We start from the raw sequence: 55,263 nt of genomic DNA on the forward strand, positions 1-55,263 counted from the left end.
CCGTCGAGCCCGCGCGTCACCGGATGGCGCTGGCCGAGATCGGTCAGGCGCGGATAAAACGCCTTGTCCACCACCTCGCCGGTCGGCATGGCCGGCAGCGCGGCGTTGAGCGGCGTGCGGGCGATGGAGTTTTCACCGGCATATTCGGGGCCGGCGGCAATCAGCAGCGCGCCGCCCTTTTCGACATATTCGGAGATGTAATCGTAATAGAGGATCGGCAGCACGTCGCGGTGCTGGTAGCGGTCGAAGATGATCAGGTCGAAATCCTTGATCTTCTCGACGAACAGCTCGCGCGTCGGGAAAGCGATCAGCGACAGTTCATTGATCGGCGTGCCGTCCTGCTTTTCCGGCGGGCGCAGAATGGTGAAGTGGACGAGATCGACCGACGCGTCCGACTTCAAAAGGTTGCGCCAGGTGCGCTCGCCGGCATGCGGCTCGCCCGAAACCAAGAGCACGCGCAGGTTCTCGCGGATGCCGTCGACCAGGGCAATCGCCCGGTTGTTGGCGTCGGTCAGCTCGCCGGGATCGCGGTCGATGCCGAGCTGGACGATGTTGCGGCCGGCATTGGGAATGGTGACCGAGAGCTTCATCGGCTGGCCGACCGTCGCGTGCTCGACCGAGACCTGCTCGCCATTGACCGAGACGCGCACGTCCACCGGAGCGCCGTCGCCTTCCGTCGAAATGACGCGGTAAGTCATGTCGAGCGGCTTGCCGACGAGGCCGAAGCGCGGCGCGTTCTCGAAGCGGATGCGGCGGTCTTTCTCATGCTCGTTGCCAGTGATCAGCGCATGCAGCGGCGCATTGAACTCCGCGGCGCCGGCCGGCGCGTCATGCACCTCGCCGTCGGTGATCATGATGGCGCCGCCGATGCGCGACGGCGGCACGTCGCGGAAGGCGCCTTCCAGGGCGCTGAACAGCTTGGTTTCGGTGCGCTCGTCGGCGGCTTCGGACTTGCCGGCCTCGACGACACGGACATCGAACTGCTTGAAGCGGGCAAGACGCTGCTGCAAGCCGGCGAGCGCCTCGTCGGTCTGCTTGGTGCGGTCGCCGATGTCCTGGCTCTGGCTGCGGTCGACGATGAGGGCGACGACGCTCTTCAGCGCCTCGCGTTCCTCGGCGAGGAACACGGGATTGAGCAATGCCGCGGCAAGCGCGAGCAGCGCGATGAAGCGCAATGCCGAACCGCGTTGGCGAAACCACAGGCCGACCAGCGCTAGCAGCAGCAACGGCACGAAGAGCAAGCCAAAAAGCGGCCAGGAGAGGAGCGGTTCGAAGGAGATCGACCAGTTCATGACCTACTGCCCCAGCCGCTCGAGCAGCACGGGCACATGCACCTGGTCGGATTTGTAGTTGCCGGTCAGCATGTACATCATGATGTTGACGCCGGCGCGCAGCGCATAGACGCGCTGCATCGGGTCCGGCGGCACGGTCGGCAGCATCGGATCGCCGTTTTCGTCGATGGCCCAGGCGCCGGCGAAATCATTGGCGGTGATCATGATCGGCGACACGCCGTCGCCGGTGCGCACGGGGCGGTTCTCGGTGTTGCTGGCGTCGAGCGAAGCCTCGACCCAGAGCGGGCTGCCGTTGAAGCGGCCGGGAAACTCCGGAAGGATGAAGAAGGATTTGGTCAGCACATGATCCGACGGTACCGGCTCCAGCGGCGGCACGTTGAGATTGCCGAGGATGTCGCGCAGCCGCTCGGTCGCAGGGCTTGCCGAGCCGGCGCCGATACCGTTCGAGAACTGGTCGCGCGTGTCGAACAGAACCGTGCCGCCCTGCTGCATATAGGCGTCGATGCGGGCGATCGCCGCCGGGCTGGGCATCGGCGCGGTCGCATCGATCGGCCAATAGATCAGCGGGAAGAAGGACAGCTCGTCCTTGGCAATGTCGACGCCAGCCGGCGGGCCGGGCTCGAGCGCGGTCTTCTCGATCAGGAAACGGGTGAGGCCTTCAAGGCCGGCGCGGCTGATCGCATCGACGCCCGGTTCGCCGGTGATCACATAGGCGATGCGGGTTTTCGAAATATCGTCGATCGCCTGGGCGTCGCCCGGCTTCGAATCGTCGGCGCGGGCAAGGTCGGCGTGGCCGAAAAGGCCGCCCAGAACGATCAGAACGGTTGCGGCGGTCGCCACGGCCGCACGGCGCGGCCGGCGCGCCAGCAGGCCGCCCATCCAGAACACGGCCAAGGTGTCGAGCACCATCAACAGGAGCGCGATGGCGACCAGCGGCCCTTTGAGGTTTTCCGATTCGTCGAAGGCGTAGGGGACGGCTGTCACCGGCAGCGAGACCAGCGGGCGCGCCAGCGGCGCGAACGTGCTTGAGGCGTCGAGCAGGTTATGCGCGAACACCCCGGTCTCCGAGCCGTAAAGGCCGGGCGGGTTTTCCAGCGTCACTGGCAGCGGGCCGGCGCCGGGCACCAGCGGCCTGGCATCGGGCGAGGGCGGGGTCAGCATGCCGTCGGCGCCGACCATGCGATAGGGTGCCAGCGACGCGGCAGTGGCTTCGGCATTGGCGATCGCGGCGCCCTGGTTGCGTGACAACTGCACGACGCGCCGCAGCATCTCGACGAAGGTGCCGGAGATCGGCAGGTTCGACCAGGTCGCCTCGGGCGTGACATGGAAGAGCACCAGCGTGCCCTTGTCCTTCTTCATGCCCGTCACCAACGGCGTGCCGTCGGCAAGCGTGGCCCAGGTGCGCTCGACGATGTCGGGCGTCGGTTCGGCCAAAACCTGCCGGCTCACCGTCACCTCGGAGGGCGGGGAAAGATCGGCAAAGGGACCGTTCTTCGGGAATTCGGTGACGGCCTGCGGGGTGGTCCACGAGAGCGCGCCGCCCAGCGCGCGCTCGCCGCTGCGCAGCCTGACCGGCAAAAGGTCGTCGTCATTGCCGGCCGCGGCAAGACGCGGGCCGGCAAAACGCACCAGCGTGCCGCCCTTGTCGACCCAGTCGACCAGCCGCTGCTTGACCTGCTCCGGTATGGTGCCGACATCGGCCATGATGATCATTGCCGGCTTCTGGTCGAGAAGCTGCGGAATGGCGTCGGCCAGGTCGGCGCTCGATGGCTCGACCAGATCGGCGAAGGGCTGCAGTGCGCGGCGGATATAGTAGAGCGGCGACAGAAGCGGCTGCGCCTGGTCGGCCTCGGCCTGCGACAGAAGACCGACGCGGCGTCGCTTGGAACTCTCGTCGAGCACGCGCACGGCGCCGGCCTGGTGCTCGCCGTCGAGCGCGATCGAGGCAAAATCGTTGCGCAGCTCGAAGGGAACCGCCATCGCCGCCGTGGCGGTGGCTTCACCCGGCGCGAAGGTCAGCGTCGCATCGGCGATGCGGCGGCCCTTGTCGTCGAAGGCGCCCGCGGTGACCTGCGCCGGCGCCGGATTGCCCGGCGCGCGGATGGCGGTCAAAGCGAAACCGTCGACCTGGTTGTCGGCGCCAATCAGGCCGGTCAGGGAAGGCCGGTCGGAGGTGGCCCAGACCAGCCCTGTGGCGTTCTTTTCGAGCAACGTCTTGAAAGCGGCGTCGTCACCTTTGGCGGCAAGCCCATCGGCGAGCACCGCAACGCTGGCGCCAGGCAGGCGCTCCAGCGCGGCGGCGACGCGGGCGTAGACGGCAGGACGGTCAGTCGGGACCGGCCGCGGCTTGGCGGCGCGCAGGTGATCGAGCGCGGCCGAGGCGTCGAAAGGACCGATCTCGGCATTGGGCTTCTCGGCGGTGAAGGCGATGACGACAGGCACGCCGTTCGAGCCGGCATCTGCGATCAGCCGCTCGGCGGTGGCCACGCGCTTGTTCCAGTCGGCGGCAGTCGCCCAGCCATTGTCGACGACAAGCGCCAGGGCAGCACCTTCGGCAGGCAGTTTTTCGCGCGGATTGAAGACCGGCTCGGCCAGCGCCATGACGACGAGCGCCGCCATCAGCAGCCGAAGCAGCGTCAGCCACCAGGGGCTTTGCTGCGGGGTTTCCTCGCGCCTCAGGACCCGCGCGAGGATCTTCAGCGGCGGAAAAACTTCCGTTTGCGGCCTAGGCGGGGTGAGCCTGAGCAGCCACCAGATCACCGGCAGCGCCAGAAGGCCCCACAACACCATGGGCGCCCCGAAGGAGAGCGGCAGCCAGCTCATGCGACCGCCTTTCCGGCATGACCGCCGCCGGCGGTCAGCCTTGGATGCCCGTCGGCGGTCATCGCCATGTGGACGCGCACCAGCGCCTCGGAGGCGAGGCGGTCGGTGTGGTTGACGGTGTAGCTCCAGCCGAGCCGCTTGCACCACGCGGCCAGTTCCTTGCGGCGGGCTTTGTAGAGCAGGCGGTATTCCTCAGCCAGCATCTCGGCGCGGCCGGCGGTCAGCTTGTCGCCGGTCTCGGGATCGGTGAACTCCGTGCGGCCGGCATAGGGGAAGGTTTCCTCGGCCGGGTCGGCCACCTCGATCAGATGCGCGCGCACGCCGTGGCGTGCGAGCACGTCGAGCCAGGCCATGGTTTCCTCGACCGGGTCGAGGAAGTCGCCGACGAGGATGATGTCGCAGAAGCGGCGAATGGCCGACAGGTCGGGCTTGGCGGGCAGCGCGGCGGCATGGCTGAGCTGGGCGGCGATGCGCTCGGCGCCGTTGCGGGCGGTGAACGGGTCGGTCAGGCCCGGCCAGGCGATGCGCTCGCCGCTGCGTGACAGGAGCTCGGCCAGGGCAAGCGCCAGCACCAGCGCGCGCGATTCCTTCGAAACGCCGGCGCCGGCGGATTTATAGAGCATGGAAGGCGAAGGGTCGGCCCAGAGCCAGACGGTGTGAGCCGCCTCCCATTCGCGGTCGCGCACATAGGTATGGTCGTCCCTGGCGGAGCGACGCCAGTCGATGCGCGAGGAATCGCCTTCGACATAGGGCCGGAACTGCCAGAAATTCTCGCCGATACCGCGCTTGCGGCGGCCGTGCCAGCCGGCAATCACCGTGTTGACGATGCGGCGCGCCTCGACCAGCAGGTCCGGCACCAGTGAAGCCCGCAACCGACCACGAGCGAGCGCGTCGCGCGTCGCAACCGGTGCCTGGACCTCGCCTATTCGACCCATCAGATGCCTTTTGCCAGCTTCGCCACCACGTCGCGCACGGAAGTGCCTTCGGCGCGGGCGGCGAAAGTCAGCGCCATGCGATGCTGCAGCACCGGTTCGGCCAAGGCGCGGACGTCGTCGACCGAGGGTGCCAACCTGCCATCATATAGGGCTCTCGCCCGGGCGCACAGGGTCAACGCCTGGCTGGCGCGCGGGCCTGGCCCCCAGGCGACGTGCTTGTCCGTTTCGGCGTTGCCCTGGCCTGGCCTGGCCGAGCGCACCAGCTTGAGGATTGCCTCGACGACGCTTTCCGGCACCGGCATGCGGCGGATCAGCGTCTGGATTTCCCTGAGCCTGGCCGGCTGCAGCACGTTGTCGGCCTTGGCCTCGTCGACGCCGGTGGTTTCGAGCAGGATGCGGCGTTCCGCCTCGATTTCCGGATAGAGGATGTCGACCTGCATCAGGAAGCGGTCGAGCTGGGCCTCGGGGAGCGGATAGGTGCCTTCCTGTTCCAGCGGGTTCTGCGTCGCCAGCACGTGGAAGGGCGAGGGCAGGTCGTGGCGGGCGCCGGCGATGGTGACATGATATTCCTGCATCGCCTGCAGCAGCGCCGATTGCGTGCGCGGCGAGGCGCGGTTGATCTCGTCCGCCATCAGCAATTGCGTGAAGATCGGCCCGGAAATGAAGCGGAAGGAACGCTTGCCGAACTCGTCCTGCTCCATCACCTCGGAGCCGAGGATATCCGATGGCATCAGGTCGGGGGTGAACTGGACGCGGCGCGAATCGAGGCCGAGCACGATGCCAAGCGTCTCGACCAGCTTGGTCTTGGCCAGGCCCGGCACGCCGACCAGCAGCGCATGGCCACCGGCCAGCAACGCCACCAGCGTGCGCTCGACGACGGCTTCCTGGCCAAAGATCACCCGACCGACCGCGTCGCGGACCCTGGAGATGTCGGCCAGCGCCTTTTCGGCTTCCTCGATCATCGCGGTTTCGCTGATCGGGCTTTCCTTGATCATCACGCTCATGCCGTTTCGATCCTTGTGGTTGGAAATACCGGCCTGCATTCTCAATGGTGCAGAATGCCGCGATTCGGCCCCGCCTGGCGCCTGCAATCGTACTTAAATCACAGACTTGGGCGGACAAGGCTGACAATCGGGACAACAGTGACTATTTCGTGACCATGGCTGAACGCAGCGAACATCGTGAACAAAGCCCGGGCGAGCAGAGCCTGAGCAAGCAGAGTCTGACTGGCGCCACCGAGGCGCGCGGCCTGGAGGCGCTGATTTCGCGCGCGGCGCGCGCAGGCAAGGGGCCGGCGCCGGTCGAGCGCTGGAATCCGGACTTCTGCGGCGATCTCGACATGGAGATCAAGGCGGACGGCACCTGGTTCTATCTCGGCACGCCGATCGGCCGCATGCCACTGGTGCAGCTGTTTTCCAGCGTCCTGCGCAAGGATGCGGACGGCAAGACCTATCTGGTGACCCCGGTCGAGCGGGTCGGGATCCGCGTCGTCGATGCGCCCTTCGTCGCCGTCGAAATGAATGTGTCCGGCAGCGGGGACGAGCAGGTCATCACCTTCCGCACCAATGTCGGCGATGTCGTCGCCGCCGGCCCCGGCCATCCGCTGCGCTTCCTCGACGAGGACGAAACCGGTGGCCTGAAACCCTATGTGCTGGTGCGCGGGCGGCTGGAGGCGCTGGTGGCGCGGCCGGTGATGTATGAACTGGTCGAGCATGGCGAGGAGATCGACATCGACGGCAGGGCGATGTTCGCGGTCCGCTCGGGCGGCGAGGTCTATCCGATCATGCCGGCCGACAAACTGAGACGGCTGAGCGCGTGATGGATCAGATGACGCCGGCGGCGTTTTCGATCGCGGATTTTCGGGCGCGCGTCGCGGCGCAGGCCGCGTTCGGCCCGGGCGACGATTTCGGCGACCACCGCTTCAATCCCGACCATCCAAGGTTCAAGCACATCAAGCCGCTACGCGACGCGGCGGTGCTGATCCCCGTGGTCGACCGTGCCGAGGGCGCCATGGTGCTGCTCACCAAGCGCGCCGAGAAGCTGCGCAGCCATTCCGGCCAGGTGGCTTTTCCAGGCGGCACCATCGATCCGACCGATCCAGGCCCCGAGGCCACGGCGCTGCGCGAGACCTTCGAGGAGATCGGTCTCGATCGCGACCATATCGAGATCATCGGCCGCATGCCGGACTACGTCTCCGGCAGCGGCTACCGCATCGTGCCGGTGCTTGCCATCGTGCGGCCGGGTTTTTCGCTGACGCTCAATGCCGATGAGGTCGACGCTGCCTTCGAGGTGCCCTTGAGCTTCCTAATGGACCCGGCCAATCACGCGCGCGACAGCCGCATGTGGAACGAGCTCGAATGGTTCTTCTATGAGATGCCCTATGGCGGCCAGCGCATCTGGGGCGTCACCGCCGGCATCATCCGTACCCTCTATGAAAGGCTTTATGGTTGAGCGCTGAGGCGTCACTCTCGGGCAGGGCCGATTGGCTGAACGACAAGCACCTGCAGAAGCTGCTTGCGGCGCTGAAGCAAGGCGGCGAGGAAGCGCGTGTCGCAGGCGGCGCGGTGCGCAATGCACTGATGGGCCAGCCGGTCGCCGACATCGACATCGCCGCGACCACCGTGCCGCAGGAAACGGTCCGGCGCGCCGAGGCGGCCGGCTTCAAGACGGTGCCAACAGGTATCGAGCATGGCACCATCACCGTGGTCGCGGGCGGCAAGCCCTATGAGGTCACGACGCTGCGAGCCGATGTCGAGACCGATGGCCGGCGGGCAAAAGTGATCTTCGGACGCGACTGGAAAGCCGACGCCGAGCGACGCGACTTCACCATCAACGCGCTCTATGCCGAAGCGGACGGCAGGGTCGTCGACCTCGTCGGCGGCATTGCCGACATCGAAGCGCGGCGGCTGCGCTTCATCGGCGACGCGGAGGCGCGCATCCGTGAGGATTATCTGCGCATCCTGCGCTTTTTCCGTTTCTTTGCCTGGTATGGCGAGGGACGGCCGGACGCGGAAGGGCTGAAGGCCTGCGCCAGGCTGAAGGAAGGGCTCGCGCGGCTTTCCGCCGAACGCGTCTGGTCCGAGCTGAAGAAGCTCCTGTCGGCTCCGGATCCCTCGCGCGCGCTGCTATGGATGCGCCAGGCCGGCGTGCTCACCGCCGTGCTGCCGGAGAGCGAGAAATGGGGCATCGATGCCATCCATGGCCTGGTCAAGGCCGGAAAGGATCTCGGCTGGGCCGTCGATCCGATGCTGAGGCTGGAGGCGATCCTTCCGCCCGATGCCGTGCGTATGAAGACGCTTGGCGAACGGCTGCGGCTTTCGAACGACGATGCCGACCGGCTGCGGCATTGGGCGCTGACCGTTGCGCCGGATGCCAAGATGACCGAGACCGAATTGGCCAAGAAACTCTACTACGGCGATTGCGGCGGCTATCTCGACCGCATTCGGCTGGCGCTTGCCGCCGCGCGGACGCGTGCCATCGAGGACAATCAGGCGATGATCGAAGCCGGCGGTTTTTCACGCCTGCTCAATTTCACGCTGAAATGGGAAAAGCCGGCGTTTCCGATCAAGGGCGCCGACCTGACCGGGCTTGGCGCGTCGCCCGGGCCGAAGCTCGGCGCAACGCTGAAGAACCTCGAGAGGGAATGGGTCGAGTCGGGCTTCACCCTGGAACGCGGCGCGCTCGTGAAACGCGCCGCGCAAGCGCTGGAAACCTAAAGCGCGTCGCGCTGAACCGGATTCAGGCGACGCGCTTTAAGTCTTTGTTTTGATGCATGTCGTTGTCCCAGAACCGAGCACACTTCTGGGCGACATGCATTAGCGGTCGCCAGATTCAGGCCGCGTCGCGGACCTTCTGGATGCGCGAACGGATCGCCTCGATCATCGTCTCGCGGATGACGGTTTCGCCATGCGTCTCGCGCATATGCTCGACGGCGCGGCGCATGACTTCGGCTTCCTCGTCGGCGCGCGTGTGCCAGTCACAGCCGGGAACCAGCGATCCGCATTGGAATTCCTTCATGACTCTTCCTTTCCTAGCGTGGGGTGGTTCGACTTTGGCTGGCCGGCCGCCCCTGATTTTGTCTTGGCAGTCCGGGAGGGAAACGGCGGCGCGCCTCTTCCGGTTGCTCTGCCGGACTATCATAACACGTGTCGGACGGTTCGGTTGCATCGAAAGTCCCTGTCCCGGAATGGAAGGAAAGGCGGAGCGCTACGCCCCGCCTTTCCCTGCTGCCTGAGAACTGGACCTTCCGGGCAAGGTCGTTACTTCATGATCTTGACGGCCTCGGCAATCTTGTTCTTGCCGCTCATGTCCCAGGATACGCGGACTTTCTCGCCGGCCTGGATGCCGGGATCCTTGAAGGCTTTGGACAAGGTGAAAGTGGCTCCATCGTCCAGAACAAGGCTCATGGCCGTTCCGTCAAAACTCTTCACGGTGCCGGTGGTGTGCTTGACCGCCGCGAACGCGGCGCCACCGGAGGCGAGAAAGGCGGCGGCTGCCGCCGTCACGATAAGCTTGCGCATGGCATGCTCTCCTGGAATGCGGGTGCCCGTTTGATCAGGCACCCCTCTTTGCTCGGGGCCGTCAAGTCGCGTCGGGTCACGGCCGGCGGAGACAAGTGATCTCCGCTTCGACCGTCGGCGCTTCCCGACCCGACGATCTTAAATAACTCAATTTTTTCAAAAGGATATTAGACGAAAAAGATATCGAACCTGCCACATTGCCCGCCAAGATTCGGCGAATGGGACAGCAATGCGGCCATGGCCGAGCTCACCGGATCGTTACGGCCATTTTACCTCGGGCGGCAGGCTGGACAGGATCGAGGCGACATTGCCGCCGGTCTTCAGGCCGAAGATGGTGCCGCGATCGTGAAGCAAGTTGAATTCGACGTAGCGGCCGCGCCGGACGAGCTGTTCGTCGCGCTCGCCATCGGTCCAGTGCTGGTTGAAGTTGCCCCGCACCAGATGGGCATAGACGACGAGGAAGGAGCGTCCGACATCCTGGACGAAATTGAGATCGGCGTTCCAGCCGCCGCTGGCCTCGTCCGAATGCAGCCAATCGAAGAAGATGCCGCCGATGCCGCGCGCCTCGTTGCGGTGCGGCAGGAAGAAATATTCGTCGCACCAGGCTTTGAATTTGGGATAGTCGGCGACGGCGGCGTTCCTCTCGCAGGCGAACTGCATGGCGCGATGGAAGGCGATCGTGTCGGGATCGTCCTGGGTGCGGCGACGGTCGAGCACCGGCGTCAGATCGGCGCCGCCGCCGAACCACTGACGCGTGGTGACGACCATGCGCGTGTTCATGTGCACGGCCGGGACGTTGGGGTTCCAGGGGTGGGCGATCAACGAAATGCCGCTCGCCCAAAAGCGCGGGTCTTCCTCGGCACCGGGAATCTGTTTCCTGAACTCGGACGAGAATTCGCCATAGACGGTCGAGGTGTGCACGCCGACCTTCTCGAAGACGCGACCGCGCATCATCGACATGGTGCCGCCGCCGCCGCGGCCTTCGTCGCGCTCCCAGGGGGTTTTTTCGAAATGGCCGGGCGACCATGACGCTTGCGGGCCGGTGAGCTCCTGCTCGATCTGCTCGAAGGTGGCGCAGATCCGCTCGCGCAAGGCCTCGAACCAGAGGCGGGCCTTCATCTTCTTCTGCTCGATGTCGGCCGGCAGGCCCACCGGAAGGTCAGGTCTTTCCAATTCGGTCTCCAGTCCCAGGCCTACTTGCCTGACAAATGACCTGGTGGAGCGGATTCGACATTTGCACACCGCGTGGCTCAGGGCACGATGCGAATGTCAAATTCGAAAACTCCACTAGAAACAAAAACTTGCTAGCGGCCCTTGCGATTCCGACACCCGCAACGGTCTTGCGGGTATGCAGGCGAGTGTTGGAATCGGACCACTGGTTTTTTCCGCCCGCGATCCCTAATCTCTTGAGGACAAGGGTCAAGTCCTGTCTGATCCAGGTGCAAAGGAGTTTCCTTCGTGCGCACCCCGGCAAGACCGCCGCTGGATGGCTTGAAGAAGAGGCTGGAACGTTCGCGGGCCGAGCGTGCAAACCAGCCGCGCGACGGATTCCTGCGCGAGACCTTCGTGCTGCCGCGGCCGGCGGCGCGCCTGAAGGCGAAAGAGTGGTTCGAGCGTTTTCCGAAGCAGGCCTACTGGACCGAGATCGAAAGCTGGTTCGAACGTCCGGGCGACCTGATCGAGTTCACCATGCGCCGGCTGCCGGCGGCCGATTGAAGCGCGCCGCGATCGCAGCCGGTTCGGCCTCGATATTCACGGGGTTTGCCGGGATGGCCGCATCAATGCCCGATAGGCGGCCAGCATGGCGTCGGCCGAACGTCCGGTGTCGACGATCGATTGCCGGGCCGCCGCGCGCATCCGCTCGACGGCTGCCTCGTCGCCGACCAGCCCGGCAATGCGCGGCGTCAGAGCTTCCGGAGCCGCGACCGGAACGATGAAGCCGTTGATGCCTTCGCGGATGACCAGCGCCGCATCGCCGACATCGGTGGTCGCCACCGGGCAGCCCATCGCCAATGCCTCAAGCATCACCAGCGGCGTGCCTTCGATGCGCGACGACATCACGAGGATGCCGCACGCGGCGTAAAACTGTGGCATTGCCGCGCGATCGACGCGAGGCAAATGATGCACGCGGTCGGCTATGCCGGCGGCACGGGCCGCATCGCGAAACGCAGTCTTCATCTTACCGTCGCCCAGCACGAGGATCCGGACATTGGCGTGGGCGGCGAGGATCGGCGCCACCACCGCCAGGAAGGCGAGAGGGCGCTTTTCCTCACTCATCCGCCCGACGAAACCGATGACGAAGGTGCCATCGCCGATTCCGAAGCGCCTGCGGGCCGCGCCGAGGTCGACCCCTTGCGGATTGAAGACGCCTTCGTAATCAACGCCGTTGGGGATGACGACCACTGTCCCGGGGCTGGCGCCGCCGCAGGCGAGCGAGCGTCGGATTCTTTCGTTCACGGCGATGAGGCGATGAATGTGCAGCCTGGCACGGAGCGCCGAAGCCAAATGCGCCTTTGGCGCGTCATTGTGCAGAATGTCGTAGCTCAGGATCGCCGGAAAGCGCGCCTTGATCCGCTTCAGATTCTTGTAGAGGAAGCGCGATCCGCTGGACAGGATCGCCTTGGAATCGCGCGAGGCCATAAGCGCGGCGACGAATTCGAACCAATGCCGCCGCTCGACCAAGTCGGGCAAATGGTAGATTTCCGTGGTGATTGCCGCGAATGCCGGCGCCAGCGCCTGGTCGCCGGTCTCGGTGGTGACGATGCTGAGGCGCCATTCGGCCTTGAGGCTGTCGAGGATATCGGCCAGCAGCACCTCGGCGCCGCCCATCGGCAGCCAGGGCACCAGGACGAGCAAATGCGGACGCAAGTCGCCAAGATCTTCTGGCGAGCGCGCCAGGGCGGAAAACTCTGATGCGGCAATGGAAGGCCCTGGCCGCCGAAGGCGGGCTATCAGCCGGCGCCATTTGTCGGTCGGGTGCGACCAGTTCCTGGCGACCTCCGTCCAAGCGGAGTGCAGGGACGGCAGGGCCGGGCCGTCGTGGGTCATGCCTGCTCGGCGCTCCAGAGCGCCTCATGCGCGGGGGTCGGGATGCGCTGCGCTGGCGTGAACGGCTTTATCGAGGCCGGCAGTTCGACGAACTGGCTCGGATACAGCGCGGCAAGCGCCAATTTGTCGGCCGCCGCGCCGATGGGCCAGATCGAGCGCCGCGCCTTCAGCCACGCGGCAAGCTGCTCGAATCTCGCAAGCCCGGGCGCCCGGACCCGCCAGGCCGAGGCATAATGCAGATCTTCGTAGAAGGCGATGCGCCAGCGCGCCCGCAGGGCGTCGTAGTGCCGCAACACGATCTTGAGGACCACCATGTGGTCGATATGCCCGCCGATGGCCATCGGACAGAAGAGCCAGGGCCGCCGATCCTTTGGCCATTCCGTTGCCGCCGCGAAAATCGCCGCGATGACGGCGCCGTCGAGCCGCCGCGCGTCGTCCTCCGCCTTGGCGGTGTCGAAGGGGGCATGGCCGCGCAGCGGCGCCTCGTCGAGCCCGCCGAAATACAGGCGCAGGCCAACTTGGCTGGCAAAGGCAAGATCTTCGCGCTGGCGCAGGCTGGAAATCGCAGCGATGCGCTCGTCACCATGCGCGGCGACCGTCCGCGGCCGGGCCACATAGCCGGACTTCGAGAACAAGGTGAGCAGAACGCCTTTTCGCCGCCTGAGCGCGAAGGCTCCAAGCGAAAAGCAGATGTCGTCGCAATGGGGGGCGAGGTAGAGATCATGCGCCGAAGCTTCGGCGAGGCCGGCTGGGGAAGGCCGCTGGCGCGAGGCGAAATCCTGCGCGGCGAGGTTCAGGTCGTACAAGGCCTTCGGACCGAAGGACGCGATGGCGCTCCAACTCATGCCGCTGCGATCCACCGGGTTGCGGAAAAGATTGACGTCGAAGGCGTTCTCCTGCAGGCCAAGAGCCTTGTCTTGCAATGACCATTTTTGCGATGATCTCGACAGCGGGATATTTGTCGCGTTTGAGAAACAAGCATTTAGGCGGCTCCGCTCAGCGCTCGACCAACAGCCGCCTCGCTCCCGACCCTTGGGCGCTCAGCCGATCTTCCTTGTTTCTCAGCGGGCATTTGTCGATCGACATGCAGCCGCAGCCGATGCAATCGGTCAGCCCATCGCGCAGTTTCTTGAGCTGAGCGATCTTCTGGTCGAGCTCGTCGCGCCAGGCTGTCGAAAGCAGGTTCCAGTCCTCGCGCGTTGGGGTGCGGCCCTCCGGCAGGGATTGAAATGCCGCGGCGATGTCGGCAAGTGAGATGCCGACCTCCTGGGCGACACGGATGATCGCCACACGCCGTAGCACGTCGCGGCTGTAGCGCCGCTGATTGCCGGACGTGCGATGGCTACGGATCAGCCCGCGCGCCTCGTAGAAATGCAGCGCCGATACCGCAACGCCGCTGCGCATCGCCACCTGACCAACCGTCAATTCCCTTACCGGAGTCATTCTCAAATTCCCGCTTGACCTCAAGTTAAGTTGAGCTTGTAGCCAGAGAGCGACCACATGGCAAATGCAGGAGAAGGCGATGTGCGCCTGGGCAAGAATGACGGCCGAAGGGACGGGGATTCGGGATAGCGCCGAAGCGCGAAAGCTGGCTCGTTGTTTCGACGCAATTCCGAACGGAAAACCGTTTCACACTTTTCCTGGAATTGCTTTAGCCGATCTGGCGGAGCGCTTCACCCGCGACCATGGCGACGGACAGCGCGACATTGATGCTGCGCGCGCCCGGCCGCATCGGAATGGTCAGTCGCGCGTCCGCCGCCTGATGGACCTCTTCCGTCACGCCCGCGGATTCGCGGCCGAACAGGAGAATATCGCCGGCGGCAAAGGCGAAGTCCGTGTAGGCGCTGGTGGTCTTGGTGGTGAGCAGCACGAGGCGGCGCGCGCTGGTTTTTCGCCACGCCTCGAAGGCGTGCCAGTCGGCATGGCGGGAAAGCGCCGCCATTTCGAGGTAGTCCATGCCGGCCCGTTTCAGCGCTCGGTCGGAGAGCGGGAAACCGGCCGGCTCGATGATGTCGACACCGATGTCGAGGCAGGCGGCGAAGCGCAGGATTGTCCCGGTGTTGCCGGCGATATCCGGCTGGTAGAGCGCGACGCGGAGACGATCGTTCATTTTCGCATCCTGCTAATAAGTGGCAGATCGGCCACAGGCATCTCTGGCTTTCGGCGATTTCTGGACTGGCGGGTGGCCATTTTCTGCGAAGTCGAGTATATGCCCACCATCGTCAACCCGAACCGAATGGAGGGGAACACATGATGACCATGCACATCCAGCTCCCATCCGGGGCTCACGTATGCCCGCCGGCGGTTTCGGTACGACGATTCTTCTGACACTTTAAGTCCTGATCGCACCGATTCCCGCCGAACCCAGTTTTCGGCCTTCGAAGGAATCTTGCGATGTTTTTCAAACTGCCAAAGGGGCGCCGCGCCCCAGCTGAACGTGTCGAGGCCGACGCTTGCCGCGTCCCAATCGACGCTTGCCGTCCCGTCCCGACCGATTCGATCCGCGCCTTCGGTCGAATGCCGGTGGTCGAGGCCGCATCACCCTTTTTAACGCATTTGCATATGGAGGACGGACCAATGTTCGATCCCTATAAAATACCGGGGTCAAGAAGCCTGCACGAGCGCAAGGTGGCGACCTGGGCGCTGCTGATCGGCGAGACCTATTCGTCGGCGGTGCATGCCGAGGAACGGCGCAGGCCGCATCGCGGCATGCTGCCGGATGTCGATTTCTCGCGCGCGGTGCCCGATCACAGCCGACCCACGCTGGTGCGCCGGATCATCCGTCTGATCCGGCCCGGTGACCGGAACCGGGCGGGCTCCGGCTTTTCATCGGCAAGCTCGGGGTCGTCAGGATCGTCGAACGAGCCTGTCGGCGAAATGCCGGCGAAACCCTATATTGCGCGCAGCAGGGACGGCGACGCGGATGATTCCGTGTCGCCGGCCCGCAATGCCTCGCGGCCGCAAAGCCTTGCCCATCAATCCCGCGCCGCGTGAGCGCATAGACAAGTCGAGTGCCTGAAATGTTCCGCTGGTTTGAAAACAGGCTCAATCCGTTTCCCGCCGCGGAGCCGGTCGAGCCGCCGAAGACGCTGGTCGCCTTCTGCGTGCATCATACGCGCGGGGCCTGGCCCTATATCATTGTCGACGGGTTGCTGGTGACGGCGATCTCCATCGCCGAAGTGTGGATGTTCGGCTTCATGGGCCGCATCGTCGACTGGCTGTCGGGGCAGAACCGCGAAACCTTCCTGCAGACCGAGAGCTGGAAGCTCGCCGGCATGGCTTTCATCGTGCTGTTCGCGCTGCCGGGCACGGTCTGGCTGCATTCGCTGCTCAACCAGCAGACGCTGATGGGCAATTATCCCATGCGCATCCGCTGGCAGGTGCATCGCTATCTCTTGAAGCAGTCGATGGCCTTCTATCAGGACGAGTTCGCCGGCCGCATCGCCACCAAGCTGATGCAGACGGCGCTCGCCGTGCGCGAATGCGTGATCAAGCTCATCGACGTCTTGAACTACGTCGTCGTCTACTTCCTCGGCATGCTGTTCATCGTCGGCTCGGCCGACTTGCGGCTGGCCGCACCGCTCGCCGTCTGGCTGGTCGGCTATATCTTGCTCCTGCGCTTTTTCATCCCGCGGCTGGGCAAGGTCGGCGAGGAGCAGGCCAATGCGCGCTCGACCATGACCGGCCGCGTCGTCGACAGCTACACCAACATCCAGACGGTGAAGCTGTTTTCGCATGCGCGCCGCGAGGCGACCTTCGCCAAAGAGGGCATGGCGAGCTTCCTCGACACCGTCTACCGCTCGATGCGGCTGGTGACGGTGCTCTACGGCCTGCTATACATCCTGAATTCCCTGCTTCTGTTCTCCGTCACGGCGATCTCGCTGTGGCTGTGGCTCGGCCAGGCGGTGACGATCGGCGCCGTCGCCGTGGTCATCGGCCTGGTGCTGCGCATGTGGGGCATGTCGCAGTGGATCATGTGGGAAATGTCCGGGCTGTTCGAGAATATCGGCACGGTCCAGGACGGCATCCAGTCGATCTCGCTGCCGCGCTTGGTCGAGGACAGGCCGGGCGCGAAGGACATCGCCGTCAGCCAGGGCGAGATCCGTTTCGACGATATCGGCTTCCACTACGGTAAGCAGAAAGGCGTCATCGAGAAGCTGTCGCTCACCGTGAGGCCGGGCGAGAAGGTCGGCATTGTCGGCCGCTCCGGCGCCGGCAAGTCGACGCTGGTCAACCTTTTGCTGCGCTTCTACGACCTGGAAAGCGGCAGGATCCTGGTCGATGGCCAGGAGATAGCCGCCGTGACCCAGGATTCGCTGCGCGCGCAGATCGGCATGGTGACGCAGGACACCTCGCTGCTGCACCGCTCGGTGAAGGAGAACATCCTCTACGGCCGGCCCGACGCGACCGACGAGATGCTCACCGAGGCGGCGCGCCGGGCGGAGGCGCTCGATTTCATCGGCGGGCTTTCGGACCACAACGGCCGCAAGGGATTCGACGCCCATGTCGGCGATCGCGGCGTCAAATTGTCCGGCGGCCAGCGGCAGCGCATCGCGATCGCCCGCGTCATGCTGAAGGACGCGCCGATCCTGATCCTCGACGAGGCGACCTCGGCGCTCGATTCGGAAGCCGAGGCGGCCATCCAGGAGAACCTCTACAAGCTGATGCAGGGCAAGACCGTCATCGCCATCGCGCACCGGCTGTCGACGATTGCGGCGATGGACAGGCTCGTCGTCATGGACAAGGGCCGCATCATCGAGGAAGGCTCGCATGAGGAACTCGTCGCCAAGGGCGGGCTCTACGCCCAGCTCTGGCAGCGCCAGTCCGGCGGCTTCCTGCTCGATGAAGCGCCGGCTGAGTCCGATGCGAAGGCGCCTCAATCCGAGATGGCGGCGGAGTAACGCGATCGCGATTGCAGCAATTCCAGGAAAAGTGCGTAGCGGTTTTCCGTCTGGAATTCTCGCAAAACAAAGACTTGGAACGCCCGACGGTTCTGTCGGGCCGCTCCGGCATCAAGGTTACGGCGATTGCGGGGAATCGATCCCGGGCGTAACCACGACCTGGTCAGAGGCCTGCCTCGACCCGGTCAGAGGCCCGTCGGCGACCATTCGGGTGCCGGCGGGTTTCCGGCGTCTATGAGAGAAAAATGTTCGACCGCATCTTCACCTGGTTCGAAAGCCGTTATTCGCCGGTGGCGCTGGCCGAAGACCGGCAGCCGCCAATGGGGCTCCGGCGGTTCTACTGGTATTTCATAAGGCAGTTTCGCGCCGCCTATTGGTTGCGCATGATCATCGTTGCGGTCGCGGCGATAGTGGACGCGATGCTGCCGATTTTCGTCGGGCTGATCGTGGGCCTGCTCTCCAGCACCACGCCGGGCGATTTCTTCGCCGCGCATGGGCCGCTGCTCGTCATGATGGCGATCGTCGTGTCGCTGCGTCCGCTCGCGATGGTCATCGACGCGCTCATCCGCAACCACGCCATCGCGCCGAACCTCATCGACCTCATCCGCTGGCAGAGCCATTGGCATGTCGTGCGCCAGGACTGGTCGTTCTTCCAGAACGACTTCGCCGGCCGCATTGGAACAAAGGTCATGCAAAGCGGCGATTCAGTGGAGATGAGCGTCAATCTCACCGTCGATGCCGTCTGGTACGCGCTGGTCTTCGTTGCGGTCGCCATCGTGGTGCTGGCGCGGCTCGACCCGCTTCTCTTGGCCGTGGTGGCGGTGTGGCTGGTGTTCTACTGCCTGATCTTCTGGTTTGCGATGCCGAGGATCACCCAGCGCTCGTCCCAACTGTCGGAGCGGTGGTCGCAGGTGAGCGGCCGTATGGTCGACAGCTACACCAATATCCTGACGCTGAAGACATTCTCGACCGGCGAGCATGAAGACAAATATGTCTCGCAAGCGGTGGCCGAGCACGCCGACACGTTTTACCGGCTGATGCGCGTTTTCACGCTGATGTGGTCGGCCTTGTTCGTCCTCAACGCGGCGCTGCTTGTCGCCATAAGCTGGCTGGCGCTCGCGGGCTGGAACGCCGGCGCCATGACCACGGCGGCGGTGGCGACGGCGATACCCTTCGCGCTGCAGATCGCCAACATCTCCGGCAGGATCCTCGATGTCGGCGCCAACGTCTTCCGGCAGATCGGCGTCGCCAGCAATTCGATGACGACGATCGCGCGTCCCATCACCATGCAGGACCAGCCTGATGCACCGGCCCTCGTCGTGACTGCCGGCGGCATCGAGTTCGACCGGGTGAACTTCAACTATTGGCGCAAGGACGGCAAAGGCGGCGTCATCGACGATCTGTCGCTGACGATCGCGCCGGGCGAGCGGGTCGGCCTGATCGGGCGTTCCGGCGCCGGCAAGTCGACGCTGGTCAACCTCGTGCTGCGGCTATTCGACGTGCAGGACGGCAAGGTGCTGATCGACGGACAGGACATCCGCAACGTGTCGCAGGAGAGCGTTCGGGCGGCGATCGGCTTCGTCAACCAGGACACCTCGCTTTTGCATCGATCCGTCCGCGAGAACCTCAAATATGGCCGCCAGTCGGCCAGCGACGAGGCGATGTTCAGCGCTGCGAAAGCCGCGCAGATCGACGATGTGATCGCGGGACTGACCGATCCGCATGGGCAAAGCGGCTATGAGGCGCTCGTCGGCGAGCGCGGGGTGAAGCTGTCCGGCGGCCAGCGGCAACGCATCGCGATTGCCCGCGTTATGCTGAAGGATGCGCCGATCCTCATTCTCGACGAGGCCACGTCCGCGCTCGATTCGGAGGTTGAGGCCGCCATCCAGGAGAACCTCTACAAGCTCATGCAGGGCAAGACCGTCATCGCCATCGCCCATCGCCTGTCGACGATTGCGGCGATGGACCGGCTCGTCGTCATGGACAAGGGCCGTATCATCGAGGACGGCTCGCATGAGGTTCTGATCGCCAAAGGCGGGCTCTACGCCCAGCTCTGGCGGTGCCAGTCGGGCGGGTTCCTGCTCGAGGAGAAGCCGGTCGCCGACGGTTTGGCGACGAAAGGTGAAGCCGCCCAATGATGCAGGCCATCTATCGCTGGTTCGAGCACTGGGTCTACCCGTTCCGCGAGCCCGCCAATCTGCGGCCGCCCGCCAGCGTCGGCGCCTTCCTCTGGCACTATGTCGGGCAGGCGAAGCTCGCCTTCTTCGCCATGCTGATCATCGGCGGCATTGCGCCGCTGGTCGAAGCCGGCCTGTTCTATTTCGTCGGAAGGCTGGTCGATATCCTCGATCAATTGCCGGGCGACCGCAGCTGGCACGCACTTTGGGCCGCGGCCGGCCCCGAGCTGTTGTTCATGGGGGCGGTGGTGCTCGTCATCCGCACCGCGGTCGTCGGCCTTTCGGCGCTGGTCGACGAGCAGACGATCACGCCCGGCTTCTACAATCTGGTGCGCTGGCAGGCGCACCGGCATGTCTCGCGCCAGTCCTACGCCTTCTTCCAGAACGATTTCGCCGGCCGCATCGCAACCAAGGTCTGGCAGGCGGGGCAGGCGACGGGCGACCTGATGGAAAGCTTCATCGAGGTGGTCTGGTTCATGATCGTCTACACGGTCACGACGCTGGCGCTGGTCGCGGGGCTGGATCTGCGGCTGGCGGTCATGGTGGTGGTGTGGATCGCCGCGTTCGGCTGGCTGGCCAAGCTCTACCTGCCGGCGATCCGCAAACATGCCGAGGCGACCGCCGAGGCCGGCTCGATGATCACCGGCCGCATCGTCGATTCCTATTCCAACGTGCAGACGCTGAAGCTGTTTTCGGCCGATGGCGACGACCGTTATATCCGCAACGGCTTCGACATCTATCTCGACGCGCTGCGGCCGTTCACGCGCCGGCTGACCGGCGTGCGCATGGCGCTCACCATGCTCTCCGGCGTCATGATCACGGCGATCGCGGCCTTCGCCATCTATCTGTGGGTCGAAGGCTCGATCACCGTCGGCGCCGTCGCCTTCACCCTGTCGCTGGTGCTGAGGCTCAACATGCTGCTCGGCCGCCTGATGATGCAGCTCAACAGCATCCTGCGAAATCTCGGCGTGCTGGAGAATTCCAAGGCGCTGATCTCGCAGCCGCTGGGCTTGACCGACGCGCCGGACGCCGGAGAACTGATCGTCACCGGCGGCCGCATCGACGTCAGCAACGTCACCTTCCACTACGGCAAGGGGGCGGGTGTGCTCGACGGAATCGATCTCATGGTGCGTCCGGGCGAAAAGGTCGGTCTGGTCGGCCCGTCGGGCGCTGGCAAGACGACGTTGGCAAACCTGATCCTGCGCCTCTACGACCTGGAAGGCGGCCAGATCCTGATCGACGGCCAGGATATCGCGCATGTGACGCAGAACTCGCTGCGCGGCAATATCGGCGTCGTCAGCCAGGATACCGCGCTTTTCCACCGCTCGCTGCGCGACAACATCAAGCTCGGCATGCCGGACGCCACCGATGCGCAGGTGATCGCCGCCGCCCGGAAGGCCGAGGCGCATGATTTCATCCTGGGGCTCCGCGACAACCGCGATCGCGCCGGCTACGAGGCCTATGTCGGCGAGCGCGGCGTGAAACTCTCGGGCGGCCAGCGGCAGCGCGTCGCCATCGCGCGCGTGTTCCTCAAGGATGCGCCGATCCTGATTCTCGACGAGGCGACCTCGGCGCTCGATTCGGACATCGAGGCGGCAATCCAGGAGAATCTGACCAGGCTGATGGAGAACAAGACCGTGATCGCCATCGCGCACCGGCTATCGACGATCGCGGCGCTCGACAGGCTGGTGGTGCTCGACGGCGGCCGCATCGTCGAACAGGGCACGCATGACGAGCTGGTGGCGCTCGACGGACTCTATGCGCGGCTCTGGAAACGACAGTCCGGCGGCTTCCTGTTCAACGAGGAAAGCGCGCTGGAAGAGACGCGGCCGGCGGAGTAGAACGGCACCATGTCGGTACGTATGCCCACCAATTTCGGACGGTCAGGCGCGCAGGAAAGCGCGCTCGACCTGCTCGGCCACGAAATCCTCGCCGAAAAAGCCGCCGCGCTCGGCCGCGCCGGCCAGCGCGTGGAGGAAACCCTTGCCAAATTGCGCGAGGGCGGCGAGGGCGAGCATCGCAACCGGCTGCTGAAGGAGGCGGCCGCGGCCGTGCACGGCTATTTCATCCAGCGCGAGCTTTGCGGTCTGCGCAAGCACGATGCCGTGATCCGCGAGTACGACATCCCGAGGGCTATTCTGGTCAGGCTGGGCGCCAGCTAAAACCGCTATTCCAGCCACTCGGTGATGAAGTGGCCGTTCTCGTGGATGTCGGTGCTTTCGAGCGGACCGGGGCCGAGATTGGTGAATTTGTGCGGCGTGTCCGGCGGCACGATCAGGATTTGCCCGGCCGTGGCCTTGATCTCCCGGTCGCCGACCGTGAACAGGCCGGTGCCGGAGCGGATGACGAAGATTTCCGCATAGGGGTGCTTGTGCAGGCGCGGGCCGCCGCCGACCGTCGGCTGATAGTTGAAGATCAGGCAGGAATTGGCGCCGAACTGGCCGCATTGCAGCTCGCCTTTCCAGCGGTCGGAGGCCTCGGCCCAGCTCTCGCGTTCGATGACATGCGCCATGGCGGGACAATAGACCGGGCCAGGAGCCGATGTCGAGGCGAACACCGGCCCGATTTCCCCCCCCGGACTTCCCCCTGTTTCACCCCGTCCGGCGGCCTGGCGGGGATGCGCCGGCCGCGGCCGCCGCGCATCCCCGCGACAATCTGCCCTTGTGCCTTCACCCGACTGGACAAAAACGGGCCGCACGCATAAACCGAAAATCCAAATGCCGGAGGAATTCGCTAGCCTGTTCGCCATGCGCTGTCGGGCAGGTGCGATTGAGCGGGGACAAGGCTCGGCCTCCGGTTAGGAAGAGGCGAAAGGATCAGGCACCCGTGAGCGCAACCGACATCCACGATCCCAACCGTCGCGATTTTCTCTACGTAGCCACCGGCATGGCCGCCGTTGTCGGCGCTGGAGCCGTCGCGTGGCCGTTCATCGACCAGATGCGCCCCGATGCCTCGACGCTGGCGCTGGCTTCGGTCGAGGTCGATGTCGCCTCGCTGCAGCCCGGTTCTTCGCTGATCGTCAAGTGGCGCGGCAAGCCGGTGGTGGTGCGCAACCGCACCGAAAAGGAAATGAAGGACGGCGAAGCCGTCAATCTCGCCGATCTCAAGGATCCGATCGCGCGCAACGCCAACCTGCCATCCGACGCGCCGGCGACAGACGCCAACCGCACCACGCCCGGCAAGGAAGCCTGGATGGTCATGGTCCAGGTCTGCACGCATCTGGGCTGCATCCCGCTCGGCCAGGAAGGCGATTTCGGCGGCTGGTTCTGCCCGTGCCACGGTTCGCAATACGATACCGCCGGCCGCATCCGCAAAGGCCCGGCGCCGGAGAACATGGCGATCCCGGTATTCAAGTTCATTTCCGATACCAAGATCCTTATCGGTTGAGGCAGGGGATATTTCGATGAGCGAGGGACACTCGACCTATACGCCCAAGACCGGTATCGAGCGCTGGTTCGACGCGCGCATGCCGCTGCCGCGGCTGATCCATGACAGCTTCGTCTCCTATCCGGTGCCGCGCAACCTCAACTACATGTGGACGTTCGGCGGCATCCTGTCGATCATGCTGGTCGCGCAGATCCTGACCGGCATCGTCTTGGCGATGCACTATACGTCCGACACCAATCTCGCCTTCGATTCGGTCGAGAAGATCATGCGTGACGTCAACTCCGGCTGGCTCCTGCGCTACATGCATGCCAACGGCGCCTCGTTCTTCTTCATCGCGGTCTATCTCCACATCTTCCGCGGCCTGTTCTACGGCTCCTACAAGGCGCCGCGCGAGCTTCTGTGGATCCTCGGCTGCATCATCTACCTCCTGATGATGGCGACCGGCTTCATGGGCTATGTGCTGCCCTGGGGTCAGATGAGCTTCTGGGGCGCCACCGTCATCACCGGCTTCTTCAGCGCCATCCCGCTGGTCGGCAACTGGATCCAGCAGCTGCTGCTCGGCGGCTTCGCCGTCGACGACCCGACGCTGAACCGCTTCTTCGCGCTGCATTACCTGTTGCCGTTCATGATCGCCGGCGTCGTCGTGCTGCACATCTGGGCGCTGCATGTCGTGGGCCAGTCGAACCCGACCGGCATCGAGGTCAAGTCGAAGACGGACACCGTCGCCTTCACGCCCTATGCGACCATCAAGGACGCGTTCGGCATGATCGTGTTCCTGTTCGTGTTCGCCTATTTCGTCTTCTACCTGCCGAACTATCTCGGCCATGCCGACAACTATATCGTCGCCAACCCGCTGAAGACGCCGGCCCATATCGTTCCGGAATGGTACTTCCTGCCGTTCTACGCGATCCTGCGCGCCATCACCTTCAATGTCGGGCCGATCAACTCCAAGCTCGGCGGCGTGCTGTGCATGTTCGGCGCCATCGTCATGCTGTTCCTGGTGCCGTGGCTCGACACCTCCAAGGTGCGCTCGGCGGTCTATCGTCCCTGGTACAAGCTGTTCTTCTGGCTGTTCGTCGCCGACGCCATCCTGCTTGGATGGCTGGGCTCGCAGCCGGCGGAAGGCGCTTACGTGTTCATGGCGCAGATGGCGACGCTGTTCTACTTTGCCTTCTTCCTGATCATCCTGCCGGTCCTCGGCCTGATCGAGACGCCCAGGCGGCTGCCGAACTCGATCACGGAAGCGGTGCTGGAAAAGAACAAGGGCGGCAGCGGACATCCGGCGGGCGCCACGGCCGCACCACAGACCAAGGGCTGAGCGGTAGAGAATCTAAGGGGATTTGGCATGAAGAAGATTCTCACCTCGCTGGCGCTGCTCGGCCTTGTCGTCGCGGGCACCGCGGCCTTCGCCGCCGAAGAGGAGCACAATGCGGCGGCACCGACGCATTTCCCGATCAACGAACCGAAGGAAATGAGCTGGAGCTTCTCGGGGCCGTTCGGCACCTATGACAAGGGCCAGCTGCAGCGCGGCTTCAAGGTCTACAAGGAAGTCTGCTCGGCCTGCCATTCGATGAACCTGGTGGCCTTCCGCACGCTTCAGGGGCCGACGGGGCTCGGCTATTCCGAGGCCCAGATCAAGTCGCTGGCCGCGAGCTACACGATCCATGACGGCCCCAACGATGCCGGCGACATGTTCGACCGTCCCGGCAAGCCCTCCGACTATTTCCCGGCGCCGTTCCCGAACGAACAGGCGGCGGCTTCGGCCAATGGCGGCGCCGCGCCGCCGGACATGTCGCTGCTGGCCAAGGCGCGCGGCGTCGAGCGTGGCTTCCCGCAGTTCGTCTTCGACATTTTCACCCAGTATGACGCGGGCGGCCCCGACTACATCCACTCGCTGCTGACCGGCTACGACCAGACACCGCCAGCCGGCATGGTTATCCCGGAGGGCACGCACTACAACCCGTACTTCATGTCGGGCGTGTCGCTGAAAATGCCCAAGCCGCTCTCCGACGGCCAGGTGACCTATGACGACGGCGCGCCGCAGACGGTCGACCAATATTCGCGCGACGTGGCAACTTTCCTGGCCTGGGCGGCTGAGCCGCATATGGAAGAGCGCAAGAAGACCGGCTTCCGCGTGCTTTTCTTTCTGCTGGCATTTGGCATACTGGTCTATCTCACCAAGCGCAGGGTGTGGGCTGACGTGGCGCACTGAGCCACAATTTGCTGCAAGCTTTCGAAGGGCGCCGCGAGGCGCCCTTTTCCTTGAGTATTTCCCTACGCTTTCAATCCAACCGCGCGAGCCCAAGCGGCACTGATCCTTTGCCGGATGCGCTTGTCTCGGGCGCTGCATCGCGGTAGCCGTTGTGGGTTGCGTCACCGGATGCGCGCCGCAACGCACAGCCGATAGCCAGATCGCGGAGCCTCCGTCTGATGAAACCCTCTCTCGAAGACACGCTGCTCGCGGCGATCCGCACCATTCCGGACTATCCCAAGCCCGGTATTCTGTTTCGCGACATCACCACGTTGCTTGGCAATGCGCGCGCCTTCCGCCGCGCCATCGACGAGCTGGTGCATCCTTATGCCGGGCTGAAGATCGACAAGATCGCCGGCATCGAGGCGCGCGGCTTCATCCTGGGGGGTGCGGTGGCGCACCAGTTGTCGGCCGGCTTCGTGCCGATCCGCAAGAAGGGCAAGCTGCCTTACGAGACGGTGCGCGTGGCCTACAGCCTCGAATACGGGCTTGACGAGATGGAGATGCACAAGGACGGCGTTGCGCCCGGCGAGAAGGTGATCCTGGTCGACGACCTGATCGCCACCGGCGGCACGGCGGAAGCGGCGGTGAAGCTACTGAGGCAGATCGGCGCCGATATCGTCGCCGCCTGCTTCGTCATCGACCTGCCGGATCTCGGCGGCCGCAAGAAGCTGGAAGCATTCGGCGTGCCGGTGCGGACGCTGATCGGCTTCGAGGGGCATTAGCGCGGACTTCCCCTTCTCCCCTTGTGGGAAAAGGTGGCCGAGCGAAGCTCGGTCGGATGAGGGGTGTTGGAAGGGATCGCTGCGATAAAGAAATAGGCGCTTGAAGCACTCTGTTCTTTAGCGCCTCGTTTTTTCGAACACCCCTTGTCCGTCTCGACGCTGCGCGCCGATCCACCTTCTCCCCTAGGGGAGAAGGAGAGGTGGCGCTACTCCACCTTCACCAGCACGGCGCTGTCGAACTCAATCACCTTGTCGCCGGTCGAATCGGAGGCCTCGCAGCGCAGCGTGAGCAGGTTCCAGCCCGGACGCCCGGCAAGCGGGCGGTGCGCTTGCGCGGTGCGCGTGAAGGTCACCGTCTCGCCGGCATAGACCGGCTTCAGCCATTTGAGGTTGCGGAAGCCGGGCGAGGGGCCGAATTCGGGCTGCGGGCCAGGGCCGGTCCAGCGCACGCCCTCGGTCTCCATGCGCTTTTCGAGGTTGTATTTCATCCAGGTGGCGGCGGTGTGCCAGCCCGAGGCGCAGAGCCCGCCGAGCACGCTCTTCTTCGCCGCCTCCTCGTCGACGTGGAAGACCTGCGGATCGTATTTCCTGGCGAACGCCTTGATCTCGTCGGCCTCGAATTTGTGCGAGCCGAGCGTGACGGTCTGGCCGATCAGGAAGAATTCGTCGAGGGTCATGATAGGCCTTGTGCGGCATCACGCGCGAGGAACATACCGGTGTTCTCCAACTCGAAGACGCTTTCGCCGTGTTGGTTGACGAGCTCGCTGCGCATGGTGATCAAGCCGAGCTGCGGCCTCGATTTGGACTGGCGCTTGGACAGTATGGTGACCGTGCCGGTCAGCCGATCGCCGGCCAGAACCGGCTTCTTCCATTTCACATGCTCGATACCGGGCGAGCCTTGAGAGGTCGAATCGAGCAGGAAAGCGTCGCACAGCATGCGCATGAACATCGCGCAGGTGTGCCAGCCGGAGGCCGAAAGCCCGCCAAGGATGCTTGCCTTGCCGGCTTCCTCGTCGAGATGCATCGGCTGGGCATCGAATTCGCTGGCGAATTCGATGATTTCGGCAGCGCTTACGTCCTTGCTGCCGATGTCGAGCGAGGCGCCTTCGACGAAATCCTCATAGGCCCAGGTCTTTCCGGTCATGCTGACTATCCGGTTGACGAACGCGTGATCCCCAAGTCGGGCATTCCCGGATGAAGGTCGAAGGCAATTTGGTCAAGCGATTTCTGGTAAGCCAGCCGTTGCCGGCCAATGCCGTCAGAGCCAGCCGCGGCGGCGGAAATACCAGAAGGGCAGGATCGCCGAGACCACCATCAGGCCGATGGCGAAGGGGTAGCCGAACTCCCATTTGAGCTCGGGGATGATGTCGAAATTCATGCCGTAGATCGAGGCGACAAGCGTCGGCGGCAGGAAGATGACGGCGGCGACCGAAAAGATCTTGATGATGGCGTTCTGCTCGATCGAGATCATGCCCAGCGTGGCATCGAGCAGGAAGGAGATCTTCTGCGACAGGAACGTGGCGTGGTCGGCGAGCGAGAGCACATCGCGCGACAGCGTCTTGATGCGGGCGCGCACGTCCTTGCTCATCTTGGTCTGGGCCGCGACATGGGCGAGAAAGCCGGCAAGGCGCTGCAGCGAGATCAGGCTGTCGCGGACCGATGAAGCGATGTCCTCCTTGCGGCCGATGCCTTTCAGGAGTTCCTGGAAATCGCGGTTGCGCTTCGAGGCCTTGGTCGAGCGCGCCTCGAAAATGTCGCGCGAGATCGCTTCCACCTCGCGGCCGGCGCGCTCGAGGATGTCGGCCAGGCGATCGACGATCGCTTCCAGCAAGCCGATCAGTATGGTGTCGCCGCTGGTGCAGCCGGTCGCCACCTTTTCGGCGCGCAGCGGGAAGGTCTTGAAGGCCTTGGGTTCGTGGTAGCGGATGGTGATCAGCCGGTTGCCGGCAAGCGCGAAGGTCACCGGCGACATCAGCGGATCGTCGGCCTCGGTCTGCGCCGGCAGCACGGCGGTCATGAAGTAGCCGCCGTCCTCGATATAGAGGCGGCTCGAGATCTCGATCTCCTCCATCTCCTCGCGGGTCGGAATGGCGATGCCGAGCCAGCTCTCGATGCGCGCCTCTTCCTCCTTGGTCGGGTTGAAGAGATCGGCCCAGACGACCCTGTCGCCGTCGGCGGCGAGATCCTCGGTGAGGCGCAGGCGATCATTGTCCACGACGAAGGTTTTTATCATCGCCGGGTCTCCTGGAGGATCAGGTGTTGAACTTGAACAGCATGATGTCGCCGTCCTGGACGACATACTCCTTGCCTTCGTCGCGTGCCTTGCCGGCTTCCTTGGCCGCCACTTCGCCGCCCAGCGTGACGAAGTCGTTGTAGGCGATCGTCTGGGCGCGGATGAAGCCGCGTTCGAAATCGGTGTGGATGACGCCCGCCGCCTGCGGCGCCTTATCGCCCTTGTGGATCGTCCAGGCGCGCGTCTCTTTCGGCCCGACGGTAAAATAGGTGATCAGATGCAGCAGCTCGTAGCCGGCGCGGATCACCTTGTTGAGGCCCGGTTCGTCGAGGCCGATCGAGGCGAGGAACTCCATCTCCTCCTCGTCGGAAAGCTGGGCGACTTCCGCCTCGATCGCCGCCGAGATCACCACCGTGCCGGCCCCCTGCGCCGCAGCCATTGTCTCCACCGCCTGCGTGTGCTCGTTGCCGGTGGCGGCGTCCGCCTCGGCGACGTTGCAGACATAGAGCACGGGATGCGATGTCAGCAGGTTCAGCCCCTGGAGGATGCGCAGATCTTCCGCCGCGATGCCATTGAGCAGGAAGCGCGTCGGCTTGCCGGCCTGCAGCAATTCAAGCGCGGCCTCCATCATCGGCAGGACGGCCATGGCTTCCTTGTCCTTGCCGGCGGCGCGCTTGCGGATCTGGGCGATGCGGCGCTCGAGGCTTTCGAGGTCGGCGAGCATCAGCTCGGTCTCGACCGTCTCGGCGTCGGCGACAGGGTCGATGCGGCCTTCGACATGGGTGATGTCGTCATCCTCGAAGCAGCGCAGAACATGCACGATGGCGTCGACCTCGCGGATGTTGGCGAGGAACTGGTTGCCCAGCCCTTCGCCCTTGGAGGCGCCGCGAACCAGGCCGGCGATGTCGACGAAGGAGATGCGGGTCGGAATGATCTCCTTCGATTTGCCGATCGCCGCGATCTTCTGCAGGCGCGGATCCGGCACCGCCACCTCGCCAGTGTTCGGCTCGATGGTGCAGAAAGGATAGTTGGCGGCCTGCGCTGCCGCCGTCCTGGTCAGCGCGTTGAACAGCGTCGACTTGCCGACGTTGGGCAAGCCAACGATGCCACATTTGAAACCCATGTTCGTCCAGTCCTGTCGGAATTCGATTTTGCTGTGGGCTATGGGCGATAGGGGTGACGAACGTCAAGCCCCGATCGGCCGGGCCGCCTCATGGCCGCTAATCTGGCTATCGCTGGCTCATCGCGCAAGTTGACGCAGTCTGGCGAGACGCTCCGGTTCGCCGCGCACGAAGGCCTGGTCATGCTCCAGCACCGCCAGCGCCTGCCTGGCGCTGTCGCGGGCACCATCCATGTCGCCGAGAAGGGCGCGGCATTCGGCCAGCTCCTCCAGCACATAAGGCGCCTGCGCGCCGTCGGTGGCCGCCGTGGCGGCGGTTTCTTCGGCAAGCCGCCGGGCTTCCTCGATGCGACCCAGCGCGCGCAACGTCCTGATCACGGCATAGCGCGCAATGCGCAGCTCGCGTTTCTCGCCGGCCGAGCGGCGCAGTTCGACCGCCTGCTCGAACGGCGCCAATGCGTCTGCGAACCGGCCGGCATCGAAATAGGACCAGCCGAGATTGTTGAGCAGCGCTCCGCGCCAGTTTTCGGCCTCTGGATGCTCGCCGATATAGGCGAGGGCCGTCGCGGTCCATTCGACGGCGTCGTCAAGTGTTCCAACGATCGCCAGCATATGCGCGGCATCCGCGGCCAACGCATGGGCTCCGGCTTGCCGCGCCAGTCGCCAGGCTTCGCCAAACAGCGGCCGCGCCTTCTCGCGTTCGCCGGCGGAATTGTAGAGGCGGCCGCGTTCGAGAGCGCAGATCGCGAGAGCTCTCGGATCGTCGCCGGCCAGACGTTCAGTCTGGTCGATCAGCGCGTGACCCGCGGCGAAGTCCCCGGCGAGGCCGAGTTCCCTGGCACGTCGCGCCAGATCCGAAACGCTGTCAGCCATATCGATCTCACTTGTGGCCCGGGCGCGATGCCGGCGCCGCCAGACGCAATCTTCCATTGGGCGGTCCCGTGCGCGGCGCCGTGCTTTCTAGTCTTTTCCGAACAGCTTCTTCAGCATGGCGGCCATCGGGCCGCTCTCGGGAAGTTTTGCCGCCGGCTGCTGCGGGCGCGCCTGGCGGACATGGCTTTGCTGCTTCGGCGGCTTGGGCGGCGGGCGGTCGTCATCGCCGGTCGGCACGAGCTTGTCGCGCAAGGCGAGCGTGACGCGGTTCATGAACGAGCTGTCGTCGCCCTTCGCCAGCAGACCAGCGTCGTCGGCGATTGCCGCGAGCAGGACATCGAGCCATTCGCGATCGGCCTTGGCGAAATCGCCAAGCACATGGCCGTGCACCATCTCCTTGACGCCGGGATGGCCGACGCCGATGCGCACCCGGCGATAGGCGTTGCCGACATGCTGATCGAGCGAACGGATGCCGTTGTGGCCGCCGGAACCGCCGCCGACCTTGACCCGGAGCTTGCCGGCGGCAAGGTCGATCTCGTCGTAGAAGACGGTGAGCGCCGCCGGCTCGAGCTTGTAGAAGCGCAGCGCTTCGCCGACCGACTGCCCGGAGAGGTTCATGAAGGTCTGCGGCTTGATCAGCAGCACTTTTTCGCCGCCGAGCGTGCCTTCGCAGATCAGGCCCTGGAATTTTCTCGACCAGGGCGAAAAAGAATGGCGGCGGGCAATCGCGTCCGCCGCCATGAAGCCGACATTGTGCCGGTTGTTCTCGTATTTCGCGCCCGGATTGCCGAGGCCTGCAAAGACAAGCATCGCCGCCTCCGGACGCTTAAAAGCTTACTTCTCTTCGGCCGCCGGGGCCGCCGTTTCGGCTGCCGCCGGCTCGGCGGTGGCTTCCGTCTCCGGCTTCATCGCCGACGAGCCGGCAACGGTGGCGATGGTGAAGTCGCGATCGGAGATGACCGGCTTGACGCCGGCCGGCAGCTTGACCGCCGAGATGTGGATCGAATCGCCGATGTCGGTGCCGGTGAGATCGACGGTGATGAATTCCGGGATCGCGTTGGCCGGGCAGTGGAACTCGACTTCGTGGCGAACGATGTTGAGCACGCCGCCGCGCTTGATGCCGGGCGACTTGTCCTCATTGATGAAGTGGACAGGCACGTCGACATTGACCTGGGTGTCCTTGCCGATGCGCAGGAAGTCGACATGGACAGGAAAATCCTTGACCGGGTCGAGCTGGAAATCCTTCGGCAGGACCTGGATCTTCTTGCCGTCGACATCGATCGTGGCGATCGTGGTGAGAAACCCGCCGCCGTGGATCTTGTAGAAGAGGTCCTTGTAGTTCAGCGCAATAGCCAGGGGAGGCTGCTTGTCGCCGTAAATGACTGCAGGCACTTTACCATCGCGGCGAACTGCACGGGCGGACCCCTTACCGACCTGTTCGCGCGCTTCGGCTTTCAGCTCATAAGCATCGTGGCTCATGGCATTTCCTTTCGCGTGTTGTGGAGCGCCCACGGCCGGCAAATCCGCCCATAGACGTCGAAAGCCGTCGCGGCCCTGCGCAGTCGGTCCAAACGCCTTTGGCTGTCCAAATGCTCTTGGGGATCATGCGAGGCCTGGCCGGCCTTCCTCCGCGTTGCCTCCAAGGGTGTCTACGCGGGTGGCGGCTCTATAGCGGAAGGCGGGCGAGGGCGCAAGCGGTCGGGCGGGAAGGCTTGCGGGGTGGTTTCCGGCCCCGAAAGCATAAGCGGAAATCCCATTTGCGGCAAATGTAGGAACCAGCGATTCTCAGTCGTCCTGCGGCATGCAACCAAACCCCACGGGGATCAACATGAAACTCCTGTTCAGCCGCAATCCCAATCCTCGCCTCGCGGTCGCGACGGCACGCCATCTCAACGCCAAGATCGCGTTCGAGTTCGCCTCGCCGATGGCGCCGGGGCAGGCCGAGCGCTACCGCGCGCTCAACCCCAACCTGACCTTGCCGATCCTGGTCGGCCCGGCATGGAGCCTGTGGGAGGCCGACGCCATCGCCTGCCGGCTCTCACGCGAGGCGAATTCGGATTTCTGGCGTGTCGGGCAGGACGAACCGGACATGATCCGCTGGATCAGCTGGGGCAAGGAACGGTTCGCCTTCGCTTGCGACATGGTGCATTTCGAGCGCGGCACCAAGCAGCGCTATGGGCTCGGTCCCATCGATCGGGCGCTGGTCGAGGAGGGGCTGAGGCAGTTCCATAGAGCCGCGGCGGTCCTCGATCCCGAGCTTTCCGCACGGGATTGGCTGGTCGGCAATGCGATCTCCTATGCCGACTTCCGCATGGCGACGTTCCTGCCCTTCAACGACGTCGCCGGATTGCCGCTCGTCGACTACCCGGCGATCTGGCGCTGGTATGGCCGGCTGGAGGCGATCGACGCCTGGCGCGATCCGTTCCAGGGGCTGGAAGCGCCGCCACTGCCGCCGGTCAAGGCCGAGGCGTGACAGGCATCGGCTTTGCGCAATTCCGGGCGGAAGCCGAGCTGGCCTTAGACGGCGTCGACCACCAGGCCGCCGTTCAGCGCATCGCGCAACGCCTGGATCTGTCGGTTCAAGGCATCGAGTTCAGCCAGTTTCATGCCTGAGCGCTCGATCAGCGTCTCGTTCAGGCAATTGCATTGGACGAGCAAGGCTCGTCCACCGGGGGTGAGGTCGACCTGTACCTGGCGCTCGTCGGTCTGGCTGCGCTGGCGGGTGACAAGGCCGGCCTGCTCCATTCGCTTCACCAGCGGCGTGATGGTGCTCGATTCCAGGGCGAGCCGATGCGCGATGCTGCCCACCGACATGCCGTCCGTCTCTCCCAGTGCGTTGAGCACCAGATATTGCGGATAGGTGATCCCCATCTCGTCGAGCATCGGCTTGTAGGTGCGGTTGATCGCCATCGAGGTGGCGTAGAGCGTGAAGCAGAGCTGATTGTCCAACGGGAGAGGCACGGCGCATTCCTTTTGCCGACTGAGCATCCATTATGTACCACGGAAAATGATATCACGATACATATTTTCGTGGACAAGGGTTTCGATCTCCGCTACGAAATTATTTATCGCGATATTGTTTATTGCGATATCAACAAAAGGAGATTGAGATGAGCTTGCAGACCACGTCAGGGCAGACCAAGTCAGGTTCGGGCAGCGGCACGATCACCACCAAGGACGGAACGCAGATATTCTACAAGGATTGGGGGACGGGCCAGCCGGTCGTCTTCCACCACGGCTGGCCGCTGAGCAGCGACGACTGGGACGCCCAGATGCTGTTCTTCCTGTCGAAGGGTTACCGCGTCATAGCCCATGACCGGCGCGGCCATGGCCGTTCCAGCCAGACCGACACCGGCAACGAGATGGACACCTATGCCGCCGACGTGGCCGAGCTTACCGCGCATCTCGGCCTCAAGGACGCCATCCATGTCGGTCATTCGACCGGTGGCGGCGAGGTCGCGCGCTATGTCGCGCAATATGGCGGCGGCGGTCGTGTCGCCAAGGCCGTGCTGATCGGTGCGGTGCCGCCGATCATGCTGAAGACGCCGGCCAATCCCGGCGGCGGCCTGCCGATCGAGGTGTTCGACGGTTTCCGCGCTGCGCTGGCGGCCAACCGCGCCCAGTTCTTCCACGACGTGCCGGCCGGCCCGTTCTACGGCTTCAACCGTCCCGGCGCCCAGGTTTCCGAAGGTGTCATCGACAATTGGTGGCGCCAGGGCATGATGGGCGGGGCCAAGGCGCATTACGACTGCATCAAAGCCTTCTCGGAAACCGACTTCACCGAGGATCTGAAGGCAATCGACGTGCCGGTGCTGGTCATGCATGGCGACGACGACCAGATCGTCCCGATCGCGGACTCCGCGCTCATCTCGATCAAGCTGCTCAAGAAGGGCGAGCTCAAGGTCTACAAGGGCTTTCCGCACGGCATGGCAACGACCCATGCGGATGTCATCAACGCCGACCTGCTGACCTTCTTCAAGGCCTGAGCCCGCCTGCCGAAACGCGAGAGCACCCGCCCAAGGGCGGGTGCTGCAAGGAGGATGAAGCGCGAAATCGTGCCTGCTGCCCTCTGCTATGACTGTCCTCCCCGCCCGGGTTTGCCGAGGAGGCCCGCGAGTTTGCGTCCCACCCTTGGTCGGATCTGGGCCCGCCAATCGGGGATGTCGCCCAAGGATATGCTGTTTGCAGCCTTGGCCTTCCGTGCCAGCCAAGTGACATCGGCAATCGCGCTGCCGATTGCGAGCAATCGGTTCGTCAGCATCTGCTCGTTGAGGATCGCCCTTGCCTTGCTCTCGAAAAAAGGCAGCGTTTCAAGCGTCAGATCGAACCGGGAATGCCATCCAGGTCCTTGCCCGGTCCCGGCTCCGGTAAGCCATCCAACCAAAAACTGTCTATACGAGCGCGAGATTGGTGCGTCTTTCCGAAACGGCGCAAGCGGATCTCCGCTGAAAATCGGCGTGCCGCCGGTCACGCTGACCATCGATCCAAGCGCTTGCAAATGCCTGGGCCGCATCAGGATGAACGAGCTGCGGAGCCATGCCTGCCAGGAAATTCCAAACACCGACACCGGCTCATTGTAGAAATCGACATGGCCTAGCACCGCATTCAGACCCGGCAGATGCCGCACGACATTCTGGTCGATCAGCTTGAGATGGTCCGGCGTGTATTCGGCGAATGCCGACGTGGCGAGATGGACCAGATCATGGTCATTCACCCGTTTGCCCAGATAGGCAATGCCGCTGTCCCACGCGGAGAATTCCCAACTGGAGTTTGAACCCCCGATCAATTCGACCTCGCGATCAAGGTCGGCGCGGTGGCCTTCCGGCAAGGCATTGTCGATCACCAGCATATGGTGTGACACGTCTGGCATTTGCGCGGCGAACATCGCCCTCAAATCCTGGAGCGCGGTTGGATACCTGGCGGTGCCATGGCGCGCCAGCAGCGTCAGGATTCGCAATTTGGAAGGGTCTCGACCGCTTTCCGGCGTCAACGCTTCTTTCCCCTCAGACGCGCGCTAATAAAATCATGGGGAGCATGCTTCAATCGTCACGCAAAGCGCGCCCTGGCATCTATCCACAGACATCATGTCCAGACTCGGCGTCGAATGGTAGCGTCCCAGCCGAATAGGGGGCGAGAGATGAATGCAACGTCGAGACGGCCACCGCGCGCCGGTGGCTGGGCCATCAAGTCGATCCTATGAGGTACGTTTCGCTTGGAACGTATCCGATCCGGCGCCCGATCCACGGTGGTCAGTTGCGGGCAAATGCCATCCACAGGGTCCTGCGGGATTGCGGGTGGGAAACACGCCACGTCGTCGTTACTCCCCACCGAGGCGCCAGGCGGGAAATGGAGGCCGGCGATCTTTTCATCGAGCTGCCGCGCAGCTTTCGCAAGAAGATGGCCAGGCGCAAATGGCGTTCCGATGTCGCCACCGCCGAATTCATCGCGCGCAGCAAGTCCCACCGCCGCGAGATCGCAAGATTTCTCGACGACTTCAGGCCGGATGTCATCGCCCTGGAGCAGTGCTGGCTTTGGCCGGCTCTGCGTGAGTATGTCGAAATGTGCTCGCCCGAGGCACGTTTTTCAATCGTGTACAGTTCGCACAACGTCGAACAGCAATTGCTGGCGCAAGAGGCCGCGATACCCGGCGCGGAAACGGATCTCTGGAGCGCTCGACTTGCGGCGGATATCGAAGCCGACCTTGCCATGAAGGCGGATCTGGTGGTCGCCGTCAGCGAGCAGGATGCAGCCTATTTTCGCAAGCTCAATCCAAGCGTGGCGGTCGCCGCCAACGGCATCTGGCCGCGCGAAATGCCCGGCGGCCTCGATCATTGGGCGTCGCGGTTCGCCGGCCTGCGCACGGCGCTGTTCGTCGGGTCGGGCCATCCGCCCAACGTCCGCGGTTTTCTCCAGATGACGGGTCCGGACCTCGGTTTCCTCTCAGCCTCGGAGCGGATCGTCGTGGTCGGCGGCGTTGCCGACCAGATCCGGAACGATCCCGGATTCCTGCGCTACCGCGGCGCCGACAATGCCCGGATCGAGCTGCTCGGCGTGCAGGACGGCGCGACCCTCAGCGCGCTGATCGAGCTTGCCGATGTCGTGATGCTTCCGATCGTCGAAGGCGGCGGCACCAACATCAAGACGGCGGAAGCGCTGTACAGCCGCAAGCCGGTGGTGGCGACATCCTTCGCGTTTCGCGGCTACGAGCACTTCAGGCATTGGCAGAATGTCCGGCTGGCGGACAAGCCGGAGGATTTTCGGGATTTGCTCGTGCAGGCGCTCAGAAGCGAACCGAAGGAGTTGGGGTCGGCAGGCGTCGCACAGCTCGACACGCTGCTTTGGGCCGCGACGCTCCAAAAGCTTCCCGAGCAGTTCGCGGCGCTGCCGAGGCGGCAGCGCCAAGCGATGGCTGTCGATGGTCCCGGCGGCCTTTTGCCCGGCCTGTTGCGGCGCATGGGCTTGTTGAGAAAAAGCTGATCTTGTGTGCCGGGGGGGGGGCGCTGGGGAAAGAACCGGCGTCTCGGGCGATGCAAGCATTGCGCCACGCGATGCCGCCGGATGCAGGACCTTCAAGGTCCTGAACCGACGACGATCGTTGGTTGAACGGCGGGTTAGCCGCCGATCTCGCCGGCAATCAGGCCTGCCGCGCTTCCTTCATGTTGGGCAGGAAGACCGTCAGCAGGCCGAGGAAGGGCAGGTACGAGCAGATCTGGTAGACGAAGTCGATGCCCTTCATGTCGGCGACGATGCCGAGCACCGCGGCGGCGATGCCACCCATGCCGAAGGCGAAGCCGAAGAAGATGCCGGCGATCATGCCGACGCGGCCTGGAACCAGTTCCTGCGCGAAGACGACGATGTTGGAGAAGGCCGACGACAGGATCAGGCCGATCAGCACGGTGAGCACCATCGTCCATTCCAGATTGGCGTAGGGCAGCGCCAGCGTGAAGGGCAGCACGCCGACGATCGAGAACCAGATCATCGCCTTCTGTCCGTAGCGGTCGCCGAACGGTCCGCCGAGCAGGATGCCCAGCGCCGAGGCGCCGAGGAACAGGAACAGCATCACTTGGCTCATCTGCACCGAAACGCCGAATTTATGCATGGCGTAGAAGGTGTAGTAGCTGGAGAGCGAGGCGATATAGGCGTTCTTGGTCAGCACCAGCAGCGTCAGCACGGCCAGCGCCCACATGACCTTCTTATGCGCGAAGGGCGAGACATGGGCAATTTGCTTGCGGGTGGCCATCGAGGCGCGCAGCCGGCTGTACCAGCCGCCGACCTGCCACAGCACGACGATGCCGATCAGTGAGCCGACGGCGAACCAGGAAATGCTGGTCTGGCCGAACGGCACGACGATGAAGGCGGCGAGCAACGGGCCCATGGCCTGGCCGAAATTGCCGCCGACCTGGAACAGCGACTGCGCCAGGCCGAAGCGGCCGCCGGAGGCGAAGCGGGCGATGCGCGAGGATTCCGGATGGAAGATGGCCGAGCCGATGCCGATCAGCGAGGCGCCGATCAAAAGCAGCCAGTAATGGCCGGCATGGGCGAGCACCACCAGGCCGACCAGCGACGAGGCCATGCCCCAAGGCAAGGAGTAGGGCATCGGCTTCTTGTCGGTGATCATGCCGATGACCGGCTGCAGCAGCGAAGCCGTCACCTGGAAGGTGAAGGTCAGAAGGCCGATCTGCCAGAAATCGAGACCGTAATTGTCCTTGAGCAGCGGATAGATCGCCGAAAGCAGCGACTGCATGATGTCGTTGACACAATGGCAGAAGCTCACCGCAAGAATGACGGTGAAGGCCGTCGCTTGCGCCGAGATGTTGCTTGCCGGCGCCGGTGCGGCGACGGAGGTCACGGTCGTATCAGTCAAGGCAATGCTCCGTAGTCTTTGGCGGCGGACCGCAGGCGGCCTTATAGGCCCGTTGCCAAGCGACTTCTTTCGTGGTTTGGTCCAATAGTTTCGCAAGTGGGCCACATCCGATGCCGAATAGCCGGGAAATCTTCAGGGGCGACGCCGCCGAGCTCGGCCGGCTGCACGAAAGCCGCTGGCAATGGCTGGAACAGGCGGTCGGGCCGGCGGTGGCGCTGCCGACCGAATATCCGGACGGCTATCACGTGCCGCAGCACCGCCATAGCCGCAGCCAGCTGCTGCATGCGCTAGTCGGCGTGGTGCTGGTGACGACCAAGCACGGGCGCTGGATGGTGCCGCCCGACCATGCGATGTGGATACCGGCCGGCACCGAGCACGCCGTCGAAATGCTTGGCGACGTCTCGATGCGTTCGGTCTATGTGATGCCGGGCGCCATCGCCGGCCTGCCGGAAGGCCTGCGGGTTGTCGGCATCACGGAATTGATGCACAGCCTGATCGTGGAATCGGAGAAGCTGCCGCAAGGCGGCGAGCTCGAAGGGCGCGCGGCGCTCGTCATGGGGCTTCTGCTGCACGAGATCCTGAACCTGCCGGAACGGCCGCTCGGGCTGCCTTTTCCGTCCGATCCAAAGCTGACGGCGCTCTGCCGGCGCTTCGTGGCGGCCCCTTCGCCGCATGCGACGATCGACGAATGGGCGGATGCCGCGGGTATGAGCCGGCGCTCCTTCACCCGCGCCTTCCATCGCCAGACGGGATTGTCGCTGTCGACATGGCGCCAGCAGGCCTGCCTGTTCGCGGCGCTGCCCAGGCTCGCCGACGGCGAGCCGATCACCCGGGTGGCGCTCGATCTCGGCTATGACAGCGTGCCGGCGTTCATCACCATGTTCAAGCGCATGCTCGGCGCCTCGCCGCGCGGTTACATGCGCGGCGCGCGCGATGCCGGCGCGAGCCTGCGCCGCACGGGCGGTCCGATCGCCGCGTGAAGCAGCGCCAGCGAGTTGATGCGTCGGCAGCCGGCTTAAGGCTTCATGGCTAATACTGATTGCAAAATGCAATCGGTTATGCTCTTTTCTCGGAAAAGCAAAATCGGAGGCCCCTCATGGCGACGATCGTCTATGCCATGCTGACATCACTGGACGGCTACATCGCCGGGCCGAGCGGAGACATCGACCTGCCGGTTCCCGAGGAGGAATTGCATCGGCATTTCAATGACGAGATGCGGCGGACGTCGATCGCGCTTTGCGGGCGCAGGATGTATGAAACCATGCGTTTCTGGGACAGTCCGGAGCGCGAGATCGCCGCCGAAGACGTCGAGCGGGATTTCGCCTACGCCTGGCGAGATACGCCGAAGGTCGTGTTTTCGACCACGCTTCGAGAAGTTGGGCCGAACGCCCGTCTGGCGAAGGGTGACGTGGAGGCGGTGGCGAGGGCTCTCAAGGCGAATACGGACGGCGAGATTTCTGTCTCCGGCGCCGATCTTGCCGGGCATCTAGCGCTGGCAGGCCTGATCGACGAGTACCGGCTTTACATGCATCCGGTCGTGCTGGGTGGTGGCAAGCCTTATTTCCGGTCCGGCCTGTCGCTGGCGCTGAGGCCACTCGGCACGCAAAAGTTTACGCAAGGCGTAATGCTGCTGCGTTATGCGCCCGCGGCAATCAGTTTCTGATCAATCGAACAGGCTCGAGACCGATTCTTCCGTCGCCGTGCGCGAGATCGCCTCGCCCATCAGGTCGGCGATCGAAATGACGCGGATGTTCGGGGCATCGAGCACGCCCTGCGTCGGCTGGATGGAATCGGTGATCACCAATTCCTGCAGCTTCGAGCCGGCGATACGGGCGACGGCGCCGCCCGAGAGCACGCCATGGGTGATGTAGGCGGTGACGGAGGTCGCGCCATTGGCAAGCAGCGCATCGGCCGCGTTGCAAAGCGTGCCGCCGGAATCGACGATGTCGTCGATCAGCAGGCAATCCTTGCCGGCGACCGCGCCGATGATGTTCATGACTTCCGATTCGCCTGGACGCTCGCGGCGCTTGTCGACGATGGCCAGCTGCGCGTCGAAACGCTTGGCAAGCGCGCGCGCCCGCACCACGCCGCCGATGTCGGGCGACACGACGACGACATTGCCGAGCTGCTTGTACTTGGCCTTCACGTCGCGGGCCATCACCGGCACCGAGAACAGATTGTCGGTCGGAATGTCGAAGAAGCCCTGGATCTGGCCGGCATGCAGATCGAGCGTCAGCACGCGGTTGGCGCCGGCGCGGGTGATCATGTTGGCGACCAGCTTGGCCGAGATCGGCGTGCGGCCCGACGCGCGGCGATCCTGCCTTGCATAGCCGAAATAGGGGATGACCGCCGTGATGCGCCGCGCCGAGGAGCGCATGAAGGCGTCCATCATGATGAGCAGTTCCATCAGATGGTCGTTGGTCGGATAAGAGGTCGACTGCAGGATGAAGACATCCTCCCCGCGCACGTTTTCCTGGATCTCGACGAAGATTTCCTGGTCGGCGAAGCGTCTGACGCTGGCCTTCCCTAGCGGGACGTTGAGATAGCGAGCGACCGCTTCGGCCAGCACCCGGTTGGAATTGCCCGCGAAAAGCTTCATACACCGTTCCTGGTGAAGGATGGAGAGGCCGGAGAGACTCTCATGAGCCTTTTATGCGGGCTTTTAGCGGCCCGTGCCGGTATTGCAAGCCTCGTTGTGGGGAATCCTTCCGGTCACCGCAACAAACACGGAAAACATCGCAAGCCGGCAACAGTTCGGCCGGCAACAGTTTGGCTGGCAACACTCGGGCCGGTCCGGTCAACCGGCGCCGCCGCTGCCGAGCCAGGCGGCGAACTGGTCGATCGTCTGGTCGGCAATGGCCTGCATGGTCGCGGGCGCCACGGTGGGCCAGCCTTCGCCGCTGCCGGCCGCAGGTGCCTTCTGCTGGCCATTGATGCGGTGCAGGCGATTGCCAGAGGGGTCGTAAATGTCCCAGACATAGATGACGGTCGTGTCCTTGCCCTCGGACATCGTCGAAAAATAGCCTTTCAGCACATGCGTCGCCGTCTGGTCGGTGCTGCCGACAAGCGTCAGGCCGCGTTGCCGGGCACGGGTCTGCAGCTCCGCCGTCAAGGGCGCTGCCGCGTCCACCGATGCGCCGACGATCGGCGCCACCTGCAGCCGCGTCTTTGCGAGGGCTGCGGTTTGCGCTGGCGTTGCGCGTGTCGCGGGCGACGCCGTGGTGGAGGGCGCGGGCGAAGGAGCAGGCGCGGTCGTGGTCGGAGAGGTGGCCGTTGTCGATGTGCCCTGCGGGGTGGCCGAAGATTGGGCCGAGCTCGCCGGCGGGGTGATCGCCGAAGGTTCCAGGACGTCCTTAGCGTTGGTGCAGGCGCCAAGCGCCAGCGCCGCAAGCAATGACACGGTCGTCACCTGCGATCGTCTCATCTGCTTGAAAACTCCCTACTGGCGAACGCCCCCGCGTGGACCAACCATTATGGATTCACTGCACGATCAAGTCGAGATCATGGCGCGACAGCGGCTTCGGCGCCGATTCCGTGGTGAGGTAGGTGCGGCCAAGCGTCATCGCGGTCTCGGTCTCGGAGTCCATGATGATCATATGCGCGAACAGCGTCATATTGGGCGCGATCGGTTCGGTATTGCCCTGATAGAACATCGGCATGTCCATCCAGGACGGCGTGAAGCGGGCGCCGACCGAATAGCCGCAGGCATTCAGCCGGTGCTTGGTCAGATTGTGCGCTTCGAGCGTGCGGGCATGCGCGTCGAAGACATCGCCGAACGTGTTGCCTGGCATCATCGCCTTTTCGACCGCGAGCAGGGCGGCACGGGAGGCGTCGAACAATTCCTGGTGACGTTTCGACACCTTGCCGGTCAAAACGGTGCGCATCATGGGGGCATGATAGTGGTGGAAGACGCCGGCCCATTCGAGCGTCAGCTGGTCGTTCTTGGTGAGCTTGCGGCGGCCGGCCTTGTAGCGGCAGAGCAAGGCATCGGCGCCGGAGCCGATGATGTACTCGTTGGCGGGATAGTCGCCGCCGCCGGCAAACACCGCGCCCTGCATGGCGGCGAGGATGAGCCCCTCGTCGCCACCCTGCTTGATCAAGGGCAAGGCGGCGTCCAGCGCGTCGTCGGAAAGATTGGCGGCCTTTTCGGCCTTGGCGATCTCGGCCGGGCTCTTGAACAGGCGCAGCCGGCCGACGATGCCGGAAGCATCGGCGATCTGGCCGAAGGTCTGCAGCTGTTCGTCCACGCGGCGGCCGTTGTAGGCGGTCAGGCCATGGGTATCGTATTCGACGCCGATGCGGGCGCCGAGCAGGTCGAGATCGTTGAGCAGGTTGCGCAGGTCGATTGCCGGATTGGCGCCCTGGCGATCGGTCCACAGCACGATGTTTTCGATGGTCGAGGTATGGCGCGCCTGTCTCAGATCGGCCGAACGGGTGAGCAGCACCATCGAGCCGTCGGCCTTCACCACCAGGCATTGGAAGAAGCAGAAGCCGAACGTGTCGTAACCGGTCAGCCAGTACATGCTCTCCTGCGCGAACAAAAGCACGGCGTCGAGCTTCTTGTCGGCCATCTCGATCAGCAGCCGGTCGCGCCGCGCATCGAATTCCGAACGTTCGAAATGCAGCGCCATTACTCTTTCTCCAGAACGATTGCTGAAACCTGGCGCCCGTAATCCGCTTCCTTGCGGTGTGTGGTGCGCCGGTAGGAATAGAAGAGGTCTTCTTCCGCGTAAGTGCAGCGACCAAGGCCCTCGGCGGTCACGCCGGCCTTGCTCAGCCGGTCGACCGTATATTGGTTGAGATCGAACATCGAGTGGCCGGCCGCCTTCGACGGTCTGAAATAGCGATGGTTGCCGGCGTCGGCCTCGACGAAGCGGGCGACGAATTCCGGCCCGACCTCGTAATTGTCGGGGCCGATCGAGGGGCCAAGCACGGCGACGATGCGCTCGCGGCGGGCGCCGAGACCTTCCATGGCAATAATGGTGTTTTCGAGCACGCCGGTGAAGGCGCCCTTCCAGCCGGCATGGGCGGCGCCGATGATGCGCGCCTCGGCATCGGCGAACAACACCGGCCCGCAATCGGCGGTCGAGGCGCCGATGGCGATGCCCGGACGGTCGGTGACGATGGCGTCGGCCTTCGGGCGAGGCCCCGCGAAGGGTTCCCTGGCCACGATGACATCCGGCGAGTGGATCTGATGCGCGGTCAGCAGATGATCCCCCGGCACGCCCATCCAGTCGGCAACGCGCCGCCGGTTCTCGGCGACCAGTGTCTGATCGTCGCTGGAGCCCGTGCCGATGTTGAGCCCCCGATAGATGCCGTCGGAGACGCCGCCGGTGCGGGTGAAGTAGCCGTGGCGCATGCCTTGCGCCTTTTCAAGCAGCGGCGAGCGTACTGGATCGGGTCTGGTCTGATTCAGCATGGTTGGGTTTGTCGTCCGTGCGAGGCGGGTTCGTCAAGGCGAAGTTCGGAGAACGAAGCGGACCAGCCGGCGAGGCCGCTCGCCGATCTCAGGCGGCTTTCGCCACCGGCAGGACCTTCATGACCTTGAACAGCTTGCCCATTGCATCGGGACCGGCCAGGCGTTCGACCGCGTCCGAAATGGCTTGACGTGTCTCGGGATTGGCATCGGCGCCGAGCGTGCCGGCGCGCTCGAGCAGGCCCATTCCAAGCAGGAATTCGCCTTGGGTCGACAATTGCGCATCGAGACCGTGCGCGCGCGCCATGTCGGCAAGGGGGGCGAAATCGACATGGGCGGTGAGGTCGGCTTCTCCCGGATTGGCCAAAACGTCTTCGCGCTGGTGCCGGCGCAGCGCCTGGAAAGTGTCGCCGATGCCCGGCTGCAGATGGCCGTAGTCGATGAAGAGGCCGACGCCGCCCTGGCCGGCTATGCGCGCGGCGATCGCCGCCATCAACGCCGACCGGGCGGGCGCCACCTCGGCGATGGCGCCTTGCGGCGCATCGGCCGCGGCGGCGGGCAGCAGTGCCGGATCGACGGACCCCGCGCCGGCGAAGAAATGCAGTTCATCGGCGCCATCGAGGCCGACAACACGCTCGCGCCAGCCCGCGCCGACATGGACGAACTGCCGGATCGGCACGGCGTCGAACAATTCGTTGCCGACGATGAAGAGCGGCTGCCGTGGCAGCGTGTCGATGGCCTGGTGCCAGGCAAGCGGCGCGTGCTGACCTGCAAGCGTCTGCTTCTGGATGTCAGCCAGGCGCGGACTGGTCTCGATCATGGCAAAGGAAGCGCCGGCCACGAGCTCCGGGTCGAGCCGCGACCACGTCCGCAGCATGTCCTTCATCAGCGTGCCGCGACCGGGACCGATCTCGGCGAAGGTCGCAGGCAACGGCCGGCCGGCGCTCTGCCAGGCCTGGTAGAGCCAGACGGCGACAAGCTCGCCGAACATCTGGCTGATCTCGGGCGCGGTGGTGAAGTCGCCGGCGGCGCCGAAGGGCTCGCGCGTGGTGTAATAGCCCGCGTCGGGATCGAACAGGCAAAGCGCCATATATTCGCTGACCGGGATCGGCCCCGTCGCGCCGATCAGGTCTATGACGCGCTCCTTCAGCCGGGTCATGCCGCCTGCGGCTGTGGCGCCGGCTTCGCCGTCACCATGGCCCAGATGCCGGCGAGCACCATCGGGGTGGACAGGATCATGCCCATGGTCAGCCAGTTGGTGCCGAGCAGATAGCCGAGCTGCTGGTCAGGCTCGCGGAAGAATTCGACGAAGATGCGCGACAAGCCGTAGCCGCAGATGAAGGTGCCGCCGACGAAGCGCGGCGTCTTCAGCTTGAGCCGCGAATGGGTGAGGAAACGCAGCACCAGAAACAGCACCAGGCCTTCGAGCAACGCCTCGTAGAGCTGGCTGGGATGGCGGGTGAACGGGCCGCCATTGGGAAATTCGATGGCCCAGGGCACGTCCGACGGCCGGCCCCAGAGCTCGGAATTGATGAAGTTGGCGACACGCACAAGGCCGAGCCCGACCGGGACACCGGCCGACACCACATCGAACAGCGTCCAGGTGTAGATGCGGCGCTTGAGCGAAAACAGCGTCATGGCGAGGATGACGCCGAGCAGGCCACCATGGAACGACATGCCGCCCTGCCAGACGGCGAAGATGTCGAGCGGATGCGCGATGTAGCGCGGCAGGTCATAAAACAGCACGTAGCCGGTGCGGCCGCCGAGCACGACGCCGATCGCCGCCCATACGATGAAGTCGTCGAGGTCTTCCGGCTTCATCGGCAGCTTGCCGTCGGGCCACAGGCGCGGGCTGGTGACGAGGCGCTTGGCGTACCACCAGGCAAAGAGAATGCCGACGATGTAGCCGACGCCGTACCAGTGCACCGCGAGCGGCCCGATTTGGACGATGACCGGGTCGATGTTGGGGAAGGGCAGGGAGGCCAGCGGCAGCAGGAAATATTCGCTCAAAACGGGGTCCCCGGTGACGGTCACGATTGGGCGCGGACCATGCGGCAGGGTTTTGGCGCGGTCAAGGCAAGGCGATTGATGTTCTGAACGCTACGGCGAGCGGTTTCAGACCTGAGGTTTGCCGGCGACAATTTGCTTCAGCGCGTCGTTGATCCTGTCCTGCCAGCCGGGACCATCTTCCTGGAAATAGTCCAGCACTGCGCGATCGATCCTTATCGAAACAGGCTCTCTGACGTTTGGCGCCGCTGCCGCCTCGCGAATTGGGACAGCTGGTTTTTTGACCGGCTTGAAGGCGGCTTCCGCGGCGGCCATCGGGTTTGTCGGTCGGCGCGGGGGCGTTGCCATTGGTCGATCCTGACTGAGTGCTGGAACAATACACGGCACAATAGGCGATCTGGCGTCTTCAAGTACAGGTCTGGGCGATGTGATAGCTGTGTTGCGGCATGGCGCTGCCATGCGCCATAGCAACGCAGAGGAGGCATCAAACCTCAACGTTCTTGCATTCCGCGTCGCGCCCCACTACGTCAAATCAAGCAAGCGAGGATCTGCCATGGCGACCGGACCGAACCGCATTCTCGACGAATTCGCAAAGATCATGACCGATGCCGCGGGTGCCGCGCAGGGCGTGCGGCGCGAAGTGGAGACGGCGTTCCGGGCCCAGGCCGAGCGCATGCTGAACTCCATGGATATCGTGCAGCGCGAAGAATTCGAGGCGGTGCGCGAGATGGCGGTCAAGGCGAGGGAAGACAACATCCAGTTGGCGACACGCGTCGAGGCGCTCGAGGCCAGGCTCGCCGAACTGACCGCACAGGCCGCACCTGCGGGTGCTGCGAAGCCCCGCGCAAAAAAATAATCGTTAAACTTTTCCACATAGCGCGATCCGAAAAATCGCTTTGCCGTGAATCGCTTACCGGCATTGCATGAATCTTTGTGACAGCCACCTTTCCACATGCGGATGACGCAGTGCGAAAAATTGGGCTGTTCACGCGACTCCCGATCAATAGACTGAATTTGTTGCATGATTCGAAGCAGGGTCATGCGCCGGGCGGTGGGGTCCGGTTGGGGTCTTTGCGTTGGAAAGTCCTGACCGTCCGAGTTCTAGACAAGATTGTTCGTCGTGTGTGCCCCGCGGAGCGTGAGGCGCTCCCCTGAACACAGGAAGCATTCATGGAACTCCTCGAACTCGAATTCTCTCGCGAAATCCACCCGGTGGATGTCATCGAGCAGGTGGCCCACAACAACGACTGGTCCTTCGAGCGCGCCGGCGACGACGAGATTTCGATTTCGGTGGCCGGGAGCTGGACCGACTACCATGTCTCCTTTTCCTGGATGGAGGATTTCGAGGCCCTGCATCTGGCCTGCGCTTTCGACATCAAGGTGCCGGAAACGCGCGCGCTGGAAGTGATGCGGCTGCTTTCGCTGATCAACGAGCAAATGCTGTTCGGGCATTTCGATCTGTGGGAACAGGAAGGCGCGATCATGTTCAGGCAGTCGCTGCTGCTTGCCGGCGGGGTCGAGCCTTCGAGCCAGCAGGTCGAGGTGCTTCTGTCGTCGGCGCTAGAGGCCTGCGAGTGCTATTTCCAGGCCTTCCAGTTCGTCGTCTGGTCGGGTACATCGGCCAAGGACGCGCTGTCCAGCGTGCTCTTCGAGACCCATGGAAACGCCTGAGCCAAGCCGACATCGCCGATGAGTTCCAGCAGCGAGCGAAAACCCGAGATCAGCTTTGCCGATTTCGACCGTGTCGATATCCGCGCCGGCACGATCATCGAGGCCGAGCCGTTTCCGGAAGCGCGCAAGCCGGCGTTCAAGCTGAAGATCGATTTCGGCCCGGCGATCGGGATCAAAAAATCGTCGGCGCAGATCACCAAATACTACGCGCCCGAAACGCTGGTCGGCCGCCAGGTCTTCGCGGTGGTCAATTTCCCGCCGCGCCAGATCGGCCCGTTCATGTCCGAAGTGCTGACGCTCGGCTTTCCCGATGAAGAAGGCGCGGTCGTGCTCGGCGCCATCGAGCGCAAGGTGCCGGACGGCGGGCGTTTATTCTAGGACGAGCCTGGGGCGACCTGGAGCCAGCTGATCCTGATCGGCGCGCTTGCCTGGCATCCCCAGCGCTTCGTCGACCACGTCGAGGAACATTTCAGCGCAGGCCTGCCAGCTGTAGCGCATCGCGCGCTGGCGTGCCTCTGCGCGATCCACGTGAAGCGCCTTCATCGCCGCTTCGCCGAGATCGTTCGATACGGCTCCCCCGACGCCATCGCCGACAATGTCGATCGGTCCGGTCACCGGATAGGCCGCGACGGGCGTTCCGCTGGCCAGAGCCTCGACGATGACGTTGCCGAACGTGTCGGTGCGGCTCGGGAAGACAAAGACGTCGGCCGACGCGTAGATCTCGGCCAGCTCGTCGTTCGGGCGATGGCCGAGGAAATGCGCCTTGGGATAGCGCGCCTTGAGCTTTGCCAATTCCGGCCCTTCGCCGACGATAACCTTGCTGCCGGGCAAGCCGAGATCGAGGAAGGCGGCCAGGTTCTTTTCGATCGCGACGCGGCCGACACATAGGAAAACCGGGCGAGGGAATCCGGTCTCCTTGCGCTTGTCGGGCCGGAAATGGTCGGTGTCGACGCCGCGCGTCCAGGGCCTCAGCTTGTTGAAGCCGCGTGCCGCGAGATCGTCCGCCAGCGATTGCGTCGCGACAAGCGTGCCCTGTCCGGAATTGTGGAAATCGCGCAGCCAGTTATAGGCCCAGCTCTCCGGCACCGGCAGGCGGGCGCTGAGATATTCGGGAAAGCGCGTGTGATAGCTGGTGGTGAAGGGGCGGCCTACCTTTCGGCAATGGCGGCGCGCCATGATGCCGAGCGGACCCTCGGTGACGATGTGGATATGCTCGGTCTTGGCGGCCTCGATCATGCGTGCGACATGGCCGGGCGTGGTCAGCGCCAAGCGGATGTCCGGGTAGGTCGGCATGGGCAAGGTGCGAAAGAGGTTCGGCGTCAGGAAATCGAGCTCGACGTCGAAGGGTTTCAGCGCCTCGGTGAGGCGTTCCAGCGTGTGCACCACGCCATTGACCTGCGGCCGCCATGCGTCGGTGACCATCAGGATACGCATGGCGATCCCGATATGTATGACGGTCCTTTGCCGCGATAGTTCCTGCCGGCGCAGTGCCGGAACGGCAGCCAGGCAGCAGCCCGCGCCTCGCTCCAGCGCACCCGGGCGGGCACGGGATCGAAGCGGGGCGGCAGGGCCGAATCAACAAAGGTCGCGCGCTTCATGCGCGCTCTTGACCATGATTTCATGACGGGCGGATGAAGCTGTTTTTTGATTGAGCATGATCTTGTCCGAACCGAAGGTCAGCGAAGCAAAAACCGGCTTCCACTTATTGCTACGCTGACCTTCGGTTCGGGATCATGCTCTGGCTAGGCGGGGACCTTGATGACGGCGCGCAGGCCGCCGAGCGGGCTGTCCTCGAGGCTGATGTCGCCGCCGTGGCTGCGGGCGATGTCGCGGGCGATCGACAGGCCAAGTCCCGTGCCGCTGGCATCGAGGTTGCGCGCCTCGTCGAGCCGCAGGAAGGGCTTGAACACCTCTTCGCGCTTGTCGGGCGCGATGCCCGGCCCGTTGTCGTCGATGGTGACGGTGAGCGAGCCGCGACCGTGATTGGCGTGTACCTCGACGGTCTTGGCATAGCGGAAAGCATTGCCGATGACGTTCGACAGCAGCCGAGCAAAGGCGTTCGGCCGCACATGCACGGCCGGATCGCCGGTCAGCGCCGTCGTAAGCTTGCAGCCTCGCAATTGCGCTTCCTCGCCAAGCTTCTGGAAATAGGCCTTGAGGTCGAAACGGCCGGTGTCCTCCGCAGCCTCGCCACGGGCAAAGGAAAGATAGCCTTCCAGCATCGACTGCATGTCATCGATGTCCTGGTTGAGCGCGGCCTTGGTCTCGGACTTGCCGCCGGCCAGCGCCAGCTGCAACTTGAATCGGGTGAGGATTGTTCGAAGATCGTGGCTGACGCCGGTCAGCATGGCGGTGCGCTGCTCGATCTGGCGCTCGATACGCTCACGCATCTGGATGAAAGCGAAGCCGGCGCGACGGACTTCCTCGGCGCCGCGCGGGCGGAAATCGCGCGGCATCGGTCGCCCCTTGCCGAAACTCTCGGCGGCCTCGGCGAGCGTCAGGATCGGCCTGATCTGATTGCGCAGGAAGGGAATGGCGATCATCAACAAAACCAGCGAGGTGCCGACCATCCAGATCAGGAAGATGTGGGTGTTCGAGGCATAAGCCTGGCTGCGCCGCACGAAGACGCGCAGCACCTTGCCTTCAAGCTGGACGCGAACCTCGACGACGTTGGAGTTGCCGACCGTGTCGATCCAGAACGGACGATTGATCTGTTTGGTGATCTCCGAGGACAAGGCCTCGTCGAGGATCGAGAAGAACGGCTTCGGGCCGGGTGGCGGCAGCGGATCGGGCGGCAGCAGATCCACCTTCAACTGCATGCGGTCCTGGGCGATGCGGATGATGTTGGCGTAGTCGGCGTCGTGCGGATAGGTCTCCATCATGTCGATGACGGCCGCTATGTCCGAGATGGTCGCCTGCGACAGGCGCTGGGTGACCGTCTGCCAGTGCCGTTCCATGAAGACGAAGGCGACCACCGACTGCAAGAGGATCATCGGCGCGATCACGATGATCAGCGAGCGGGCGTAGAGCCGCTTCGGCATATAGAGCGCGACCAGGCGCCAGAAACGGTTCCAGGCGCGCGGCATCGCCTTCAGCGTCCGCAGCGCGAGATCGCCGGGGCCGCCTGCTTTCGGCTTGTCCAGTTGCGTGGTCGCCATTCGCCCTTCCGCTCGTCGATGGCCGTTCAGCAAAGGGCCTTCGACGGTAACCTATTCGACGCTGAGCCGATACCCAATACCGCGCACCGTCTGCAACCACACCGGATTGGACGGATCGCGCTCGATCTTGCGGCGCAGCCGGTTGATCTGCACGTCGATGGTGCGCTCGCCGACATCCGATTCATCGCCCACCAGCTCATGGCGCGGAATGGTCTCGCCCGCCCGCGCGGCGAAGATCGCGAGGATTTCCTGCTCGCGGTCGGTCAGCTTAAGCGCCTCGCCGCCGCGCTTCAATTCGCGCTTGGCGATCTGGAACGTGTAGGGCCCGAAGACCAACTGCTCCACCTTCGGCGTCGCCGCCGGGCCGCCACGGCGCAGGATGTTGTTGATGCGCAGGATCAGCTCGCGCGGATCGAACGGTTTCGGCAGGTAATCATCGGCGCCGGCCTCCAGCCCGGTGATGCGACTGTCGGTCTCGGACAACGCCGTCAGCATCAGGATCGGCACATTCTTCTCGGCCCGCAGCGCCTTGGTAAGGTCGACGCCGGTCTCGCCCGGCATCATGACATCGAGCACCAGAAGGTCGAAGTCGAGGCCGGCGAGCTTGCGCCTGGCCTCGCCGGAATTGCCGGCGACGGTGACGCGAAAACCGTTCTCGGACAGATACTGCTTGAGCAGGTTGCGGATACGCGTGTCGTCGTCGACAACCAGAAGATGCGGCGCGTCATCGTCGGGCGCGGCCGGATGATCGACCTTCTCAATGGTCTCCATGGTTCTTCCCCGATGTTTGCGCAGGCACAATGTCGATCTGCGCTCTTAGTTCCGGATTGACCATCGCTTCCAGGAATCGTTCGATCGTGACGCGTTCGGTGGCTCCGGAATCCTCCAATGCCGCACGGATGCGGCGCGACTGTGGCCGCGCCAGCGCCAAGGCCAGCGCGCGACCCTTGGCGGTCGGGTAGAGTTCGCGCTGCCGGCGGTCGCGCGGACCCTGCACCTGGACGATATGGTCGGTGTCGATCAACTGCTTCAAAACCCGCGCGAGGCTCTGCTTGGTGATCTTCAGCACATCGAGCAGTTCGGCGACGGTGAGCCCCGGCCTGCGGTTGACGAAATGCAGCACGCGATGATGGGCGCGGCCGAAGCCGTATTCGGCAAGGATCTGGTCCGGGTCGGAGGTGAAATCGCGGTAGGCGAAGAAAAACAGTTCGATGATGGCGAAGTCGATGCCGTCCTCGTCGGCGATCGCCGTCCTGATCGGTTTTCCGGCTGCGGGGCTTGGATCCGTCATCATTTCTCCATGCAAGGCGGGAATTATGTCAGTACTATTGACGTAATTTCCGAGCAATGATAATTTTTGACAAGCTTTTCGGCGGATTGCGAACGAAAAGGCAAGCGGAAGCCGTTTTTCCGGAACTTCCTGAGTTTGCCACGGATTGAATATCCGCCTACGCTTTCAAGCATTGGCCAGCGTTTCGGACCCTGTGGCGAGGCCGGTACGAAAGGCTTTAAAACACAACGATTTGCGGGTGCCCGCCCGCGGGAGGTTTCCATGGCATCCGTTCCCTTCGATCAATTGGACGGCTTCATCTGGATGAACGGCGAGTTCGTCAAATGGACCGACGCCAAGGTCCATGTGCTGACCCATGGTCTGCACTATGCCAGCGCCGTCTTCGAGGGCGAGCGCGCCTATGGCGGCGAGATCTTCAAGCTGACCGAGCATAATGAGCGCCTGCATGAATCGGCACGCCTGCTCGGCTTCAAGATTCCCTATCCGGTCGCTGAGATCGACGAGGCCTGCCGGACGCTTTTGAAGAAACAGGGTTTCCAGGACGCCTATGTGCGCCCGATCGCCTGGCGCGGCAGCGAGCAGATGGGCGTTTCGGCGCAGAACAACCGCATCAACTGCGCCATCGCCATCTGGCAGTGGCCGAGCTATTTCGACCCCGCGCAGAAGCTCAAGGGCATTCGCCTCGATGTCGCCGAATGGCGCCGGCCCGATCCACGCACCGCGCCGTCGAAGTCCAAGGCCGCCGGCCTCTACATGATCTGCACGCTGTCCAAGCACGCCGCCGAGGCCAAGGGCTACGCCGACGCCATGATGCTCGATTGGCGCGGCCAGGTGGCGGAAGCCACCGGCGCCAACATCTTCTTCGTCAAGGACGGCAAGATCCATACGCCCACGCCGGACTGTTTCCTCGACGGCATAACCCGCCGCACGGTGATCGGCTTGGCGAAGGATCGCGGTTTCGAATTGATCGAGCGCGCCATCATGCCTGAGGAGCTCGAAGGTTTCGAGCAGTGCTTCCTCACCGGGACGGCGGCTGAGGTCACGCCGGTTTCGGAGATCGGCCCGTACCGATTCGAAGTCGGCGAGATAGCCAAGACGTTGATGAACGACTATTCGGCTGCGGTGCAGCCTAAGCATGCGATTGCCGCAGAATAGCGATAGTCACAGCTTTTTTGTGCAATAGGGGCGGTTTTCGAGCCGCCCTTTTTATTTAAGCGCCTGTGCATTTGACTTTCGAACAATTCGGCGTCTCATGATGTCGTCGGCCCGAGGAGGCTGGCGGCTATGGAGGGACTAGGTACATGGATACGAACACGCTCGTTGCGATCGTTATTCAGGTGATTACGGGTGTTATCGGCGGTCAGGCAGTCGGCGCGGCGCTGAAGCAAGCGGCGTTGGGTCAGCTTCCTAAAATCCTTGGCGGCGCGATCGGCGGCGTCGGTGGCGCGGCCATCCTGGGCAGCCTGCTTGGCGGCGGCGCGGTCGATCCGGCAGCGGCCGCGGCGGCGGCCGGTGGGGTGGGCAGCGCGCTGAACATTCAGAATATCGTCGGCGGCGCCGGCGGCGGCGCCATCCTGACCGCCATCATCGGCGCGGTCATGGGCGCCATGAAGAAATAGGCCCCGGATTATCCCCTCGGGCCTCGGCATGGGCGGCTTCGGCCGCCCATTTCTTTTAGAGAGGCGGCGCCGATGGTGGACGCGGCTGGCCATGGCCTCTACATCAGGGCGACACTTGGAGTGGTTCACCGTTGCACAGAGACGGCAAACCGCTCCATCTCTTTTGGCGCAATTCCGGACGGGGGCTACGGCGAAGACCCGAGCCTGACGGTGGCCCGCGTTTCGTGGAATTGCTCGAGGAAGGAAAGCCATGGGTCAGCTCAATGCCTGCATCGTGCCGGTCACGCCGTTCCAGCAAAACTGCACCATTTTGTTCGATATGGACGACAAGACCGGCGTCGTCGTCGATCCCGGCGGCGATGTCGACAAGATACTGTCGGTGCTGAAGGACAATGCCATCACCGCCGACGCGATCTGGATCACGCATGGTCATATCGACCATGCCGGCGGCGCGATGGAGCTGAAGGAAGCGCTCGGCATCGACATTGTCGGTCCGCATGCGGCCGACAAGATGCTGCTCGACAATCTCGAGAACCAGGGCAGGCGCTACGGCATCGCCGGCGTGCGCAACTGCGTGCCGGACCGCTTCCTCACCGAAGGCGAAACGGTGTCGTTCGGCAATCATGTATTCGAGGTGCTGCATTGCCCTGGGCATGCGCCGGGCCATGTCGTCTACTACAACCGCGCGGCCAAATTCGCGCATGTCGGCGACGTGCTGTTCCGCGGTTCGGTCGGGCGCACCGATCTGCCTGGCGGCGACCATGCCGCGCTGATCGCCTCGATCAAGGACAAGCTTCTGCCGCTTGGCGACGACATAGGTTTCATCTGCGGCCATGGCCCGGGTAGCCGTTTTGGCGACGAGCGGCGGACCAATCCTTTCCTGACCTGACCTTGCCGGCAAAAAGAAAAGCGCCGCTGGAGGCGGCGCTTTTGGCCGGGGCAGGGAACCCTGGGTTTTACTTAAAGCGCGTCGCGCTGAACCGGATTCAGGCGACGCGCTTTAAGTCTTTGTTTTGATGCATGTCGTTGTCCCAGAACCGAGCACACTTCTGGGCGACATGCATTAATTGGCGACGCAGAAATGCTGGGCGCCGTCATTGCCGGTGAAGGTGCCGGTGCGCGAGTTGAAGGAGCGGTAGCGGTCCGAGCAATACTCGTACCAGCCACGGGTCCACGGCTCGGCGTAGCGGTCGGCATAGACGACGCGCGGCTGTTGCACGTAGTAGCGGCGCACCGGCCGGTCGACATAATAGTCGTCACCATAGGCCGGTTCGTAATAGCGCGGCCCGGGGTTGCTGAGCGCGCTGCCGATCAGGGCGCCTGCCGCCAAGCCGACCACGCCGGCGGCAAGGGCGTCGCCGCCGCGATCACGATGATGGTGCCAGCGCCAGTCGTCGGCATTGGCCGCCGAGAAGGTGGCCAAGGTGGTCGCGGCAATGCCAACGCTCAGGATGGCGGTCTTGAGAAAGCGGTTCATTTTCGGTCTCCTTCGCGCCGGCCCGCGCATTTTTTGGGGGATACGAACCGGCTTTAGCAAAGGTTAATAGAAGACCGTGGCTGAACGGAGGCTGAACGGAAATCGGCGCAAACGAATTTTCGTGACTGGCGATTTCCGAATTTTGGCGATTTCCGGATCTGGGCGATTTTTCGAGCCCTGGCCGGTTTTCGAAGCGGGCGGCTTTTCGGGACCTGGGCGCAATCCATTCCGGGCGGGAGCAGTCCCGCCTGAAAAGCCCTCCGTCGGATCCGTCGTGAGCCGGCTTAGCCGATCGACAGATTGACGGCCTTCGGACCCTTGCCGCGTTTGTCCGGCTCGGTGTCGAATGTCACTTTCTGCCCATCCTCGAGACCGGGAAGGCCCGACGCCTGCACAGCCGAAATGTGGACGAAGACATCCTTCGCGCCATCGTCGGGCGTGATGAAGCCGAAGCCCTTGGCATGGTTGAAGAATT

59 protein-coding genes (2 of these 59 only partly in view) are annotated in these 55,263 nt (G+C 64.1%); 24 read left to right on the forward strand and 35 right to left on the reverse strand.

Annotation, left to right across the window (positions count from 1 at the left end; all coding sequences use genetic code 11):
* The 4 genes in view from LB572_RS18485 to LB572_RS18500 are tightly spaced (at most 3 nt apart) and all read right to left on the reverse strand, a layout consistent with a single transcriptional unit that may run on beyond the window.
* A protein-coding gene (locus tag LB572_RS18485) for a hypothetical protein (protein ID WP_140806782.1) crosses the window boundary here: on the reverse strand, positions 1–1,292 show its 5' portion. The gene continues 796 nt to the left of window position 1, outside the view; the window shows 1,292 of its 2,088 coding nt (coding positions 1–1,292); it begins with the start codon at positions 1,290–1,292; the stop codon falls past the left edge of the window.
* Between the two features lie 3 nt (positions 1,293–1,295).
* Positions 1,296–4,115 carry a DUF4159 domain-containing protein gene (locus tag LB572_RS18490; RefSeq protein ID WP_224668708.1) on the reverse strand — a complete coding sequence of 940 codons (2,820 nt, stop codon included), beginning with the start codon at positions 4,113–4,115 and terminating at the stop codon, positions 1,296–1,298.
* Positions 4,112–5,050: a DUF58 domain-containing protein gene (locus tag LB572_RS18495; protein ID WP_224668709.1), complete on the reverse strand. Its 939-nt coding sequence runs from the start codon at positions 5,048–5,050 to the stop codon at positions 4,112–4,114. Before LB572_RS18495 ends, LB572_RS18490 begins: the two co-directional genes overlap by 4 nt.
* The gene (locus LB572_RS18500; protein ID WP_224668710.1) at positions 5,050–6,054 is read right to left on the reverse strand and encodes an AAA family ATPase; all 1,005 of its coding nucleotides are present in this window, start codon (positions 6,052–6,054) and stop codon (positions 5,050–5,052) included. The genes LB572_RS18495 and LB572_RS18500 overlap by 1 nt, the downstream gene beginning before the upstream one ends.
* A gap of 155 nt (positions 6,055–6,209) precedes the next feature.
* On the opposite strand from LB572_RS18500, the gene LB572_RS18505 reads away from it, so the two are divergent.
* Genes LB572_RS18505 through LB572_RS18515 form a run of 3 tightly spaced genes read left to right on the forward strand, consistent with a single transcriptional unit; the run spans position 6,210 to position 8,766 of the window.
* Positions 6,210–6,869 carry a DUF1285 domain-containing protein gene (locus LB572_RS18505; RefSeq protein ID WP_140806791.1) on the forward strand — a complete coding sequence of 220 codons (660 nt, stop codon included), beginning with the start codon at positions 6,210–6,212 and terminating at the stop codon, positions 6,867–6,869.
* On the forward strand, positions 6,869–7,501 hold the full coding sequence (locus LB572_RS18510) for a CoA pyrophosphatase (protein WP_224668711.1): 633 nt from the start codon (positions 6,869–6,871) through the stop codon (positions 7,499–7,501). Before LB572_RS18505 ends, LB572_RS18510 begins: the two co-directional genes overlap by 1 nt.
* Positions 7,498–8,766: a CCA tRNA nucleotidyltransferase gene (locus LB572_RS18515; RefSeq protein ID WP_224668712.1), complete on the forward strand. Its 1,269-nt coding sequence runs from the start codon at positions 7,498–7,500 to the stop codon at positions 8,764–8,766. The genes LB572_RS18510 and LB572_RS18515 overlap by 4 nt, the downstream gene beginning before the upstream one ends.
* A 115-nt stretch (positions 8,767–8,881) precedes the next feature.
* Here LB572_RS18515 and LB572_RS18520 read toward each other — a convergent pair whose 3' ends face one another.
* From LB572_RS18520 to hemF, 3 genes are all read right to left on the reverse strand, one after another.
* A complete protein-coding gene (locus LB572_RS18520) occupies positions 8,882–9,067 on the reverse strand; it encodes a DUF1059 domain-containing protein (protein WP_008877709.1) in 186 nt (61 codons plus the stop codon).
* Positions 9,068–9,309: 242 nt separating this feature from the next.
* Complete coding sequence (locus LB572_RS18525; RefSeq protein WP_224668713.1) at positions 9,310–9,570, reverse strand: DUF1344 domain-containing protein; 261 nt, start codon at positions 9,568–9,570, stop codon at positions 9,310–9,312.
* A 258-nt stretch (positions 9,571–9,828) separates the two neighbouring features.
* Positions 9,829–10,743, reverse strand: coding sequence for an oxygen-dependent coproporphyrinogen oxidase (hemF, locus tag LB572_RS18530; RefSeq protein ID WP_224668714.1), 915 nt, complete (start codon positions 10,741–10,743; stop codon positions 9,829–9,831).
* A 285-nt stretch (positions 10,744–11,028) separates the two neighbouring features.
* Between hemF and LB572_RS18535 the strand changes: the two genes are divergently transcribed.
* Complete coding sequence (locus LB572_RS18535; protein WP_224668715.1) at positions 11,029–11,286, forward strand: hypothetical protein; 258 nt, start codon at positions 11,029–11,031, stop codon at positions 11,284–11,286.
* Positions 11,287–11,322: 36 nt separating this feature from the next.
* On the opposite strand, the gene LB572_RS18540 is transcribed toward LB572_RS18535, so the two are convergent.
* From LB572_RS18540 to LB572_RS18555, 4 genes are all read right to left on the reverse strand, one after another.
* Positions 11,323–12,618 (reverse strand): glycosyltransferase family 4 protein, encoded by a 1,296-nt coding sequence (locus LB572_RS18540; protein WP_224668716.1) that lies wholly within the window; start codon positions 12,616–12,618, stop codon positions 11,323–11,325.
* Positions 12,615–13,541, reverse strand: coding sequence for a hypothetical protein (locus tag LB572_RS18545; protein ID WP_224668717.1), 927 nt, complete (start codon positions 13,539–13,541; stop codon positions 12,615–12,617). The genes LB572_RS18540 and LB572_RS18545 overlap by 4 nt, the downstream gene beginning before the upstream one ends.
* 73 nt (positions 13,542–13,614) lie before the next feature.
* Entirely contained in the window at positions 13,615–14,061 is a 447-nt protein-coding gene (gene soxR, locus LB572_RS18550; protein ID WP_140808997.1) for a redox-sensitive transcriptional activator SoxR, read from the reverse strand.
* Between the two features lie 208 nt (positions 14,062–14,269).
* Entirely contained in the window at positions 14,270–14,728 is a 459-nt protein-coding gene (locus LB572_RS18555; RefSeq protein WP_224668718.1) for a tRNA (cytidine(34)-2'-O)-methyltransferase, read from the reverse strand.
* 467 nt (positions 14,729–15,195) lie between these two features.
* Between LB572_RS18555 and LB572_RS18560 the strand changes: the two genes are divergently transcribed.
* From LB572_RS18560 to LB572_RS18580, 5 genes are all read left to right on the forward strand, one after another.
* Positions 15,196–15,612 carry a hypothetical protein gene (locus LB572_RS18560; protein ID WP_224668719.1) on the forward strand — a complete coding sequence of 139 codons (417 nt, stop codon included), beginning with the start codon at positions 15,196–15,198 and terminating at the stop codon, positions 15,610–15,612.
* A gap of 26 nt (positions 15,613–15,638) precedes the next feature.
* Positions 15,639–17,519, forward strand: a complete 1,881-nt coding sequence (locus LB572_RS18565) for an ABC transporter ATP-binding protein (RefSeq protein ID WP_224668720.1) — start codon at positions 15,639–15,641, stop codon at positions 17,517–17,519.
* A gap of 245 nt (positions 17,520–17,764) precedes the next feature.
* On the forward strand, positions 17,765–19,657 hold the full coding sequence (locus LB572_RS18570) for an ABC transporter ATP-binding protein (RefSeq protein ID WP_224668721.1): 1,893 nt from the start codon (positions 17,765–17,767) through the stop codon (positions 19,655–19,657).
* Positions 19,654–21,537 (forward strand): ABC transporter ATP-binding protein, encoded by a 1,884-nt coding sequence (locus tag LB572_RS18575; protein ID WP_140808987.1) that lies wholly within the window; start codon positions 19,654–19,656, stop codon positions 21,535–21,537. The genes LB572_RS18570 and LB572_RS18575 overlap by 4 nt, the downstream gene beginning before the upstream one ends.
* Positions 21,538–21,546: 9 nt before the next feature.
* Positions 21,547–21,858, forward strand: coding sequence for a DUF6665 family protein (locus LB572_RS18580; protein ID WP_140808985.1), 312 nt, complete (start codon positions 21,547–21,549; stop codon positions 21,856–21,858).
* Between the two features lie 5 nt (positions 21,859–21,863).
* Here LB572_RS18580 and LB572_RS18585 read toward each other — a convergent pair whose 3' ends face one another.
* On the reverse strand, positions 21,864–22,208 hold the full coding sequence (locus tag LB572_RS18585; protein WP_140809010.1) for a cupin domain-containing protein: 345 nt from the start codon (positions 22,206–22,208) through the stop codon (positions 21,864–21,866).
* Between the two features lie 314 nt (positions 22,209–22,522).
* Between LB572_RS18585 and petA the strand changes: the two genes are divergently transcribed.
* From petA to LB572_RS18605, 4 genes are all read left to right on the forward strand, one after another.
* Complete coding sequence (gene petA / locus LB572_RS18590) at positions 22,523–23,083, forward strand: ubiquinol-cytochrome c reductase iron-sulfur subunit (protein ID WP_112099424.1); 561 nt, start codon at positions 22,523–22,525, stop codon at positions 23,081–23,083.
* Positions 23,084–23,099: 16 nt separating this feature from the next.
* Positions 23,100–24,401 (forward strand): cytochrome b, encoded by a 1,302-nt coding sequence (locus tag LB572_RS18595; protein ID WP_140808983.1) that lies wholly within the window; start codon positions 23,100–23,102, stop codon positions 24,399–24,401.
* A 27-nt stretch (positions 24,402–24,428) separates the two neighbouring features.
* Entirely contained in the window at positions 24,429–25,295 is an 867-nt protein-coding gene (locus LB572_RS18600) for a cytochrome c1 (protein WP_140808981.1), read from the forward strand.
* Positions 25,296–25,513: 218 nt separating this feature from the next.
* Entirely contained in the window at positions 25,514–26,059 is a 546-nt protein-coding gene (locus tag LB572_RS18605; RefSeq protein ID WP_140808979.1) for an adenine phosphoribosyltransferase, read from the forward strand.
* 206 nt (positions 26,060–26,265) lie between these two features.
* On the opposite strand, the gene LB572_RS18610 is transcribed toward LB572_RS18605, so the two are convergent.
* The 7 genes from LB572_RS18610 to LB572_RS18640 all read right to left on the reverse strand — a co-directional run bounded on the left by LB572_RS18610 (position 26,266) and on the right by LB572_RS18640 (position 31,764).
* A complete protein-coding gene (locus LB572_RS18610) occupies positions 26,266–26,736 on the reverse strand; it encodes a MaoC family dehydratase (RefSeq protein ID WP_140807662.1) in 471 nt (156 codons plus the stop codon).
* Positions 26,733–27,203: a MaoC family dehydratase gene (locus tag LB572_RS18615; protein WP_224668722.1), complete on the reverse strand. Its 471-nt coding sequence runs from the start codon at positions 27,201–27,203 to the stop codon at positions 26,733–26,735. The genes LB572_RS18610 and LB572_RS18615 overlap by 4 nt, the downstream gene beginning before the upstream one ends.
* A gap of 114 nt (positions 27,204–27,317) precedes the next feature.
* On the reverse strand, positions 27,318–28,292 hold the full coding sequence (gene corA, locus LB572_RS18620; RefSeq protein ID WP_224668723.1) for a magnesium/cobalt transporter CorA: 975 nt from the start codon (positions 28,290–28,292) through the stop codon (positions 27,318–27,320).
* Positions 28,293–28,311: 19 nt separating this feature from the next.
* Positions 28,312–29,415, reverse strand: coding sequence for a redox-regulated ATPase YchF (ychF, locus tag LB572_RS18625; RefSeq protein WP_140807665.1), 1,104 nt, complete (start codon positions 29,413–29,415; stop codon positions 28,312–28,314).
* Positions 29,416–29,532: 117 nt separating this feature from the next.
* Positions 29,533–30,285 carry a tetratricopeptide repeat protein gene (locus tag LB572_RS18630; RefSeq protein WP_224668724.1) on the reverse strand — a complete coding sequence of 251 codons (753 nt, stop codon included), beginning with the start codon at positions 30,283–30,285 and terminating at the stop codon, positions 29,533–29,535.
* Positions 30,286–30,372: 87 nt separating this feature from the next.
* Positions 30,373–31,095, reverse strand: a complete 723-nt coding sequence (gene pth, locus LB572_RS18635; protein WP_140807667.1) for an aminoacyl-tRNA hydrolase — start codon at positions 31,093–31,095, stop codon at positions 30,373–30,375.
* 24 nt (positions 31,096–31,119) lie between these two features.
* On the reverse strand, positions 31,120–31,764 hold the full coding sequence (locus LB572_RS18640; RefSeq protein WP_224668725.1) for a 50S ribosomal protein L25/general stress protein Ctc: 645 nt from the start codon (positions 31,762–31,764) through the stop codon (positions 31,120–31,122).
* 349 nt (positions 31,765–32,113) lie between these two features.
* On the opposite strand from LB572_RS18640, the gene LB572_RS18645 reads away from it, so the two are divergent.
* On the forward strand, positions 32,114–32,758 hold the full coding sequence (locus LB572_RS18645) for a glutathione S-transferase family protein (RefSeq protein WP_224668726.1): 645 nt from the start codon (positions 32,114–32,116) through the stop codon (positions 32,756–32,758).
* Between the two features lie 44 nt (positions 32,759–32,802).
* Here LB572_RS18645 and LB572_RS18650 read toward each other — a convergent pair whose 3' ends face one another.
* Positions 32,803–33,246: a MarR family winged helix-turn-helix transcriptional regulator gene (locus LB572_RS18650; protein WP_140807670.1), complete on the reverse strand. Its 444-nt coding sequence runs from the start codon at positions 33,244–33,246 to the stop codon at positions 32,803–32,805.
* A gap of 149 nt (positions 33,247–33,395) precedes the next feature.
* Between LB572_RS18650 and LB572_RS18655 the strand changes: the two genes are divergently transcribed.
* Positions 33,396–34,271 (forward strand): alpha/beta fold hydrolase, encoded by an 876-nt coding sequence (locus tag LB572_RS18655; protein ID WP_224668727.1) that lies wholly within the window; start codon positions 33,396–33,398, stop codon positions 34,269–34,271.
* 86 nt (positions 34,272–34,357) lie between these two features.
* On the opposite strand, the gene LB572_RS18660 is transcribed toward LB572_RS18655, so the two are convergent.
* Positions 34,358–35,275 (reverse strand): hypothetical protein, encoded by a 918-nt coding sequence (locus LB572_RS18660; RefSeq protein ID WP_224668728.1) that lies wholly within the window; start codon positions 35,273–35,275, stop codon positions 34,358–34,360.
* Between the two features lie 206 nt (positions 35,276–35,481).
* Between LB572_RS18660 and LB572_RS18665 the strand changes: the two genes are divergently transcribed.
* Positions 35,482–36,762 (forward strand): glycosyltransferase, encoded by a 1,281-nt coding sequence (locus LB572_RS18665; protein ID WP_224668729.1) that lies wholly within the window; start codon positions 35,482–35,484, stop codon positions 36,760–36,762.
* Positions 36,763–36,919: 157 nt separating this feature from the next.
* Here LB572_RS18665 and LB572_RS18670 read toward each other — a convergent pair whose 3' ends face one another.
* Positions 36,920–38,149, reverse strand: coding sequence for an MFS transporter (locus LB572_RS18670; protein ID WP_224668730.1), 1,230 nt, complete (start codon positions 38,147–38,149; stop codon positions 36,920–36,922).
* Between the two features lie 110 nt (positions 38,150–38,259).
* On the opposite strand from LB572_RS18670, the gene LB572_RS18675 reads away from it, so the two are divergent.
* Both LB572_RS18675 and LB572_RS18680 read left to right on the forward strand, forming a co-directional pair.
* Positions 38,260–39,129, forward strand: a complete 870-nt coding sequence (locus tag LB572_RS18675) for an AraC family transcriptional regulator (RefSeq protein ID WP_224668731.1) — start codon at positions 38,260–38,262, stop codon at positions 39,127–39,129.
* A 116-nt stretch (positions 39,130–39,245) separates the two neighbouring features.
* Positions 39,246–39,812: a dihydrofolate reductase family protein gene (locus tag LB572_RS18680; protein WP_224668732.1), complete on the forward strand. Its 567-nt coding sequence runs from the start codon at positions 39,246–39,248 to the stop codon at positions 39,810–39,812.
* On the opposite strand, the gene LB572_RS18685 is transcribed toward LB572_RS18680, so the two are convergent.
* From LB572_RS18685 to LB572_RS18715, 7 genes are all read right to left on the reverse strand, one after another.
* Positions 39,813–40,748, reverse strand: a complete 936-nt coding sequence (locus LB572_RS18685; protein WP_140807675.1) for a ribose-phosphate pyrophosphokinase — start codon at positions 40,746–40,748, stop codon at positions 39,813–39,815. It lies immediately after the preceding gene.
* 198 nt (positions 40,749–40,946) lie between these two features.
* A complete protein-coding gene (locus LB572_RS18690; protein ID WP_140807676.1) occupies positions 40,947–41,573 on the reverse strand; it encodes a hypothetical protein in 627 nt (208 codons plus the stop codon).
* 55 nt (positions 41,574–41,628) lie between these two features.
* Complete coding sequence (locus tag LB572_RS18695; protein ID WP_224668733.1) at positions 41,629–42,780, reverse strand: M24 family metallopeptidase; 1,152 nt, start codon at positions 42,778–42,780, stop codon at positions 41,629–41,631.
* The gene (pgeF, locus tag LB572_RS18700; protein WP_224668734.1) at positions 42,780–43,568 is read right to left on the reverse strand and encodes a peptidoglycan editing factor PgeF; all 789 of its coding nucleotides are present in this window, start codon (positions 43,566–43,568) and stop codon (positions 42,780–42,782) included. Before pgeF ends, LB572_RS18695 begins: the two co-directional genes overlap by 1 nt.
* An 88-nt stretch (positions 43,569–43,656) precedes the next feature.
* Entirely contained in the window at positions 43,657–44,724 is a 1,068-nt protein-coding gene (locus LB572_RS18705; RefSeq protein ID WP_224668735.1) for a class I SAM-dependent methyltransferase, read from the reverse strand.
* Complete coding sequence (lgt, locus tag LB572_RS18710) at positions 44,721–45,575, reverse strand: prolipoprotein diacylglyceryl transferase (RefSeq protein WP_224668736.1); 855 nt, start codon at positions 45,573–45,575, stop codon at positions 44,721–44,723. The genes LB572_RS18705 and lgt overlap by 4 nt, the downstream gene beginning before the upstream one ends.
* 105 nt (positions 45,576–45,680) lie before the next feature.
* Positions 45,681–45,920: a BrnA antitoxin family protein gene (locus LB572_RS18715; protein WP_224668737.1), complete on the reverse strand. Its 240-nt coding sequence runs from the start codon at positions 45,918–45,920 to the stop codon at positions 45,681–45,683.
* Between the two features lie 205 nt (positions 45,921–46,125).
* Between LB572_RS18715 and LB572_RS18720 the strand changes: the two genes are divergently transcribed.
* The 3 genes from LB572_RS18720 to LB572_RS18730 all read left to right on the forward strand — a co-directional run bounded on the left by LB572_RS18720 (position 46,126) and on the right by LB572_RS18730 (position 47,621).
* Positions 46,126–46,428, forward strand: coding sequence for an accessory factor UbiK family protein (locus tag LB572_RS18720; RefSeq protein WP_224668738.1), 303 nt, complete (start codon positions 46,126–46,128; stop codon positions 46,426–46,428).
* Positions 46,429–46,742: 314 nt separating this feature from the next.
* A complete protein-coding gene (locus LB572_RS18725; protein ID WP_040989643.1) occupies positions 46,743–47,243 on the forward strand; it encodes a YbjN domain-containing protein in 501 nt (166 codons plus the stop codon).
* Between the two features lie 18 nt (positions 47,244–47,261).
* Complete coding sequence (locus tag LB572_RS18730; RefSeq protein WP_224668739.1) at positions 47,262–47,621, forward strand: tRNA-binding protein; 360 nt, start codon at positions 47,262–47,264, stop codon at positions 47,619–47,621.
* Here LB572_RS18730 and LB572_RS18735 read toward each other — a convergent pair.
* The 4 genes from LB572_RS18735 to LB572_RS18750 all read right to left on the reverse strand — a co-directional run bounded on the left by LB572_RS18735 (position 47,613) and on the right by LB572_RS18750 (position 51,692).
* On the reverse strand, positions 47,613–48,677 hold the full coding sequence (locus LB572_RS18735) for a glycosyltransferase family 4 protein (protein ID WP_224668740.1): 1,065 nt from the start codon (positions 48,675–48,677) through the stop codon (positions 47,613–47,615). The two genes, LB572_RS18730 and LB572_RS18735, sit on opposite strands and share 9 nt — an antisense overlap.
* Positions 48,678–48,985: 308 nt before the next feature.
* Complete coding sequence (locus LB572_RS18740; protein ID WP_140807685.1) at positions 48,986–50,401, reverse strand: ATP-binding protein; 1,416 nt, start codon at positions 50,399–50,401, stop codon at positions 48,986–48,988.
* 51 nt (positions 50,402–50,452) lie between these two features.
* Positions 50,453–51,172 carry a response regulator gene (locus LB572_RS18745; RefSeq protein WP_040989639.1) on the reverse strand — a complete coding sequence of 240 codons (720 nt, stop codon included), beginning with the start codon at positions 51,170–51,172 and terminating at the stop codon, positions 50,453–50,455.
* The gene (locus tag LB572_RS18750; RefSeq protein WP_181179750.1) at positions 51,159–51,692 is read right to left on the reverse strand and encodes a MarR family winged helix-turn-helix transcriptional regulator; all 534 of its coding nucleotides are present in this window, start codon (positions 51,690–51,692) and stop codon (positions 51,159–51,161) included. Before LB572_RS18750 ends, LB572_RS18745 begins: the two co-directional genes overlap by 14 nt.
* Positions 51,693–51,953: 261 nt before the next feature.
* Here LB572_RS18750 and LB572_RS18755 point away from each other — a divergent pair, with 261 nt between their 5' ends.
* From LB572_RS18755 to LB572_RS18765, 3 genes are all read left to right on the forward strand, one after another.
* On the forward strand, positions 51,954–52,847 hold the full coding sequence (locus LB572_RS18755) for a branched-chain amino acid aminotransferase (RefSeq protein WP_224668741.1): 894 nt from the start codon (positions 51,954–51,956) through the stop codon (positions 52,845–52,847).
* A 146-nt stretch (positions 52,848–52,993) separates the two neighbouring features.
* A complete protein-coding gene (locus LB572_RS18760; protein WP_140807688.1) occupies positions 52,994–53,311 on the forward strand; it encodes a hypothetical protein in 318 nt (105 codons plus the stop codon).
* Positions 53,312–53,561: 250 nt separating this feature from the next.
* Positions 53,562–54,200, forward strand: coding sequence for an MBL fold metallo-hydrolase (locus LB572_RS18765; RefSeq protein WP_140807689.1), 639 nt, complete (start codon positions 53,562–53,564; stop codon positions 54,198–54,200).
* Positions 54,201–54,374: 174 nt separating this feature from the next.
* Here LB572_RS18765 and LB572_RS18770 read toward each other — a convergent pair whose 3' ends face one another.
* Both LB572_RS18770 and LB572_RS18775 read right to left on the reverse strand, forming a co-directional pair.
* Entirely contained in the window at positions 54,375–54,788 is a 414-nt protein-coding gene (locus tag LB572_RS18770; RefSeq protein ID WP_140808768.1) for a BA14K family protein, read from the reverse strand.
* Positions 54,789–55,072: 284 nt separating this feature from the next.
* On the reverse strand, positions 55,073–55,263 hold the 3' portion of the coding sequence (locus LB572_RS18775; RefSeq protein ID WP_006202521.1) for a cold-shock protein. It continues 22 nt past the right edge of the window; only the last 191 of its 213 coding nucleotides appear in the window; its start codon lies off the right edge, out of view; the stop codon is at positions 55,073–55,075.

This window comes from Mesorhizobium sp. BH1-1-5 (genome assembly GCF_020165615.1).
Lineage (GTDB): Bacteria > Pseudomonadota > Alphaproteobacteria > Rhizobiales > Rhizobiaceae > Mesorhizobium.

Coding starts and splice junctions, on each gene's coding strand:
- LB572_RS18490 (WP_224668708.1), bottom strand. CDS start 4,115: ATGAGCTGGCTGCCGCTCTCCTTCGGGGCGCCCATGGTGTTGTGGGGC.
- LB572_RS18655 (WP_224668727.1), top strand. CDS start 33,396: ATGAGCTTGCAGACCACGTCAGGGCAGACCAAGTCAGGTTCGGGCAGC.
- LB572_RS18665 (WP_224668729.1), top strand. CDS start 35,482: ATGAGGTACGTTTCGCTTGGAACGTATCCGATCCGGCGCCCGATCCAC.
- LB572_RS18645 (WP_224668726.1), top strand. CDS start 32,114: ATGAAACTCCTGTTCAGCCGCAATCCCAATCCTCGCCTCGCGGTCGCG.
- LB572_RS18540 (WP_224668716.1), bottom strand. CDS start 12,618: ATGACCCACGACGGCCCGGCCCTGCCGTCCCTGCACTCCGCTTGGACG.
- LB572_RS18500 (WP_224668710.1), bottom strand. CDS start 6,054: ATGAGCGTGATGATCAAGGAAAGCCCGATCAGCGAAACCGCGATGATC.
- LB572_RS18690 (WP_140807676.1), bottom strand. CDS start 41,573: ATGAGACGATCGCAGGTGACGACCGTGTCATTGCTTGCGGCGCTGGCG.
- LB572_RS18695 (WP_224668733.1), bottom strand. CDS start 42,780: ATGGCGCTGCATTTCGAACGTTCGGAATTCGATGCGCGGCGCGACCGG.
- LB572_RS18630 (WP_224668724.1), bottom strand. CDS start 30,285: ATGGCTGACAGCGTTTCGGATCTGGCGCGACGTGCCAGGGAACTCGGC.
- LB572_RS18730 (WP_224668739.1), top strand. CDS start 47,262: ATGAGTTCCAGCAGCGAGCGAAAACCCGAGATCAGCTTTGCCGATTTC.
- LB572_RS18575 (WP_140808987.1), top strand. CDS start 19,654: ATGATGCAGGCCATCTATCGCTGGTTCGAGCACTGGGTCTACCCGTTC.
- LB572_RS18605 (WP_140808979.1), top strand. CDS start 25,514: ATGAAACCCTCTCTCGAAGACACGCTGCTCGCGGCGATCCGCACCATT.
- LB572_RS18680 (WP_224668732.1), top strand. CDS start 39,246: ATGGCGACGATCGTCTATGCCATGCTGACATCACTGGACGGCTACATC.
- LB572_RS18495 (WP_224668709.1), bottom strand. CDS start 5,050: ATGGGTCGAATAGGCGAGGTCCAGGCACCGGTTGCGACGCGCGACGCG.
- LB572_RS18750 (WP_181179750.1), bottom strand. CDS start 51,692: ATGACGGATCCAAGCCCCGCAGCCGGAAAACCGATCAGGACGGCGATC.
- LB572_RS18685 (WP_140807675.1), bottom strand. CDS start 40,748: ATGAAGCTTTTCGCGGGCAATTCCAACCGGGTGCTGGCCGAAGCGGTC.
- LB572_RS18610 (WP_140807662.1), bottom strand. CDS start 26,736: ATGACCCTCGACGAATTCTTCCTGATCGGCCAGACCGTCACGCTCGGC.
- LB572_RS18675 (WP_224668731.1), top strand. CDS start 38,260: ATGCCGAATAGCCGGGAAATCTTCAGGGGCGACGCCGCCGAGCTCGGC.
- LB572_RS18745 (WP_040989639.1), bottom strand. CDS start 51,172: ATGGAGACCATTGAGAAGGTCGATCATCCGGCCGCGCCCGACGATGAC.
- LB572_RS18640 (WP_224668725.1), bottom strand. CDS start 31,764: ATGAGCCACGATGCTTATGAGCTGAAAGCCGAAGCGCGCGAACAGGTC.
- LB572_RS18560 (WP_224668719.1), top strand. CDS start 15,196: ATGTTCGATCCCTATAAAATACCGGGGTCAAGAAGCCTGCACGAGCGC.
- LB572_RS18715 (WP_224668737.1), bottom strand. CDS start 45,920: ATGGCAACGCCCCCGCGCCGACCGACAAACCCGATGGCCGCCGCGGAA.
- LB572_RS18600 (WP_140808981.1), top strand. CDS start 24,429: ATGAAGAAGATTCTCACCTCGCTGGCGCTGCTCGGCCTTGTCGTCGCG.
- LB572_RS18555 (WP_224668718.1), bottom strand. CDS start 14,728: ATGAACGATCGTCTCCGCGTCGCGCTCTACCAGCCGGATATCGCCGGC.
- pth (WP_140807667.1), bottom strand. CDS start 31,095: ATGCTTGTCTTTGCAGGCCTCGGCAATCCGGGCGCGAAATACGAGAAC.
- LB572_RS18585 (WP_140809010.1), bottom strand. CDS start 22,208: ATGGCGCATGTCATCGAACGCGAGAGCTGGGCCGAGGCCTCCGACCGC.
- LB572_RS18565 (WP_224668720.1), top strand. CDS start 15,639: ATGTTCCGCTGGTTTGAAAACAGGCTCAATCCGTTTCCCGCCGCGGAG.
- LB572_RS18760 (WP_140807688.1), top strand. CDS start 52,994: ATGGATACGAACACGCTCGTTGCGATCGTTATTCAGGTGATTACGGGT.
- corA (WP_224668723.1), bottom strand. CDS start 28,292: ATGATAAAAACCTTCGTCGTGGACAATGATCGCCTGCGCCTCACCGAG.
- LB572_RS18505 (WP_140806791.1), top strand. CDS start 6,210: ATGGCTGAACGCAGCGAACATCGTGAACAAAGCCCGGGCGAGCAGAGC.
- LB572_RS18735 (WP_224668740.1), bottom strand. CDS start 48,677: ATGCGTATCCTGATGGTCACCGACGCATGGCGGCCGCAGGTCAATGGC.
- LB572_RS18725 (WP_040989643.1), top strand. CDS start 46,743: ATGGAACTCCTCGAACTCGAATTCTCTCGCGAAATCCACCCGGTGGAT.
- soxR (WP_140808997.1), bottom strand. CDS start 14,061: ATGACTCCGGTAAGGGAATTGACGGTTGGTCAGGTGGCGATGCGCAGC.
- LB572_RS18580 (WP_140808985.1), top strand. CDS start 21,547: ATGTCGGTACGTATGCCCACCAATTTCGGACGGTCAGGCGCGCAGGAA.
- LB572_RS18525 (WP_224668713.1), bottom strand. CDS start 9,570: ATGCGCAAGCTTATCGTGACGGCGGCAGCCGCCGCCTTTCTCGCCTCC.
- LB572_RS18595 (WP_140808983.1), top strand. CDS start 23,100: ATGAGCGAGGGACACTCGACCTATACGCCCAAGACCGGTATCGAGCGC.
- LB572_RS18705 (WP_224668735.1), bottom strand. CDS start 44,724: ATGACCCGGCTGAAGGAGCGCGTCATAGACCTGATCGGCGCGACGGGG.
- LB572_RS18520 (WP_008877709.1), bottom strand. CDS start 9,067: ATGAAGGAATTCCAATGCGGATCGCTGGTTCCCGGCTGTGACTGGCAC.
- pgeF (WP_224668734.1), bottom strand. CDS start 43,568: ATGCTGAATCAGACCAGACCCGATCCAGTACGCTCGCCGCTGCTTGAA.
- LB572_RS18740 (WP_140807685.1), bottom strand. CDS start 50,401: ATGGCGACCACGCAACTGGACAAGCCGAAAGCAGGCGGCCCCGGCGAT.
- LB572_RS18720 (WP_224668738.1), top strand. CDS start 46,126: ATGGCGACCGGACCGAACCGCATTCTCGACGAATTCGCAAAGATCATG.
- LB572_RS18755 (WP_224668741.1), top strand. CDS start 51,954: ATGGCATCCGTTCCCTTCGATCAATTGGACGGCTTCATCTGGATGAAC.
- LB572_RS18510 (WP_224668711.1), top strand. CDS start 6,869: ATGGATCAGATGACGCCGGCGGCGTTTTCGATCGCGGATTTTCGGGCG.
- LB572_RS18615 (WP_224668722.1), bottom strand. CDS start 27,203: ATGACCGGAAAGACCTGGGCCTATGAGGATTTCGTCGAAGGCGCCTCG.
- LB572_RS18570 (WP_224668721.1), top strand. CDS start 17,765: ATGTTCGACCGCATCTTCACCTGGTTCGAAAGCCGTTATTCGCCGGTG.
- LB572_RS18770 (WP_140808768.1), bottom strand. CDS start 54,788: ATGAACCGCTTTCTCAAGACCGCCATCCTGAGCGTTGGCATTGCCGCG.
- ychF (WP_140807665.1), bottom strand. CDS start 29,415: ATGGGTTTCAAATGTGGCATCGTTGGCTTGCCCAACGTCGGCAAGTCG.
- LB572_RS18765 (WP_140807689.1), top strand. CDS start 53,562: ATGGGTCAGCTCAATGCCTGCATCGTGCCGGTCACGCCGTTCCAGCAA.